This window comes from Myxococcus sp. CA033 (genome assembly GCF_013336625.1).
In the GTDB taxonomy this organism is placed as follows: domain Bacteria; phylum Myxococcota; class Myxococcia; order Myxococcales; family Myxococcaceae; genus Myxococcus; species Myxococcus llanfairpwllgwyngyllgogerychwyrndrobwllllantysiliogogogochensis.
Map to the genome: position 1 here is coordinate 112,445 of NZ_JABUMU010000022.1, position 56,153 is coordinate 168,597.

The 56,153-nt window shown below is 69.4% G+C and carries 51 protein-coding genes (2 of these 51 running past the window's edge); 16 read left to right on the top strand and 35 right to left on the bottom strand.

Features of this window, described 5'->3' with window-relative positions; genetic code table 11:
- The 4 genes in view from HUA78_RS35245 to speD are tightly spaced (at most 29 nt apart) and all read right to left on the bottom strand, a layout consistent with a single transcriptional unit that may run on beyond the window.
- Positions 1-63: the 5' end (the start) of a DUF350 domain-containing protein gene (locus tag HUA78_RS35245; RefSeq protein WP_141647619.1), read on the bottom strand. Its footprint begins 165 nt before the window's first position; the window shows 63 of its 228 coding nt (coding positions 1-63); it begins with the start codon at positions 61-63; its stop codon lies beyond the left edge, outside the window.
- The gene (locus tag HUA78_RS35250; RefSeq protein ID WP_174454657.1) at positions 63-224 is read right to left on the bottom strand and encodes a hypothetical protein; all 162 of its coding nucleotides are present in this window, start codon (positions 222-224) and stop codon (positions 63-65) included. The genes HUA78_RS35245 and HUA78_RS35250 overlap by 1 nt, the downstream gene beginning before the upstream one ends.
- 29 nt (positions 225-253) lie before the next feature.
- Positions 254-2,152 carry a DUF4178 domain-containing protein gene (locus HUA78_RS35255; RefSeq protein ID WP_174454656.1) on the bottom strand — a complete coding sequence of 633 codons (1,899 nt, stop codon included), beginning with the start codon at positions 2,150-2,152 and terminating at the stop codon, positions 254-256.
- Positions 2,149-2,448 carry an S-adenosylmethionine decarboxylase gene (speD, locus tag HUA78_RS35260; protein ID WP_246137686.1) on the bottom strand — a complete coding sequence of 100 codons (300 nt, stop codon included), beginning with the start codon at positions 2,446-2,448 and terminating at the stop codon, positions 2,149-2,151. The genes HUA78_RS35255 and speD overlap by 4 nt, the downstream gene beginning before the upstream one ends.
- A 173-nt stretch (positions 2,449-2,621) precedes the next feature.
- On the opposite strand from speD, the gene HUA78_RS35265 reads away from it, so the two are divergent.
- The gene (locus tag HUA78_RS35265) at positions 2,622-3,629 is read left to right on the top strand and encodes a lipase (protein ID WP_174454655.1); all 1,008 of its coding nucleotides are present in this window, start codon (positions 2,622-2,624) and stop codon (positions 3,627-3,629) included.
- Between the two features lie 16 nt (positions 3,630-3,645).
- On the opposite strand, the gene HUA78_RS35270 is transcribed toward HUA78_RS35265, so the two are convergent.
- Together HUA78_RS35270 and HUA78_RS35275 are read right to left on the bottom strand one after the other, a co-directional pair.
- The gene (locus HUA78_RS35270; RefSeq protein WP_174454654.1) at positions 3,646-4,734 is read right to left on the bottom strand and encodes a peptidylprolyl isomerase; all 1,089 of its coding nucleotides are present in this window, start codon (positions 4,732-4,734) and stop codon (positions 3,646-3,648) included.
- 55 nt (positions 4,735-4,789) lie between these two features.
- Complete coding sequence (locus HUA78_RS35275) at positions 4,790-5,755, bottom strand: hypothetical protein (protein WP_141647426.1); 966 nt, start codon at positions 5,753-5,755, stop codon at positions 4,790-4,792.
- A gap of 175 nt (positions 5,756-5,930) precedes the next feature.
- Here HUA78_RS35275 and HUA78_RS35280 point away from each other — a divergent pair, with 175 nt between their 5' ends.
- From HUA78_RS35280 to HUA78_RS35290, 3 genes are read left to right on the top strand one after another with little or no spacing between them, the layout of a single operon-like run.
- Complete coding sequence (locus tag HUA78_RS35280; RefSeq protein ID WP_141647427.1) at positions 5,931-6,629, top strand: peptidylprolyl isomerase; 699 nt, start codon at positions 5,931-5,933, stop codon at positions 6,627-6,629.
- Entirely contained in the window at positions 6,629-7,375 is a 747-nt protein-coding gene (locus HUA78_RS35285) for an alpha/beta hydrolase (protein WP_174478175.1), read from the top strand. Before HUA78_RS35280 ends, HUA78_RS35285 begins: the two co-directional genes overlap by 1 nt.
- 3 nt (positions 7,376-7,378) lie before the next feature.
- The gene (locus HUA78_RS35290) at positions 7,379-7,792 is read left to right on the top strand and encodes a secondary thiamine-phosphate synthase enzyme YjbQ (RefSeq protein ID WP_174478176.1); all 414 of its coding nucleotides are present in this window, start codon (positions 7,379-7,381) and stop codon (positions 7,790-7,792) included.
- Between the two features lie 3 nt (positions 7,793-7,795).
- Here the strand turns inward: HUA78_RS35290 and HUA78_RS35295 are convergent, their stop codons facing one another.
- On the bottom strand, positions 7,796-9,457 hold the full coding sequence (locus tag HUA78_RS35295) for a L,D-transpeptidase family protein (protein ID WP_371745738.1): 1,662 nt from the start codon (positions 9,455-9,457) through the stop codon (positions 7,796-7,798).
- A 1,185-nt stretch (positions 9,458-10,642) separates the two neighbouring features.
- Positions 10,643-11,275 (bottom strand): TetR family transcriptional regulator, encoded by a 633-nt coding sequence (locus HUA78_RS35300; protein ID WP_174459675.1) that lies wholly within the window; start codon positions 11,273-11,275, stop codon positions 10,643-10,645.
- 76 nt (positions 11,276-11,351) lie between these two features.
- On the opposite strand from HUA78_RS35300, the gene HUA78_RS35305 reads away from it, so the two are divergent.
- Positions 11,352-12,269, top strand: a complete 918-nt coding sequence (locus HUA78_RS35305) for an SDR family oxidoreductase (protein ID WP_174459676.1) — start codon at positions 11,352-11,354, stop codon at positions 12,267-12,269.
- A 143-nt stretch (positions 12,270-12,412) separates the two neighbouring features.
- Here the strand turns inward: HUA78_RS35305 and HUA78_RS35310 are convergent, their stop codons facing one another.
- The 4 genes from HUA78_RS35310 to HUA78_RS35325 form a co-directional block, all read right to left on the bottom strand.
- Positions 12,413-13,669: a peptidase C39 family protein gene (locus tag HUA78_RS35310; protein WP_174478177.1), complete on the bottom strand. Its 1,257-nt coding sequence runs from the start codon at positions 13,667-13,669 to the stop codon at positions 12,413-12,415.
- A gap of 508 nt (positions 13,670-14,177) precedes the next feature.
- Entirely contained in the window at positions 14,178-15,518 is a 1,341-nt protein-coding gene (locus HUA78_RS35315) for a sigma-54 dependent transcriptional regulator (RefSeq protein ID WP_141647433.1), read from the bottom strand.
- A complete protein-coding gene (locus HUA78_RS35320) occupies positions 15,515-16,948 on the bottom strand; it encodes an ATP-binding protein (RefSeq protein ID WP_174454855.1) in 1,434 nt (477 codons plus the stop codon). The genes HUA78_RS35315 and HUA78_RS35320 overlap by 4 nt, the downstream gene beginning before the upstream one ends.
- Positions 16,949-16,996: 48 nt before the next feature.
- On the bottom strand, positions 16,997-17,446 hold the full coding sequence (locus HUA78_RS35325) for a hypothetical protein (protein WP_141647435.1): 450 nt from the start codon (positions 17,444-17,446) through the stop codon (positions 16,997-16,999).
- 302 nt (positions 17,447-17,748) lie between these two features.
- Between HUA78_RS35325 and HUA78_RS35330 the strand changes: the two genes are divergently transcribed.
- The 7 genes from HUA78_RS35330 to HUA78_RS35360 all read left to right on the top strand — a co-directional run bounded on the left by HUA78_RS35330 (position 17,749) and on the right by HUA78_RS35360 (position 30,394).
- Complete coding sequence (locus HUA78_RS35330; protein ID WP_174478178.1) at positions 17,749-18,009, top strand: hypothetical protein; 261 nt, start codon at positions 17,749-17,751, stop codon at positions 18,007-18,009.
- Positions 18,010-18,310: 301 nt separating this feature from the next.
- The gene (locus HUA78_RS35335; RefSeq protein ID WP_141647437.1) at positions 18,311-18,901 is read left to right on the top strand and encodes a GAF domain-containing protein; all 591 of its coding nucleotides are present in this window, start codon (positions 18,311-18,313) and stop codon (positions 18,899-18,901) included.
- 118 nt (positions 18,902-19,019) lie between these two features.
- Positions 19,020-20,873, top strand: a complete 1,854-nt coding sequence (locus tag HUA78_RS35340) for a serine/threonine-protein kinase (protein WP_174454648.1) — start codon at positions 19,020-19,022, stop codon at positions 20,871-20,873.
- An 85-nt stretch (positions 20,874-20,958) separates the two neighbouring features.
- Positions 20,959-24,738 carry a tetratricopeptide repeat protein gene (locus tag HUA78_RS35345; RefSeq protein ID WP_174478179.1) on the top strand — a complete coding sequence of 1,260 codons (3,780 nt, stop codon included), beginning with the start codon at positions 20,959-20,961 and terminating at the stop codon, positions 24,736-24,738.
- A 181-nt stretch (positions 24,739-24,919) separates the two neighbouring features.
- On the top strand, positions 24,920-25,984 hold the full coding sequence (locus HUA78_RS35350; protein WP_174478180.1) for a YXWGXW repeat-containing protein: 1,065 nt from the start codon (positions 24,920-24,922) through the stop codon (positions 25,982-25,984).
- Between the two features lie 137 nt (positions 25,985-26,121).
- Positions 26,122-28,752 (top strand): PQQ-dependent sugar dehydrogenase, encoded by a 2,631-nt coding sequence (locus tag HUA78_RS35355; protein WP_254624069.1) that lies wholly within the window; start codon positions 26,122-26,124, stop codon positions 28,750-28,752.
- A gap of 295 nt (positions 28,753-29,047) precedes the next feature.
- On the top strand, positions 29,048-30,394 hold the full coding sequence (locus HUA78_RS35360; RefSeq protein WP_174478181.1) for a sorbosone dehydrogenase family protein: 1,347 nt from the start codon (positions 29,048-29,050) through the stop codon (positions 30,392-30,394).
- A gap of 31 nt (positions 30,395-30,425) precedes the next feature.
- On the opposite strand, the gene HUA78_RS35365 is transcribed toward HUA78_RS35360, so the two are convergent.
- Positions 30,426-31,055, bottom strand: a complete 630-nt coding sequence (locus HUA78_RS35365) for a TetR/AcrR family transcriptional regulator (protein ID WP_141644442.1) — start codon at positions 31,053-31,055, stop codon at positions 30,426-30,428.
- Positions 31,056-31,172: 117 nt separating this feature from the next.
- On the opposite strand from HUA78_RS35365, the gene HUA78_RS35370 reads away from it, so the two are divergent.
- Positions 31,173-32,063: a DUF6463 family protein gene (locus HUA78_RS35370; protein ID WP_174478182.1), complete on the top strand. Its 891-nt coding sequence runs from the start codon at positions 31,173-31,175 to the stop codon at positions 32,061-32,063.
- 23 nt (positions 32,064-32,086) lie between these two features.
- On the opposite strand, the gene HUA78_RS35375 is transcribed toward HUA78_RS35370, so the two are convergent.
- The 3 genes from HUA78_RS35375 to HUA78_RS35385 all read right to left on the bottom strand — a co-directional run bounded on the left by HUA78_RS35375 (position 32,087) and on the right by HUA78_RS35385 (position 35,211).
- Complete coding sequence (locus tag HUA78_RS35375) at positions 32,087-33,448, bottom strand: S9 family peptidase (protein WP_174478183.1); 1,362 nt, start codon at positions 33,446-33,448, stop codon at positions 32,087-32,089.
- Between the two features lie 128 nt (positions 33,449-33,576).
- Positions 33,577-33,954, bottom strand: coding sequence for a hypothetical protein (locus HUA78_RS35380; RefSeq protein WP_174454641.1), 378 nt, complete (start codon positions 33,952-33,954; stop codon positions 33,577-33,579).
- Positions 33,955-34,086: 132 nt separating this feature from the next.
- Positions 34,087-35,211, bottom strand: coding sequence for an isoaspartyl peptidase/L-asparaginase family protein (locus HUA78_RS35385; RefSeq protein WP_174478184.1), 1,125 nt, complete (start codon positions 35,209-35,211; stop codon positions 34,087-34,089).
- 196 nt (positions 35,212-35,407) lie between these two features.
- Between HUA78_RS35385 and HUA78_RS35390 the strand changes: the two genes are divergently transcribed.
- Positions 35,408-36,106, top strand: a complete 699-nt coding sequence (locus HUA78_RS35390; protein WP_141644447.1) for a type 1 glutamine amidotransferase domain-containing protein — start codon at positions 35,408-35,410, stop codon at positions 36,104-36,106.
- Between the two features lie 116 nt (positions 36,107-36,222).
- Here the strand turns inward: HUA78_RS35390 and sufT are convergent, their stop codons facing one another.
- From sufT to HUA78_RS35425, 7 genes are read right to left on the bottom strand one after another with little or no spacing between them, the layout of a single operon-like run.
- Positions 36,223-36,765: a putative Fe-S cluster assembly protein SufT gene (gene sufT, locus HUA78_RS35395; RefSeq protein WP_141644448.1), complete on the bottom strand. Its 543-nt coding sequence runs from the start codon at positions 36,763-36,765 to the stop codon at positions 36,223-36,225.
- 18 nt (positions 36,766-36,783) lie between these two features.
- Positions 36,784-37,245 carry a Fe-S cluster assembly sulfur transfer protein SufU gene (sufU, locus tag HUA78_RS35400; RefSeq protein ID WP_141644449.1) on the bottom strand — a complete coding sequence of 154 codons (462 nt, stop codon included), beginning with the start codon at positions 37,243-37,245 and terminating at the stop codon, positions 36,784-36,786.
- Positions 37,242-38,465, bottom strand: coding sequence for a cysteine desulfurase (locus HUA78_RS35405; protein WP_174478185.1), 1,224 nt, complete (start codon positions 38,463-38,465; stop codon positions 37,242-37,244). The genes sufU and HUA78_RS35405 overlap by 4 nt, the downstream gene beginning before the upstream one ends.
- Positions 38,462-39,796, bottom strand: coding sequence for a Fe-S cluster assembly protein SufD (gene sufD / locus HUA78_RS35410; protein ID WP_141644451.1), 1,335 nt, complete (start codon positions 39,794-39,796; stop codon positions 38,462-38,464). Before sufD ends, HUA78_RS35405 begins: the two co-directional genes overlap by 4 nt.
- On the bottom strand, positions 39,793-40,584 hold the full coding sequence (gene sufC, locus HUA78_RS35415; RefSeq protein ID WP_141644452.1) for a Fe-S cluster assembly ATPase SufC: 792 nt from the start codon (positions 40,582-40,584) through the stop codon (positions 39,793-39,795). The genes sufD and sufC overlap by 4 nt, the downstream gene beginning before the upstream one ends.
- A gap of 2 nt (positions 40,585-40,586) precedes the next feature.
- Positions 40,587-42,023: a Fe-S cluster assembly protein SufB gene (gene sufB / locus HUA78_RS35420; protein WP_141644453.1), complete on the bottom strand. Its 1,437-nt coding sequence runs from the start codon at positions 42,021-42,023 to the stop codon at positions 40,587-40,589.
- Positions 42,020-42,538 carry an SUF system Fe-S cluster assembly regulator gene (locus HUA78_RS35425; RefSeq protein ID WP_141644454.1) on the bottom strand — a complete coding sequence of 173 codons (519 nt, stop codon included), beginning with the start codon at positions 42,536-42,538 and terminating at the stop codon, positions 42,020-42,022. Before HUA78_RS35425 ends, sufB begins: the two co-directional genes overlap by 4 nt.
- A 183-nt stretch (positions 42,539-42,721) precedes the next feature.
- On the opposite strand from HUA78_RS35425, the gene HUA78_RS35430 reads away from it, so the two are divergent.
- Entirely contained in the window at positions 42,722-43,963 is a 1,242-nt protein-coding gene (locus HUA78_RS35430; RefSeq protein ID WP_174478186.1) for an ABC transporter substrate-binding protein, read from the top strand.
- 21 nt (positions 43,964-43,984) lie between these two features.
- On the opposite strand, the gene HUA78_RS35435 is transcribed toward HUA78_RS35430, so the two are convergent.
- From HUA78_RS35435 to HUA78_RS35480, 10 genes are all read right to left on the bottom strand, one after another.
- Positions 43,985-44,161, bottom strand: coding sequence for a hypothetical protein (locus tag HUA78_RS35435; RefSeq protein WP_174478187.1), 177 nt, complete (start codon positions 44,159-44,161; stop codon positions 43,985-43,987).
- Positions 44,161-45,228: a hypothetical protein gene (locus HUA78_RS35440; protein ID WP_174478188.1), complete on the bottom strand. Its 1,068-nt coding sequence runs from the start codon at positions 45,226-45,228 to the stop codon at positions 44,161-44,163. The genes HUA78_RS35435 and HUA78_RS35440 overlap by 1 nt, the downstream gene beginning before the upstream one ends.
- Before the next feature lie 5 nt (positions 45,229-45,233).
- Entirely contained in the window at positions 45,234-46,787 is a 1,554-nt protein-coding gene (locus HUA78_RS35445; RefSeq protein WP_174478189.1) for a hypothetical protein, read from the bottom strand.
- Complete coding sequence (locus HUA78_RS35450) at positions 46,763-47,566, bottom strand: TadE/TadG family type IV pilus assembly protein (protein ID WP_174478190.1); 804 nt, start codon at positions 47,564-47,566, stop codon at positions 46,763-46,765. Before HUA78_RS35450 ends, HUA78_RS35445 begins: the two co-directional genes overlap by 25 nt.
- Positions 47,567-48,028: 462 nt before the next feature.
- A complete protein-coding gene (locus tag HUA78_RS35455; protein ID WP_141644460.1) occupies positions 48,029-48,217 on the bottom strand; it encodes a hypothetical protein in 189 nt (62 codons plus the stop codon).
- A 20-nt stretch (positions 48,218-48,237) separates the two neighbouring features.
- Positions 48,238-49,089 (bottom strand): hypothetical protein, encoded by an 852-nt coding sequence (locus HUA78_RS35460; RefSeq protein ID WP_174466480.1) that lies wholly within the window; start codon positions 49,087-49,089, stop codon positions 48,238-48,240.
- Entirely contained in the window at positions 49,089-50,213 is a 1,125-nt protein-coding gene (locus HUA78_RS35465) for a hypothetical protein (RefSeq protein ID WP_371745739.1), read from the bottom strand. Before HUA78_RS35465 ends, HUA78_RS35460 begins: the two co-directional genes overlap by 1 nt.
- Positions 50,210-51,778 carry a hypothetical protein gene (locus HUA78_RS35470; RefSeq protein ID WP_174454629.1) on the bottom strand — a complete coding sequence of 523 codons (1,569 nt, stop codon included), beginning with the start codon at positions 51,776-51,778 and terminating at the stop codon, positions 50,210-50,212. The genes HUA78_RS35465 and HUA78_RS35470 overlap by 4 nt, the downstream gene beginning before the upstream one ends.
- The gene (locus HUA78_RS35475; RefSeq protein WP_141644462.1) at positions 51,754-52,542 is read right to left on the bottom strand and encodes a TadE/TadG family type IV pilus assembly protein; all 789 of its coding nucleotides are present in this window, start codon (positions 52,540-52,542) and stop codon (positions 51,754-51,756) included. Before HUA78_RS35475 ends, HUA78_RS35470 begins: the two co-directional genes overlap by 25 nt.
- Positions 52,543-52,841: 299 nt before the next feature.
- Positions 52,842-54,383, bottom strand: a complete 1,542-nt coding sequence (locus tag HUA78_RS35480) for a DUF4388 domain-containing protein (RefSeq protein ID WP_174478191.1) — start codon at positions 54,381-54,383, stop codon at positions 52,842-52,844.
- Positions 54,384-54,693: 310 nt separating this feature from the next.
- Between HUA78_RS35480 and HUA78_RS35485 the strand changes: the two genes are divergently transcribed.
- Complete coding sequence (locus tag HUA78_RS35485) at positions 54,694-54,993, top strand: hypothetical protein (RefSeq protein WP_141644464.1); 300 nt, start codon at positions 54,694-54,696, stop codon at positions 54,991-54,993.
- A gap of 72 nt (positions 54,994-55,065) precedes the next feature.
- Here the strand turns inward: HUA78_RS35485 and HUA78_RS35490 are convergent, their stop codons facing one another.
- Together HUA78_RS35490 and hemW are read right to left on the bottom strand one after the other, a co-directional pair.
- Entirely contained in the window at positions 55,066-55,899 is an 834-nt protein-coding gene (locus HUA78_RS35490; protein ID WP_174454627.1) for a hypothetical protein, read from the bottom strand.
- A gap of 33 nt (positions 55,900-55,932) precedes the next feature.
- A protein-coding gene (gene hemW / locus HUA78_RS35495) for a radical SAM family heme chaperone HemW (RefSeq protein WP_174478192.1) crosses the window boundary here: on the bottom strand, positions 55,933-56,153 show its 3' end. It continues 985 nt past the right edge of the window; 221 of the gene's 1,206 nt are visible here — the last part of the coding sequence; its start codon lies beyond the right edge, outside the window; its stop codon occupies positions 55,933-55,935.

Genomic DNA, 56,153 nt, shown 5'->3' on the forward strand with positions numbered 1-56,153 from the left:
GAGCGAATAGATGACGCTCGCCAGCACACCCTGCCAGCTCACGACGACGCCGAGTAACAGCATCACTTCCCTCCCTGAAAACCACCGGTCCACAACAGGATGCCACCCGGGCCTCGGCGCACGTTGCCCGGCACACGGTCCCTCTCCTCACTGGTGAAGGGCGACCACCCGGACATCATCATGGCCGTGTAACCCAGCAGCACCAGTCCACCGAACCACTTCATGCCGCGCCTCCGTGTCGTGCCATGCGCGTCTATTCCGTCAGGTTGCTGTCCGCCCACCGGCGCGTCTCGAAGCCGTGGGAGCGGACGAAGGCGAACACCGGCGCCAGCAGCATCAGCACCAGCGCCACGCAGAGCCAGGTGCCATTGGGCGTGTCGTGCACCAGCTTCACGCTGTAGTTGCGCACGCTCGGCCGGGGTGACGCGTCGAAGGCCGCCGTGGTGCGCAGCACGTACTTGCCCGCCGGAAGCGCGGACAGGTACAGGCTGTCGCTCGGGCTGCCCTCGCTCCAGAAACCGTCGCTGTCGTTGCCCTGGTAGTAGCTGAGCTCCTGGTAGAAGCTCACCACGTCACCCGTCTCCTGGTTCACCAGGTCGCCCTGCACGCCCATCCAGGCGTTGCTGAGGCCCGCGGCGACCTCCACCTTCATGTTGCCGCGCTTGGTCAGTTCGAAGGGCGCGCTGAACTTCATCGCGGCGGGCGTCCCAGAGGCCGCGTCCGCGGGCACCGTCACGTTCTCCTGGAGCACCACCTCTTCCCTCGAGTTCACGGAGAAGATGCCCGACAGCACCAGCAGCCCCAGAAGCCAGAGGAAGGACCACAGCATGGTGGAGCGCATGCCCGCCGCGTGGGGATTGGGCTGGCTGGGGAGGATGCCGTACGTCGGCCCCACCTCCTTCAGCTTGAACGCCTCCTTCACCACCTCGGGCTGCAGGTACTCGCCATACGTGTACGTCACCTCGTCCTCGGTGGAGTCCACGTTGATGGAGTACGGCGGGGACACGTACTCGGCGGCCTCGGCGTACTCGCCCGCCGTCACCTCCCAGTAGAACTCGCCCTGCACGTTCTCCGTGACGGCGTGGACGTTCTGGAAGGCCTTGTAGCGGCGGCCCTCGAAGTACGCGGACGACAGGGGTGACAGCTCCACGTCACCGGCCGCCAGCGGCTCCAGGAACACCCAGTGGCCGTTGGAGAGCATCAACCAGACGAAGCCCTTGGACTTGTGGAAGAGCAGGTACTCTTCCCACGGGTAGCGCACGCCCTCCACGGTGCAGGAGCGCACCAGGAAGCCGATGCACATCCACTCGGTGTTCTTCAGCGTGCCCTTCGCCCCCAGGGGGATGATGGGCGCGTGGTCCGGCTTCTCCAGGAGCCGCAGGAAGGACAGCTTGCCCTTGCTGACGTCCAGGAGCGCGCCGCAGAACGGGCAGCCCACGCGCAGGGACTTGTCCGGGGCCCGCAGCTCCAGGGGGCCGTTGCACTCGGTGCAGCGCGCCTGCTGGAGGTCCACCTTGCGGCGGGCACGCGGGCGGAGCTGCTCGGCGGGAATCCCGAGCTGCTCCAGCTTGAGCCGCTCGCCGATGAAGACTTCCGGGTCCTTGTTCCGCGTGCCGAAGTCGAGCGTGACGAAGGCGCCCTTGGAGCCGGTGGCGTCGACGTAATAGGAGTCCTGCGTGGGGTCCACGTCGCTGGGGAGCTGCCCCTCGGCGGCCACCACCTTGCCGTGGCCGCGCTCCTCCACCACCCAGACGCGGTTGCGCAGGCGCAGCCGCTCACCGGGGTGCAGGTCCGACAGCGACACGCCCTCTTCCACGCCCGCTTCCAACAGCAGGTGGAAGGCGCCCTCGGACTCGCTCACCCACGCGGTGCGGCCGTCGGAGAACTCCACGTACCATTCGTCCCACGGGCCCGCGCCATGGTCCTTCTGGAGGTGGCCCACGACCTGGAACGCCGTGCGCGCGTAGCGACCCTCCGCGCCCAGTTGGAGCGGCGAGTCAGTGACGACGACGCGGCCAATCTTCCCGTGCGCCTCGAAGTCAGCGCCCTTGCGAGCCACCACCGTCTGGCAGTGGCCACACACCACCACCTGCGCCGAACCGGCGGTGAACTCCACATCCGCGCCGCACGACGGACACCTCCCCTGACTCACGCCATCACCCCCCGCTTCAGCTCCCGCACCTCGCAGGAGGCCGCCTTCAGGTGACGCGCCAACAGCGACTCGAAGTCGGGGCGCGTCCTGGGGCGGCAGCAGTAGACATTGAGCGCGGCGAAGCCATGCTCGGGGAAGGTGTGGATGGCCAGGTGACTCTCCGCAAGCAGCGTCAGTCCGGTGATGCCACCGGGCTCGGGGAATACGTGCCACTGCGGCTGGCCCACGACCTTCAAGTCGAGCAGGACGAGGAGCTCCTCGAAGAGCGCCGCCAACGCCGCCGCGTCCTTGAGCAATCCAGGCGAGCAGCCGCTCGCATCAACCAGCCACTCCTGTCCGGTGGTCAGCTTCGAAGTCCTCCCGCCTCTGCTGGACTACTTAGCACGAGAGGCGACGCACGAAAGCCGCTCGCGCCAGGGCCCCGGATGTTGGCGCCGCGCCACCCCTTGCCGGTACGCTTCCGCGTGAAATGACGCAGCGGTCCTCCCCCGAAGTCCCCGCGCCCCCTCCCCCCATTTCCACGCCCTCGCCGCCTCGCGAGCCGGGTGCCATCGCCCGGCTGACGCGGGGGCTCCGAGGACTGCCCGCGGCGCCGCGCTGGTGGGGCCCTGGCTGTGGAGGCATGGCCGGCTGGCTCAAGCGCGTGCCCGCGGGGATGACTCCACCCACGGTGGACCTGACCCGCCGCTTCCACGACCTGCTGCGAGCCGTGCGCGAGGGCGAGCCCGTGCTCCCGGACGAGGCGCGGCGCCATCAGTACGTGCTGGTGCGCGGGATGCTGGGGGACGAGCTGCCCGGCTACCTGCTGGACAACGTGCAGCGGCTGGAGCGCCGGGGCCTGGACGTGCTCGAGGCGTCGGTGGACACGGAGGGGTTGCTGCTCGACAACGTCGCGGTGCTGCGCGAAGCGCTGCTGGACGCGGAGCACTTCGGCCGCTCGGTGGTGCTGGTGGGCCACAGCAAGGGCGGCGTCGAGTGCACCGCCGTGCTCGCCCTGTACCCGGAGCTGCGCCGGGTGGTGCGCGCGGTGGTGACGCTCCAGGCGCCTTATGGCGGCTCGTCCATTGCCCATGACCTGGCCTCGACGCCGGACATGCGCAGGCTCATCGACTTCGCCTTCCCGCTGCTGTTCCACGGGGTGTCCCGCTCGGTGGAGGAGCTGTCCTATCCCCAGCGCATGGCGTTCATCCGCCAGCACCCCTACCCGGCGGACATCCCCACCGTGTCGCTGGCCACCTCGCGGCTGTCCCGCCTGTCGTCGCTCTATCCGCTCCAGCGCTACCTGGACGAGCGCTACCGCTACGCGTCCGACGGCATGGTGACCGCGCTGGACGCGGAGGTGCCCGGCGCGCGCGTGGTGCGACTGGACGACATGGACCACGCGGAGGCCGCGCTGCGCGCCTTCCCGGGACTGGGCCGCTACCACCCCGGCGATGTCACCGAGGTGATGGTGGCGCTGGCGCTCCAGACGCCTTGAAACAACCGCCGCGACGTCAGGTCGGCGGCGTCAGCGACACGCGCCGCATCACGCTGTCGATGGTGGCGAAGTGCAGCGCCAGGTCCTCCACCCGCTTGGCCAGCAGGGTGTCTTCCTTCATCGCGCGGATGAGGTCCTGGCGGGAGACGCCGGACAGCCCGGCCAGGTCGGCCACCAGCGCGTCCACGGCGCCCTTCGCGAGCTTCACGTGGTCGCGCGCGGCGATGGCCCTGAGCGCCAGCGCCAACGTCAGCCGTCGCTCCGTGTCCGCGCGGGTGAGGGGCTCCCTGAGCCAACCCTCCAGCGCCTCCTGAAGCTCGTTCGGCTGGAAGTCCTTGCGAATCAGCAGGGGCCGTTCGGTCTCCGCCCAGCGGCGGCGAATCTCCTCGTCCACCAGCGCGGGCGTCAGCGTCACCTTCGTGCGCGACACCACTTCGTCCAGCACGCGCTCCTGGGTGAGCCGGTCCATCTCCTCGGTGCGCTCGCGGGCGAGCGTGTCACCCAGGTGGGCCATCACGTCGGTGAGGGTGCCCAGCCCCAGGCGCTTGAGCAGCTCCGGCGAGTCATCCTCCAACAGCTTCAACTCGGAGGCCGCCTTCACGTCGAGCAGGAAGCGCGCCGTCACGCCGCGCAGCGACTCCACCACGTAGGTGTCCGGCAGCTTCAGCTCGATGCCGAAGGACTGGCCCACCTTCGCGCCCACCAGCGCCTCGAAGAAGCCGGGCAGCAGCGCGTCTGGCGCGACCTCCGCGCGCCAGTTCTCCCGCGCGGAGTAGGGGATGAGCCGGCCGTCGGCGAAGCCGAGCACGTCCAGCAGCACCTCGTCGTCGGGCCCCACCGCCTCGCCCGCCAGGCGCTCACGGCGGTCGGCATGCTGGCGGCGCAGCGAATCGAAGCGCTCCACCAGGGCCTGCTCGTCGATGGGGCCGGGTGCGACCACGGCCACCGTCAGCCCTTCCAGGGACGGCGCCTGCACGGTGGGGAGGGAGACAGGCTCGGTGCTGCCCAGCGACAGCGACGCGGGCATGCGCTTCATGATTCCGAGCGCGTGCAGCTCGGCCAGCGAGCGCGCACCGCCACCCTTCGGGTCGTTCTGGGACGTCATGCTTCCTCCGCTCCGGAAGCTCCGGATAACACAGAGCGGAGGAGGCGCGCGGCGCCTAGAAGAACGCGCCCACGAAGCTGGACACCGTCGAGACGACGGCGCCCGCCTGGCTGACCACCGGGATGTTGGTGGCCGCGGCGATGGAGCCCAGCGCGGTGACTCCGGCGGTGACCTTCTTGCCCACCGCGGCGTTCGGGTCCGCGAGCGTGCTCGCGGCGGCGGCGGTGTCCGCGGCGGCGATGGCGACGTTGAGGCCCGGCGCGAAGCGGCCCGCGGCCCTGGCCACGGCCGTGCCGCCCCCCTGCAGCGCGGTGCGAGCGGCGTTGGCGCCCAGACGGCCCGCGTCCTCCAGTCCCTCGCCCGCGGCGCGAGCGGCGGCGTGACGCGTGACCTGGCGGGACGAGCCCTGCGCGGCCTCGGACGCGGCGGAGGTCGCCACGCGGTTCGCCACCGCGCCCGTGGCCTCCGGAGCGGCCTGCGTGAAGGCGGTGCGCGCCGCGTTGGCCGCCGCGCGGAAGTTGCTCACGTTGCCCGCGAGGTCCAGGCCCCCCTTGGCCACGTTGAGGCCGGTGGACGCGAGGCCCGACACGGAGCCGAGCGCTCTGTTGGCGGACTCGCCGGACGGGTTGCGGAAGGCATCGCGCACGTCGCGGAACGACAGGTAGGCCGCGCCCGGGAGCTGCGCCACGCTGGCCGCCGTGGACACGCCGCCGGCCCAGCGGGCGCTTCGGGTGTTCACGCCTTCCACGGTGGTGCCGGTGAGCCCCGTCTCGAGCGGTCCGAAGCGGATGGGGCCCTGCGTGCGACGCACCTGGGTGGCGCCCACCGCGTCGGAGAACTGCCTCACCCCGTTGGTGCCCCGGGCCACCTCGTTGCCAAGCTGCTCCCAGCGGTCCGACCTCGCGGCGGGCGGCGCCAGGACGTCAGCCCGGGGCGCCGGAGGCGGCGCGGCCGACGGCTGTGCGGGCCGAGCGGTGGGAGCGGAACTCGGGGCGGTGGGACGAGGCTCGATGGGCGCCAACTCAGGACTCCAGACGCAATTCAGGGTGTTCTGTTGGGATCATCGTGCCCTGCTTCCAGATGTTGCGTCGACCCGGGTCGCTGGCGGGCGATTTTGCCTCCCAGACAACGCCCTGCCCGCACGGGACGACGTAACCCCCTGTAATCCGGCGGAGGTCGGGTAATCTGCGCGCCCCATGAACATCCGAATCCTCAGCGCCCTCCTCCTGTGCCTCACCGTCGCCGCCTGCAAGGACTCCGAGAAGAAGGAATCCACGGGTGGTTCCACCCCCGCCTCGGCCACCCCCAAGGCCCCCGCGCCCGCAGCGGAAGGCCCGGGCGAGTGGATGAAGAAGGCGTACGGCGGCCAGGACATCCAGGCCACGCTGGAGACGAACCAGGGCCCCATCGTCGTGCGGCTGTTCTCCAAGGACGCGCCGAACACGGTGTCCAACTTCGTGGGGCTCGCCACGGGTGAGAAGACGTGGACGGACCCTCGCAACGGTGAGCGCGTGACGGGCAAGCCGCTGTACGACGGCGTCGTCTTCCACCGCGTGATTCCGGGCTTCATGATTCAGGGTGGAGACCCCACGGGTTCCGGCCGGGGTGACCCGGGCTACCGCTTCGCGGACGAGTTCCAGAGCGGCCGCACGTTCGACAAGCCGGGCCTGCTGGCCATGGCCAACGCGGGACCGGGCACCAACGGCAGCCAGTTCTTCATCACCACGTCCACGCCGAGCTACCTCAACAACAAGCACACCATCTTCGGCGAGGTGGTGAAGGGTTATGACGTCGTGGAGAAGATCTCCAAGGTCGCCACGGGCCCGGGCGACCGCCCTGTGGACCCCGTCATCATCCAGAAGATTACCCTCGCGGACGCGGCCGGCGCGCAGTGATGGACCGACGCAACCTCCGACTCGTGTCCACGCGCCTGGGCGAGCTGGACTGCCAGGTGGTGGACGGGCTCGACGAGGGCACCGTGCCGGACCTGGCGGTGATTCTCTGCCATGGCCTCGGCGCCGCGGGGACAGACCTGGTGTCGCTGGTGCCGGAGCTGATGGCCATGGAGCCGGTGCTGGCGGAGCGCGTGCGCTTCGTCGTTCCCGCCGGCCCCCTGACGATGGCCCAGTGGGGCATGCCCCAGGGGCGCGCCTGGTTCCACCTGCCCGAGGCCTTCATGCGCGGACAGATGCGGGATTGGGAGGCCTACTCGAAGGAAGTGCCCGAGGGGCTTCCCGCCGCCCGTCGAGCCCTCATGTCCGTGGTGGACGCGTTGTCGACCACGTCGAAGCTGCCCTATGGACGCATCGTCCTGGGCGGCTTCAGCCAGGGCGGCATGGTGACGACGGACGTGGCCCTGCGGCTGGAGGAACGGCCGGCCGGGCTGTTCATCCTGTCGGGCACACTCATCGCGGAGGCGGAGTGGAAGCAGAAGGCCCAGGCCCGGCAAGGGCTGCCGGTGTTCCAGGGCCACGGCCGTCACGACGACGTACTGCCCTTCGCGACGGGCGAGCGGCTGCGCGACGCGCTGGTGCAGTCGGGGCTGTCCGTGGACTTCTTCCCTTTCGATGGACCGCACACGCTGGACGTCGAGGAACTGGAGCGGCTGGCCGCGTTCCTGAAGGCGCGGCTGGGGGACTGAGGCATGTACCACGCGAAGGAGTTCACGGTGCCCACGCAGGGGCGCGGCTTCACGGACATCACCCGGGACGTGCAGCAAGTGGTGGCGGACAGCGGCGCGAAGCAGGGCCTGTGCACCGTGTTCCTCCACCACACGAGCGCGTCCCTGATTCTGTGTGAGAACGCGGACCCCGACGTGCGCCGGGATTTGGAGTCCTTCTTCGCGCGGCTGGTGAAGGACGGGGACCCCCTCTTCGTGCACGACGCGGAGGGGCCCGACGACATGCCCGCGCACGTGCGCACGGTGCTCACGCAGAACTCGCTGAGCATTCCGGTGAAGGACGGCGCGGCGAGCCTGGGGACGTGGCAGGGCGTCTACGTCTGGGAGCACCGCGCCTCGCCCCACCGCCGACGCGTCACCGTGTCGGTGGTGGGCTGAGCGTCAGCGCAGTCCGCGCGTGCTGGCGACGACGCGCACCTTGCGCTCCTTGAGGGGGATGCGCGCCTGCCCCCGGATGCGCACCCAGGAGCCGGGCGATTCGGGCGTGGCGTGCACCATGGACCAGCCGGTGGGGACCTCCGGCGCGGCCCAGCCGTAGAGGGCCCGAGCGTCCCTGGGCGCGAGGTTGACGCAGCCGTGGCTCATCGGCTCGCCGAAGCGGTCATGCCAGTAGGCGGTGTGCAGCGCGTAGTCTTCCTCGAAGAACATGGTCCACGGCACGGTGGCCACGCGGTAGGTGTCATTGCCCGCGGTGCCGTTGCCCGTCATGTCGGCCTCCGCGAATTTGATCCACACGCGGTAGAGGCCCTCGGGGGTGTCCGTGCCGGGCTTACCGGAGGAGATGAGCGTGGCGTAGACGGGGCGCTCGCCCTCGTACGCGACGAGCACCTGGGCATCCAGGTCCACGTCGAGCCAGCGCGAGCCGGGCTCCACACCGGGGGGTGCGTGGGTGAACCAGGCGACGTGGAGGTCCTCGCGCGCCACCCAGTGGTCCTCCGCGATGAGCACCCAGTTGCCGTCGGGAGACAGCTCGCGCACGGCCACGAGGGTCCGAGGGGGCAGCACCGTCTCCCGAGCGGCCTTCGCGTCCGGGGCCACCTTCACCTCGATGGGCGCCGTGGGCTTCACGCGCGACTGGGCCCAGGCGAAGGGCGAGGACAGCTCCGACAGCTGGTCCGCGTCCACGCCGACGAAGGCGGAGGGCCGGTACTCGCGCAGGACGCGGGCCTCCAGGTACTGGCCATCCGTCGTGCGCCAGAAGGTGCGTCGACCCACGCGCACCTGTCCGCGCAGCTGCACCGTCACCGAGCCCTTCAGCAGCACACCCCGTCTGCGCGAACGGGCCAGGGCGAGGCTCGGGTAGGCGCGCACGCGCTTGCCCACGACGCGGGCATAGGTGCCGGGCGTCAGCTCGCCTTCGCGCAGGCGGGGCAAATCCCTGACGCGAGGCTCGCGGAAGTTGCGCTCCAGGTAGCGCTCGCAGACCCAACCACGGGGCTGGATTTCCACCCAGGTCTCGCACTCGGGGCCGCGCATGGCCGTCTCGCCCTTCCAGAGCACGCGCATGTCCTGGGCCACGGTGCCCAGGGGAGGCGCATCCTGACGAGGCGCGGAGCGGACCGCGATGGAGCGGCGCACGCGCAGCGAGCCCGCGTCGGGCTGATACGGAATCGCGACGGGCTCGGTGCCCGCGTCCGCGCCGCTGGCAGTGGGGGTGCCGGAGGTGTCTTCGTCTGGCTCAAGGGACGGGTCGTCGAGCACGAGGCTGGTGTCCTCCAGCGGCTCACCATCCGGGCCGAGCACCAGCTCCACGCCCGGGTTCCGCTTGTCGGGGATGACGACGAGCTGCTCGGCGGGCGGAGGCGGTGACTCCTCGGGGTCCACGATGGGGGCGTCCTCGTGGCGCTCGGGCTTGGGCATCGCGCTGAGCGCGGGGTCGATGGCGAGCGAGGGCTCGTCGTGCGCGGAGGAGTCGTCCTCCGAGTCGCGGGAGTCCGAGCCTGGACGCGCGGCGGAAGCCGGACGCGAGGGTCCCCCATCCGTGTCGAGCACGGGCGCGGTCCGATTCCAGGCGGCGAGCAGGTCTCCCGGAGTGGAAGCCACGGGAGCCTGGCTTCCCGCCACTCCGGACCGTGGCGTGCCACCGTCTTCCGAGCCGACGGTTTCCGCGGAGCTGAGCCCGTTCGGCACGGGGCCACGAGCAGGCACGGCGGCATCTCCCGCGGGAACCGGCGCGCCCGCGACCTGAGCACCGTTCGCCACCGCGGAGGGCGACACCACACCGGGCCGAGCCTCTACCGTCGGAGCCGCTGGACTGCTTGGGACAGTCGCTCCCGTGGGAGGCGACACCGTGCTTCCAGCGACGGTCGGAACCTCTGCCATGGGAGACACAGCACCCCCTTGGATGGTCGCGCTCGACGTCGGAGATATCGAGCTTCCCGCGACCGTCGGAGGCTGAGCCGAGGGTGCCACCGGAGTCGCTTGGACACTCCCGCCCAAGGGAGGCGACACCGTGCTTCCAGCGACGGTCGGAACCTCTGCCATGGGAGACACAGCACCCCCTTGGATGGTCGCGCTCGACGTCGGAGACATCGAGCTTCCCGCGACCGTCGGAGGCTGAGCCGAGGGTGCCACCGGAGTCGCTTGGACACTCCCGCCCAAGGTCGGAGACATCGAGCTTCCCGCGACCGTCGGAGGCTGAGCCGACGGCGCCGCTGGACTGTCTTGGACACTCCCGCCCGAGGTCGGCGCGCCAGCGCCTCCCGCCACGGTCGAGGGCGCCACTGGACTCCCCTGGACGGTCGCATCCGCAGGAGGCGACACCGGGGTTCCCGCCACGGTCGGCGCTTCCGTGGGGAGAGACGACGGGACTGCTTGCTTCCCTCCTCCCTCTTGGACGAACTCCGTGGGCGCGGAGGGATTGCCTGTCGTGGGGAGGGACGGGCTCGGCGCTACACCTTCAACGGGAGAGGGGGAATCCTCCGTCTTCGACGAAGGCGTGCAGGCGATTCCAGGCAGGAGAAGGGCGAGCTGAAGCCAACGTCGCATGTGGACGACACGGTACGAGGGCTCGCCCGCTTGCTCAACGTCGTCCGAGGTGGGGCCGCCTGCGCGCGACTCCGCGCGGGTGCGTAATCCGTGCGGTCCTGACGGTGGATGTCACATGCAACGGAATGGAGGGGCCCTGCCCGTCTCCCGCACGAGAGGAATCCCCTATGGCCCCGGATACCCCGAGACATGTCTCACGTGAGACATATCCCGCGTCACTCGGCCCCGCGCTCCTCGAGCCTACCGGGAGGTGGAGCGGCTGCGTCGCGGTGCCTTCCTGGTCGGGAGTGGCGAGGAAGGAGCCACGCTCGCTCCGGCGGTGATGAGCCGCAGCTCCGCGAGTGCCACGCGCACATGATGCGCGAGCTCGTGCTTCTTCGTGTCCTCGACCCAACGCTCGAACGCGCTCTTGAAGATGGCGATGCCCGCTTCGGCGACCAGGTTGGCCACCGTCTTTTCGACGCCACGTCCCCGGAGGCTCTCCGCCATCGCCGAGGCGAGTGACGCGAGTTTGATCAGCTCGCGCTCCCGAAGCTCCGCGTGCGCCAAGATGAGCGGTTGCCGCTTGGATGCGTGCGCACGGCGCTCCTCGAATCCCGGCGAGAGGGCCTCGAGCGCGGCGGCGACAACATCGATGGGAGCCATCCCTTTCGGAGCATCCGCGATGGCGTTGACGATGAGCGCCTCGAGTTCCTTCGAGCGCGAGAACAGGACCTCTCGCTTGTCAGCGAAGTAGCGAAAGAATGTCCGCTCGGTGAGCCCCGCACGCGCGGCGATCTCCTCCACCGTCGTGCGGTCGTACCCGCGCTCCTGGAACAGCTGCATCGCAGCGTCTTGCAGGCGTTCGAGCGCGTTCGGTTCCCAACGACCCATGGCGCCACCCTACCTGATTGCAGCGACTGACATCAGGTGTTAGAAGTCATGTCAGCTTCTGACATCGGAGGTTCACATGCGCGTCTTTGTCACGGGTGCATCGGGGCACATCGGTTCCGTGGTCATCCGCGAGTTGCTCTCGGCCGGCCACCAGGTCGTCGGGCTCGCCCGCTCCGACTCCTCGGTCGCCGCCCTGAGGTCCGCTGGCGCGGAGGTGCGGCGAGGCAACCTCGATGACCTCGAAGGTCTGCGGGAGGCCGCTGCCACCGCGGATGGCGTCATCCACCTCGCGTTCAAGCATGACGTGGCCTTCACCGGCGACTACGCGGGTGCGGTGATGGCCGACCTCCGCGCCATCGAAGCGATGAGCGCGGTGCTCGAGGGCTCTGGCAAGCCGTTCGTGGGCACGGCGGGGACGCTCGCGCTGGCTCATGCCGTGCTCGGTCGCCCTGGCACCGAACATGATGCGCTCGCGGGCGGCCCCCGCATCGACGCGGAGAATGCGGTGGTCGCGCTCGGAAAGCGCGGCGTCCGGTCCTCCGTCATCCGCCTCGCGCCGACGGTACACAGCTCGCTCGACCATCAGGGCTTCGTCCCGTCGCTCATCGCCATGGCACGAAAGAACGGCTTCGCCGCCTACGTCGGGGACGGCGCCAACCGCTGGCCGGCGGTGCACACGCTCGACACTGCGCGACTCTACCGATTGGCGTTGGAGGTCGCGCCCGCGGGCTCTCGCATCCACGGGGTCGCCGAGGAAGGCATCTCTTTTCGCGACATCGCCGAGGCCATCGGCCGTGGCCTCGGACTACCGGCCAGGAGCGTCTCGACTGGAGATGCGAGCAATTACCTCGGCTTCCTCGCCGCCTTCGCCCAGCTCGACAACCCCACGTCCAGCGCGCACACGCGCGACCTCCTGGGCTGGCAGCCGACACATCCGGGGCTGCTCGCCGACCTCGCCGAGCGCCACTACTTCGAGCCTGCGCCCTCCGTGTGACACGAGGCGCGATGAACGCGAGCCCGGCGCAATGAGCGCGAGCCCGGCGCGATGAGCGCGCGCCCGACGCGATGAACGCGCGCCCGACGCGATGAACTCTCGGCGCCCCGGACCGTGGCGTTGCCCGGAACGAGGGCACCGGTTCAGCGCAGCAGTCCGATGACCTCCGCGGGGAACGCCGTGCCGGAAGGCCAGAGCACGTAGGCCGCGCCCCGCGAGTGCTGCCACGCGCGCCAGAGTTCGTCGCGCTTGTATGTCACGGACACCGTCTCGTCGGTCTTGAACGCGGGGTCATTGCACACGACATCGCCTTCGGGCGTGAAGCCCTTCAGCACGATGAGATGCCCATCCGAGCTGCGCACGGGCGAGCCGGTGAGCTCCCCCTCCTCGTAGGCGATGCTGATGCTGACCGGAATGCCCGCGGCGATGAGCCGCTCCACCTGCGCGAAGCCATCCAGGCGCAACACCGCGCCGTGCAGCGCCCCGTCACCGATGGCGGAGGCATACGCCGTGTTGAAGGCCCAGTTGCCCGTCCCCTTGTAGACCCAGTCATAGGTCCGGTCGGCGGACGAAGGCACCGTCGTGGTCAGCTCGGGCCGCCCCAGCTTCCGCCCCCAGTACCCAAGCAACATCGTGGTGGACGTGGGCGAACACCACACGGGGCCACCCTCGGGGTACAGCATCTGCGAGTGGCCGGGCACCTCCAGCACGGTGCCCCAGGCCGCCCGGTCCGACGACGCATCCGCGACGACACCTTGCTTGTCGCTCACCGCCGCCGTCAGCGCGCGAACCCGAGGCGTGGCCTCCGGCTGCGACGAGAACAGCCACACCGTCATCCGCAGCGCATTCGCGCGACGCTTGAGGTTGAGCGTGTCCGTGTACACCTGACCGTCCGCGTCCCCCTGCCCGTCCACGCTGTGCCGGGCCACGGGCACCTTGTCGAAGGCCCACACGCCCAGCTCGTAGTCCTTCGTCCAGGCGCCCTCGATGCGCGCGGCGAGCGTCACCTTCACCCAGGTGCCCGGGGGCGTCTGCGCATCGAAGGACGGCACCACGCTGGTGAAGCCGCCCGGCACGAGCTGGACCTCGGAGACGGCGCTCCCCAGCCGGTAGGTTGCCTCGTGATAGCGCGTGCCACCGTCCTCGTTACGTCCCGTGGGAACGGGCACGCTGTCCGTCCGCGCCGACGCGTCCAGCACCAACGCTCCATCCCCGGTGAGCGCGGTGCCCTCGCGCGTGAAGCGCTCGAAGTCGCGCTCCACGGCGCTGCGCCGCCACAGTCGAGCCGGGGGCCCCGGCTCGTCCGAAGGTGAGTCCTCACGACCTTTCTGCTGCGAGACACAAGCCGTCTGCGTGGAAGCAAGGAGAAGAGCCAGCGTCGACAGGGAGCGCGCGTTCACGGCGCGGAGTCTGCGAAACCGGCCCCACCCAGCACAAGGCGCATCGCAGCGTTGGCGCACTCCACCGACGTGACGTCATGCGCCCACGACGTTCATTCTCAGGCGCAGCGGAATGACACGCACCGAAGGGTCCTCACCTGAACGGTGACGAACCAGGCGGTCGCCACGGCACGCAAGGCACCGCTCCGACTCCCTCAGGCAGTGTCGAAGCCGCGCATCCCGCTTCGCCGCCTCTCGGAGCCCCTCACGAACGCTGCCTCCGAGCCATGCGAGGCACCGCTCCGACTCCTTCAGGCAGTGTCGAAGCCGCGCATCCCGCTTCGCCTCTCACGAACGCTGCCCCCAAGCCATGCGAGGCACCGCTCCGACTCCTTCAGGCAGTGTCGAAGCCGCGCATCCCGCTTCGCCTCTCACGAACGCTGCCTCCGAGCCATGCGAGGCACCGCTCCGATTCCCTCGGAGGCAAAGCACCGCCGACTCAGCCGGACGGCGGCGACGCCTCTCGGCCCTACGACTCCGCCTCCGCGCCCGACGCCTCCAGCAGCTTGTAGAGCGTCTTGCGGTCCACATCGAGCAGCCGAGCCGCCTCGCTCTTGTTGCCACCCACCGCCTGGAGCACGTGCGCCGCGTACCGCCGCGACAGTTCCGCGAGGCTCGGCATGTCTCCCGCCAGCCCCGTCAGTCGCTTGGGCGCATCGCCAATCGGCTCCGGGAAGTCCTGCGGCCCCAGCACGCCCGTCACATTGAGCGCCAGCGCCCGTGCCACCACGTTCTCCAACTGCCGTACGTTGCCCGGCCAGTCGTAGGCCGTCAGCCGCGACATCGCCTCCGACGTCACCACCGGGCTCACCCCGCCCCGCGCATGTCGCGACGCGAAGTGCACCACCAGCGCCGGGATGTCCTCGCGCCGCTCGCGCAAAGGCGGCAGGTGCAGGTGCACCACGTCCAGCCGGTACAGCAGGTCCTCGCGGAACACGCCCTCCGCCACCCGCTCCTTCAAGTCCCGGTTCGTCGCCGCGACGACGCGCGCGTCCACCTTCACCGGCACGCTCTCACCCACGCGCCGGATTTCGCCCTCCTGCAACACGCGCAGGAGCTGCGACTGCACCTTCATCCCCACGTCGCCAATCTCGTCGAGGAACAGCGTCCCGCCATTCGCCTCCTCGAACACACCCCGCCGCGCGCCCGAAGCGCCGGTGAAGCTGCCCTTCGCATGGCCGAACAGCTCGCTCTCCATCAGCGATTCGGTGATGGCGCCGCAGTCCACGGGGATGAACGGACCGTTGGAGCGGGGCGAGCGATTGTGCAGCGCCCGCGCCACCATCTCCTTGCCCGTGCCCGTCTCGCCCGTAATCAGCACCGGCACGTTGCTCGCCGCCGCGCGGGCCACCTGCTTGTACACCTCCAGCAGCGCCGGGCTGCGCCCCACCAGCGCGCTGCGGTCCACGTGCTGGCGCAGCGAGCGGTTCTCCTCCACCAACCGCTTCTGCTCCAACGCCCGCCGCGCCACGCGCAGAATCGCGTCCACGTCGAAGGGCTTGGCCAGGTAGTCGAAGGCCCCCAACTGGATGCTGTCCAGCGCGCCCTCGATGTTGCCGAACGCCGTCACCACAATCACCGGCGTGTCCGGAAGGTGCGCCTTCACCTCCTGCAACACCTTGAGGCCATCGCCCGGCTCGGGCATGGCCATGTCCGTCAGCACCAGGTCGAACGAGCCCTCCGCCAGCTTCTCCTGCGCCGCCTTCGGGTGCGCCGCCTGCGACACCGCGCCCAGGGGCCCCAGCAACCGCTGGAGCAAGTCCCTCGCCTGAGGGTCATCGTCCACGACGAGGATGCGGGATGTACTCATGAAGCCACCTTGCGATTCGCGGAAGCAGTGGACGACTCCACGGACTCGACGGTGCTCCCCACCGTCGGCCGCGTCACGCGCGCGAAGCGCACCACCACGCGCGTGCCCTTCCCCTCTTCCGAACGCACCGTCAACGTCCCACCGTGCGCCTCCACCACGCGCTTCGTGGTGGCCATGCCCAACCCATGCCCTGGCAACGAGCGGACTTCCGGCGCGCGGAAGAACGGCTGGAACAGCGAGGCCATCGCCACCGGCCCCATGCCGATGCCGTTGTCCACCACCTCCAACACCGCGTCCGTCCCCTCGGTGGACACACTCACCGTCACCCGTGGCTCCGGCCGGCCCGCCGTGTACTTCACCGCGTTCGTCAGGAGATTGCGCGCCGTGACTTGCAGCAACTGCCCCGGACAATCCACCGCCACGCCCGCTTGCAGCGTCCGCTCCAGCGCCACGCCCTGCGCCGCCGCCGTCTGCGCCACCTCCAGCAACACCGTCGTCACCGCCGTGTCCAGCTCGCCCACGGTGCGCTCGCCGCGCGTGCCCGCTCGACAGAAGCGCAGCAGCGCTTCAATCAGCTCACCCATGCGCACCGCGCTCGACTCACACTGCGCCAGCATCTCCAGCGCGCCCGCGTCCTTCACCGCGCCCGTGCGACGGATGAGCGTCAGGTAGCCCTTGAGCGGCGCCAGCGGACTGATGAGGTCATGCGCCACGCGACGCGTGAAGGAATCCAGCTCTTCGTTGTGCCGGCCCAGCTCCGCGAGCTGGCCGTGAATCGTCGCGTCCTGACGCTTGAGCAGCGTGGTGATGTGCCACCCCACCAGCATGGACAGCAGCATCGCCAGGAGCGTGGTGCCCGCGCCCAGCGCCGTGTTGCGCACGCGCAGGTCCGCCAGGCGCCCCACCAGCCGGCGCGCCTCGTTCGCGTTCTCCTCCGACAGCGAGCCGCCCAGCGCGTCCAGTTGCGCGGCCACCGGGCGGATGCGCTCGGCCAGATGCCGGCGCGCCCGGTCCGCCTCGCGGCGCTGGGAGAACACCGCCGCCGCGCGCACCTGGTCCGCCAACCCCTGACAGGCCGCGTTGAAGCGCTCCCACACCGCCTTGTCGCCCGGCGGCAGGTTGCGCGTGTACGCCTCCGAGGCGAAGCGGATGTCGGTGAGAATCTCCTCCATCACCGCGTCCGCGGCCTTGCGTTCGGCGTCGTCCGTGGCGCGGATGTGCGCCTCGATGGCGGACTCCAGCGACAGCGCGTCCACGCGGATGCGGCCGATGAGGCTGGCGCGCTCGAGCGCCTCCTGCACCAGCGCGTCCACCTGCGTGCCCGTGCGGACCTCCGTCCACAGCGTGAAGGCCGTGACGGCGGACAGCAGGGCCACCACGAAGAAGAAGCCTGCGCGATAACCGCGAATGGACGTCCGGGAGCTCACCAGGGTCCGACCTCTACCACGGCGGCACGGGCCCGAGGACCCAGCCCTCCGTCAAGGCACCGCCGTCCCGTCGCCTGCTTCAGGGGCGTCCGGCTGCCGGGCCGACGGCAGCCGCCGCCGCGCCCGCTCCAGCGCTGACTCATAGAAGACGTCGGAGAGCTGCTCGTGCATCTCCCGCAGCTCGTTCAGCTCCCGCTCGCGCGCGAGCAACTGCGTGTTGTGCTCCTCCAGCGCGTGCCGGTCCGCCTCCGTGCGCACCAGCTCCTCCATCAGCGCCAGCCGGCCCTGCTCCACCTCCGCGCGCTCCTGCGTCAGCCGCTCGATGGTCGCCTCCAGCGCCGCCAGTCGCATCGCCACCGCTTCGGTGCGCTCCCGCTCCACCTGGTACTCGCGCTGCCAGCGCAAGGTCTCCTGGACCTGCGCCTCCAGGCGCTCAGGCGTGATTCGCGCGCACCCCGTCGCCAGCCACGCCACAGCCGTCGCGAACCACAGGAACCGCATACACCGTCTCTCCCGCGCCGCGGTCGCGAGAGATTCGCGACGACGAGGTGCCACGGGCCCATACCCTCTCGCCGAGGATGGCCGCGAAGCTTGCTCAAGTGCCCCGGTGTCGTCAAAGCGACAAGTGCCTGTCTGGGGAGCAAGCCCCCAATGTTGGAGCTTCAACTGAGGAGTTTCTCCCCAGCACCCGGCCCGCGAGCGCCGCGCCTCACTCGGAAGAGGCCGCTGGCACGCGTGCTGCTCAAGCGCCTGCCCGCTGATACGGCGCAATCTCGCGTCGTCCCCCCTCAACGGAGCTTTCCATGAAGACCGTGTTCGCCGCCGCCCTGCTCGCCGCCGCCACCGCGTTTGCCAACACCCCGGCTCCCGCCGCCGCCCCCGCCGCCGAGGCCAAGCCGGCCGCCGCCGCGCCCGTCGCGGCTCCCGCCGAGGCGCAGCCCGCGCCCGCCGCCGAGGTGAAGGCCGAGGAGGCCAAGCCCGCCGCCGCCGAGGCCAAGCCGAAGGCTGGCAAGAAGGCCAAGAAGGCGGCCCCCAAGGCCGAGACCGCCACCGAGACCAAGTAGTCTCGATTTCCTCGTTCTGAGGAATCCACACGAGGGTGCCCTTCCAAGGGGGCGCCCTCGTGGCATTTTCAGGGTCTGTCCTGCCCCGGACACTTCGTCGCCGGCCCTGCCTGCTCGGAAAAGCACCTGTGTCATCTACACCCCTCCTGGGTCATTGTCTGCGGCACGAACTCTTGACTTTCAGTAAAACTGGGATTTGACAGAAACACAGTAATCGCGCTTAATGTGACTTCAGAGGATGACAGTCCGTTCCGGATACTTGCGGAACCCGTTGCAATTCGTCTTTTCCTGGAGTCACCCCATGGTGGAAGCCTTCTCGAAGGTGTCGGAAGCCTCGAAGCTCTTGCTGGAGAAGGGGCTCGGGCCCAGCACCGCCGTCGAGTCCCTGGGGATGGTCGGCCATGCGCTGGGCGTGGACCGGGCGTACATCTTCGAGAACCGCACGCAGCAGACGTACGGCCGGTTCGTGACGGACCTGCGCTACGCCTGGGCGGAGCCGCCCACCGCGTCCGCGCTGGCCAACCCCGTGCTGCGCGCCTTCTCCTTCCGGGACTTCGCGCCGGGCTGGGTGGACATGCTGGAGGCGGGAATGGTGGTGGCGTGCCCCACCCGTGACGCGCCGCCCATGATGAGGGACTTGTTGGAGCGCCAGGGAACGCAGTCGATCCTCCTGTGCCCCATCAACCCCTCGCGCCAGCAGTGGTGGGGTGTGGCGGTCTTCGAGGACTGCCGCCGTCCCCGGGCGTGGAAGCCGGAAGAGGTATCGCTCTTGAAGTCGCTGGCGCGGGCGGTGGCGGCGTCGGTGCGCCACGGGCAGATGCGCTCGTCGTTGGATCAGGTCCGCACCAGCCTGCGCGCGGCGGTGGGTCGCACTCCGGCTTCGGGGCACTGAGACTCGAAGTCGCTCCCCTGGTCGCCGGGCAGCCTGGGCATCGGCGACCCCCTCTCTCGCGCGTGGACACCTCCGCCGAGCGTTTCTGTTACCCTGGCGGCCCCCCTGCCCTACCGCCATGTCCTCCATTGACCCGACGGCGATAAGCCGGACCCGTTCCCCGGATCTCATCAGCGGTTACCGCCTCGAAAAACTCGTGGGTACCGGAGGCATGGGAGAGGTCCACAAGGCCACCCAGTTGTCGCTGGGCCGCACGGTGGCGGTGAAGCTGCTCAACGCGGAGCTGGCCAAGGACCCGTCCTTCATCGCGCGCTTCCAGAAGGAAGCCGCGGCCCTCGCCGCGCTGAGCCACCCCAACGTCGTCTCCATCGTCGACAAGGGGAAGACGGACGTCACCTACTACCTGGTGATGGAGTTCGTGGACGGGCCGTCGCTGCGCGAGTTGATCCGCGCCCCCCAGCTCGACATCTTCGGCGCGCTGCGGCGGATGCTCGAAATCTGCCGGGCGATTGAGTACGCGCACGGCCGAGGCGTCATCCACCGCGACCTGAAGCCGGAGAACATCCTGCTGGACCAGCAGGCGGGTGGCATCGCCAAGGTGTCCGACTTCGGGCTCGCCTCGTTCCTGGACGACGCGAGTCCCTCCTCGCGCTACGCGCTGACGTCCACGCACGTGTCCATGGGCACGCTGTCGTACATGGCGCCGGAGCAGCGGGTGGACGCGAAGAACGCGGACGCGCGCGCGGACATCTTCTCGCTGGGCGTCATCCTCTACGAGTGGCTGACCGGCGAGGTGCCGCTGGGCACGTTCGACCCGCCGTCCCAGCGCAAGCCGGGGCTGGACCCGCGCGTCGACAGCATCGTCACCAAGTGCCTCAAGCCGGACCCGGAGGACCGCTACCCGTCGGTCGCGGCGCTCATCGCGGACCTGGAGCTGCTCGTCCCTGGCAGCCTGCCGTCGATGCTGCCGGTGAAGCTCACGCGCGTGCAGCGCGTCAAGGCGGGCGTGCGCAAGGTCGTGCGCGTCGTGATGCAGACGGTCGCCGTGCTGATGGTGCTGGCGGCGAGCTTCGTGCTGGGCACCGCGTTCTACCTGAGCGGCGAGCGGCGCGTTCCCACCTCACCGGGCGCCACCATCATGGCGTACCTGGGCGAGCCGCGAATCCAGCCCGTGCCCGGGCGGGAGGAAGCAGGTCCCGAGCGCCGCAAGGTGACGTTGGGCGAGGGCCTCGCCGAGCAGAGCCTCGTGGTCGCCGGCAGGCCGGTGAACCTCGAGGACAAGACGCTCGTGTTCCCCTGGCAGGACGACACGACGGGCGTGGGGCGGGTGCGCGTGGACGTCACGCGACGGGAGGGAGACATCCTCAGCCTGACGGGCCAACTGCTCACCGAAGCGCCGCCGCCCACCTGGGAGCGGCGCCTGCGGGACATGTTCAGCCTGTACCAGCCTTCTGCGCCCCCCACCGTGGCCATGCTGCTGACGGGAAGCACCGGCCGCTACGTGGCGCTGGTGCACAACGGAGTGGGCGAGCCCTTGCGCCTGGAGTGGGCGCTGGGTGAGCGCCGGGGCGCGATGCTGGGCATGGAGTCGCCCCGAAGCGGCCCGGTGTCGCTCGAGCTGGCAGTGGACGCCGAGGGCCGGCTGGAGGCCTTCATGGGCACCGGCAAGGACCGTCGGGCCATCTTCGAGCCGCTGGTGCTCGGCATCGGTTGGATGGACCAGTTCGGCGACGCGCCCTTCCCCGGCTTCGGCTGCATGGAGGCCACCTGCCGCGTCGCCGGCATCACCTACGTGCTGAAGCAGTCCCCGCCCGGGGGAACCACGGCCCCGGTGCCCACCCCGCTGCCCCCGCCGGTGAAGACGGTGGCCGTCGCGGTGCCCGCCAAGGCGGTGGTGCCCAAGAAGGCGCCGCCCCCTCCCCCCAAGAAGCAGCCCGCCAAGCCCGCTCCGAAGAACGGCAAGCGCCGCTAGCCCCCTTCCGAGCACTCGAAGCGGACAGAGACTCGCAGGGGAATATGGCCAGTGACGGGGGATTGCATTATCCCTCGACCCTCCTATGCGCACCTTCCGCCGCGGCCTGACCGCGTTCGCTCTCGTCGCCGGCCTCTCGGGCTGCTCCCACTCACCCTCCTCCGCCAGCATCGCGCCGCGCGTGCTGGAGTCCGCCGCGGAGAAAGCCCAGTCCGGTTCGGACGAGGCGCGCACGCTCGCGTTCGCCGGCTTCCACGCGCACCTGCTCGCGGGCGACTCCGTCCAGGCGCAGCAGCGCTTCGACGCGGCCATCGCCAAGGACCCGGGGGACCCGTACGCGCTCATCGGTCAGCACCTGCTCGCGCGGCGCGCGGGACGGCCGGACCGGGCCCTCACCGCCGCGCTGGAGCTGGTGACGCGCGCGCCCACCCACCCGCTGGCCCTCATCGCCGCGCGCTACGCGCTGGACACCGTGGGCACCGCGCCGCCGCTGGATGACGCCATCCTCAAGGCCGCGCAGCAGGCGCTCGGCGCGGGCGCCACCGGAGAGACGGCCTACCTGCTGCGCGGCGCGCGGCTGTCCGTCGCCGTGGCGCGCGGGGACACGAAGGCGCGCGACGCGGTGCTGCGGGAGCTGGGCGGCGTGTCCGAGGCGACGCTCGTGGGCCCCTTCTCCGCCTTCCACGTCTTGTCCTGGGAGGAGCCGTTCCCCACGAAGCAGGACGGCTCGCTCGCGGGCCCCTTCACTGGCGCCTTCGGGGCGGTGACGCCGCGCAAGCTGCTCGCGCCGGACGGACGGCTGGACCTGGCGGGCGAGCCCGGCGAGGGCGACGTCTACCTCATGGCCTTCGACGCGGAGGTGCCGGAGGCGGCCACCTACGTGGCGCGCTCGGTGAGCGCCGCGACCCACCAGCTCCTCGTGGACGGCGCGCCGCTCATGGAGCGCCGGGGCTGGGAGCGTGCCACCAGCACCGTCACCACCCGCGCCGTGGCGCTGCCCGCGGGCAAGCACCGCTTCATCGTCCGCCAGCTCAAGGGCGCGACCTCCGGCGTGCTGTCCTTCTCGCTGATGCGCGCCGACGGCCGGCCCTCCAACGTGCGCTTCACCGCCGCCACGGGCGCGGCCCCCTCGTCCTGGGGCAGCGCGCCGAAGACGTCCGAGGCCGTGGGCGTGTACCCCACGACGCAGAGCCTGAAGGACGCGCTGTCCGGTGAGGCCGGAGACCTGTTGTCCACCGTGCTCGCGGCCCGCGACGGGCTGTCGCGCGACGCGGACGGGGCGCGCCGGCTGATGGCGGACGTGGAGGCCACGACGCCCGCGCTGCTGTCGCTGCGCGCGGAGCTGGCGGCGGCGGACCGCACGGTGCCCGCCAAGGTGGCGCGCGGTCGGGCCACGCGGGACTTGGAAGCGCTCCTGCCCAAGGACCCGGGCAACGTGGGCGCGCTGCTCCTGCGCGCGGACCTCTTCATGGACGACGGCCAGCCCGCCTCCGCGCTGGAGACGCTGAAGACGGCGAGCGAGGCCGTGCAGCCCCCGGGCTTCCCGCTGTTCCTGATGCGGGCGCGCGCGGCGCTGACGCTGGACGTGGACGCGCTGGCGGAGGAGTCGCTGGCGGCGGCGCTGCAGATTCAGCCCAACCTGTGTGAGGCGCTGGGGCTCCAGTACAACCTGGCGCGGCGGCGCGACGCGGTGGAGCGCTCGGACGCGCTCGTGGAGGCGCAGCAGAACTGCCCTGGCGTCCAGGCGCGGCGGGCCGACCACGCGCGCACGCGCGGCGATTTGGAGACGGCCGCGCGCGCCTTCGCGGAGATGCTGGCGCGAGACCCCACCAGCGTGAGCGCGGGCACGTCGCTGGCCACCCTCTACGTGGGGCTGCGCCGCCACGACGACGCGCTGGCGGTGCTCCAGGCCCTGACGGTGACGTGGCCGCGCAACGCGGAGCTGCTCAAGCGCATGGCGGACGTGCGCGAGTACGCGGGACAGAGCGCGGAGGCGCTCGCGCTGAGGGAGAAGGCGCTGGCGCTGGAGGGCGAGGACCTGTCGCTGCGGCGCGCGGTGGAGCGCGCGAAGACGGGCAAGGAGCTCTTGCAGGAGCACGCCATCGAGGGACGCGAGGCGATGCGCGCCTACGACGCGGAGCCCGTCACCGGCGGCGCGGCCGTGTTCGTGCTGGATGCGGCGGCGGTGCGCGTGTACCCCGACGGCAGCATCGTCAACCGCATCCACACCATCCAGAAGGCGCTGGAGCAGTCGGGCGTGCAGGAAATCGCGGAGGTGAATGTGCCGCGCGGCGCTCAGGTGCTGGCGCTGCGCACGCTGAAGGCGGACGGGCGCGTGCTGGAGCCGGAGAACATCGAGGGCAAGGACACGGTGAGCCTGCCCGGCGTGCAGGTGGGCGACAGCGTGGAAGTGGAGTACCTGCTCGCGGAGAGCCCTCGCGGCCCCGCGCAGCCGGGCTTCACGGCGTCCGCGTTCTACTTCCAAATCGCCAACCAGCCCAACGCGTGGACCACGTACACGGTGGTGGCGCCCAAGGGCTCGGGCATGAAGGTGGACGCGCACGGGATGAAGGCGCCCCCGCCGACGGTGAAGGGCGACGAGGAGGTCTTCCACTACGAGGCGCGCCGCGTGCCGCCGTTCATCCCCGAGCCGGACGCCCCTCCCTCCGGCAACGAGTACCTGCCCTTCGTCATGGTGGGCGCGGGCGCCACGGGCAACGAGGGCCTGATTCGCGTCTACGGCGACGCCTTCCAGGACCGCTGGCTGCGCACGGCGGAAGTCGTGGACTTCACGCGCAAGGCCACCCAGGGCAAGCAGGGCCTGGACGCGGTGAAGGCGCTGCATGCGGCGGTGATGCAGCGCTTCTCCGGACGGGACAACGGGCTGGGCCAGTCCGCGGCGTCCACGGTGGCGCAGGACCGGGGCAGCCGGCTGGCGGTGCTGAAGGCGGGCCTGGAGGAGCTGGGCATCCCCTCGCGCGTGGCGGCGGTGCGCACCTTCAACGTGGACCCCAACGACTACCTCTTCCCCAACGACAGCCTGCTGCCCTACGCGGCGCTGCGCGTGGAGGTGCCGGGCAGCGAGCCGGTGTGGGTGGACACGTCGGTGCGCTTTGGCCCCTTCGGCGAGCTGCCGGAGTTCGCCATGGGCGGGCGTGACGCGTACCTGGTGCCGGAGCCGGGCCGGAAGCTGGAGGTGGTGAAGACGCCCGCGATGAAGGAGTCCGCGGGCAAGCAGGTGCGGCTGACGCTGTCGCTCGACGCGGAAGGCAAGCTCAGCGGCAAGGGCGAGGAGACATACCTGGGGTTCGAGGCGGCGCAGCTGGCCGAGGCCTTCAACCAGCTGTCCGCGGAGAGCCGCAACCAGGCGCTCCAGGGCGCGGTGGCGCGGTACTTCGGAGGCGCGGCGCTGTCGAGCGTGAAGCTGGACCACGAGGACGTGGTGGGCGCGCCCTTCGTGCTGCGCTACGAGTTCACCGTGCCGCGCTTCGGGCGACTGGAGGGCGACAAGCGCATGGCGCTGGGACCCCTCACCTTCCCCGCGCAGCTCGGACGGCGCTACGTGCAGCTCAGCTCGCGCCGCACGCCGCTGTACATCGACAACACGGAGGCCAGCAGCACGCAGGTGACGGTGGCCCTGCCCTCCGGCTGGAAGCTGCCGGACCCGCAGCCGGCGCTCGACGTGAAGAACCCGTTCGGCCGCTTCACCCGCACGGAGAAGCAGGAGGGCTCGACGCTCACAATCACGGAGTCGCTGCGGCTGCCCCGCGCGCGCGTCGCCCCGCGCCAGTACGAGCAGTTCTCCGGCTTCACCGGCGACGTGGACCTCATCCAGACGCGCGAGATGTTCCTCGTGAAGCCGTAGTCCAGGCCGAGCTGGCCAGCGGAAAGCGGACGCTCCGTCGCCCGCCTGGCCACCCGGCGCCCCACCCTGTCAGGCGACTTCGGCGGGCCTCCCGGGTTGAATACGGGGGGCCCGCTCGCGTCTGAAGGCCCATCGAAGTCCCTCGCGAGGGGGATGGCATTCTCAACACGGAGACGACGTCATGAGTCCTCGAAGCTGGCTCTGGATGGTGGCCCTGCTGTCGGCCCCGGTGGTGCAGGCGCAGACAGCCCCGGTGCCCTCGGACACGGGTTATGCCGATGACGGCCGCGAGTACGCCGACGGCGACTACGACGAGGACTCCGACGAGGAGATGGCGCCCATGGCCCCCCAGCCTCCTCCGTCGCTGCCCACGGAGCGGCCGTCGCGGCGGCCCTACTCCGGCGCCGTGTGGGCCTCCGGTCACTGGTACTGGGACGGCGGCGAGTGGCGCTTCAACCCCGGCACCTGGGTGGCCCCCATGGCGGGCTACCAGTTCGTCAACGGCTACTGGGAAGAGGACCGGGGCTCCTGGTACTGGGTCTCCGGCGGCTGGGCGCGCCAGGGCACGACGGAGGTGGAGATTCCCATCGCCGTCTCCGCGGAGACGCTCTCCACCCAGCAGGCGCCTCCCGCGCCTCGCCAGGAGATGCGCCCGGCGGCGCCCTCCGCGAACCTCGTGTGGGAGCCCGGCTATTGGTACTGGTCCGGAAACGACTGGGACTGGGTGGACGGCACGTGGGCCGCGCCGCCGCGAGCCGACCTGGTCTTCGTCTCGCCCCGCTGGGTGCAGCGCGGACTGGCGTGGCACTTCCTCGGCGGAGGCTGGGCGCCTCGCGGCTCCGTGAATGTCACCATCCCCGTCTTCCGCCACGCGCGCGTCACCGTGGGCTGGGGCCACCCCAATTACTTCGCCCACACGTGGTACCGCGCGCCGGCCGTCCGCTACTACTACCACCGCCCGTGGCGGACCTCCGGCCACTACTACCGGAATGACCGCGTCTGGCGCTCGCCGACGTACCACAGCTACTGGAGGGACCGCGGCGGCCCCCGCCACCACGACCGCGATGACTCCTGGCGCAACCGTGGTAATGACCGCTCGCACCGCGATGACCGCTGGAAGGGTCAGCAGCCGTCGCGACGCCAGGACCGCTGGCGCTCCCCCAGCCAGCGCTCGCGCACCCACGACGCGACGCCCGCCGGCGGTGGCTCCCATGGCCGCGGCCGGGGACGTGGTGACCGCCACTGAACATCGCCCGGCACCCAAGGCGGAGGCGCCCCGGCCTCCGCCGTTCACTGGCAGACAGCAGCCTCGTTCAGACTCGCGAAAATCAAGATTAAACAGCAAATCCAAGGTGCTTCATGACCCTCCCCCTGGAGTGCTCCATGACATCCTGGATTCGTGGTTTCGCGTGGTTGGTACCCCTGTGTTTGCTGGCCGTGGCGTGTGAGCCCGAGCCCTCGCTCGAAGCGGCGGAAGCCCCGAGCGAGGTCGGCACCACGAGCGCCGCCATCACCCTGCCGCCGTCATATGCCGATGCGCTGGTGACGGCTGTCTCCCAGCCCACCGCGTTGGCCTTCACTCCGGATGGGCGGCTGCTCATCACCACCCAGGGAGGCCAGCTGCGCGTCTTCGCGGGCGGCGTCCTGGTGGCGACCCCGGCGCTGAACCTCGCCGCCAGGCTGTGCACCAACTCGGAGCGCGGGCTCCTGGGCATCGCGGTGGACCCGGACTTCAGCAGCACCGGTCATCTGTATCTCTATTACACGTTCAACAAGTTCAACACCTGCACCACGAACATCACCAACGTCGCGGTGAACCGCGTCTCGCGCTTCACGCTGTCGACGGGGAACGTGGTGAACCCGGCCAGCGAGCTGGTGGTGCTGGACAACATCCCCTCCACGGCGGGCAACCACAACGGAGGTGATTTGCACTTCGGCGCGGACGGGTTGCTCTACGTCAGCGTGGGTGACGGTGGCTGCCAGCTCGGAGACCCCAGCCGCTGCGCGGGCCAGAACACCACCGCGCGCCGCCTGGACGTCCTGCTCGGGAAGATGCTGCGCATCCGCAAGGACGGCACCATCCCCACGGACAACCCCTGGTACGCGGCCTCCGGCAGCCGTCGCTGCGGCAACCCCACGGGCGTTCCGACAGGCACCGGGCCGTGCCAGGAGAACTACGCCACGGGCTTGCGCAACCCGTTCCGCTTCGCCTTCCAGCCGGGCACCAACACCTTCTTCATCAACGACGTGGGCCAGGGCGTCTGGGAGGAAATCGACGAGGGCATCAAGGGCGCGGACTACGGCTGGAACACGCGCGAGGGCCACTGCGCCAACAACTCCACCACCAGCTGTGGGGCGCCTCCCGCCGGGATGACCAATCCGCTGTTCGACTACAAGCACGGCACCAACCCCACGGGCTCACCCTTCCAGGGTTGCAACTCCATCACCGGTGGCACCTTCGCGCCTCCCGGGGCCTGGGCCTCCTCGGATGACAACGCGTACTTCTTCAGCGACTACGTCTGCGGCAAGGTGTTCAAGCTGACGCGAGGCTCGGGGGGCGCCGTGACGGTGGACGCGTTCGCCACCGGCCTGGGGGGCAGCTCCGCGGTGACGCTGCGCTTCGGCCCCGCCGGTACGGGCCAGTCGCTCTACTACACGACGTACGCGGGCGGTGGAGAGGTCCGCCGCATCGACTTCACCGGCACGCGCAACCGGGCACCCACGGCCGCGCTGTCCGCGAGCCCCACCGCGGGCGCCACGCCCTTGACGGTCAATTTCAACGGCGGCGCCAGCAGCGACCCGGACGGGGATGCGCTGACGTACGTCTGGAACTTCGGGGACGGCAGCGCCGGAGTGGAGACGACCACCGCCACCACCAGCCACGTCTACACCGCGAGCGGCGCCTTCACGGCCTCCCTCTCGGTGCGCGATGCGCGCGGCGCCACGTCCGCGCAGGCGGCCACGCTCCGCATCGACGCGGGCAACACCGCGCCCGTGCCCGTCATCACCGGTCCCCTGGAGAGCCTGCGCTTCTACGCGGGCCAGCCGCTGGTGCTGACGGGCAGCGCCACCGACGCGGAGGACGGCACGCTGCCGGCAACGCAGCTCACCTGGCGCGCGCTCTTGCACCACAACGAGCACACGCACCCGCTGCTCGCGGCGACGAACGGCAACAACATTCCCCTCACCGCGCCCCAGCCGGAAGACCTGCCCGCGGTGCTGACGAACTTCGTGGAAGTGCAGCTCACCGCCACCGACTCCCAGGGCCGCACCACCACGGTGTCGCGCAACCTGCTGCCCCACATCGTCGACGTGGCGCTGAACTCGGTGCCCTCGGGGCTGACGCTGGAGGTCAATGGCACCTCCTTCACCACGCCCACCGTCATCAAGTCCTGGGAGCGCTACACGCTCAACGTGGCGGCGCCCTCGCAGGCCGACTCCAGCGGGGTGTGGAAGGTCTGGGCCTCCTGGTCCGACGGCGGCGCGCTGGCGCACGGCTACCTGACGCCCGCGTCCAACTCCAGCCTCTCCGCCACCTATCAGAACGGCTTCGCGGCCCGGGTGGACTTCCTGCCCGCAACCTCGGCCGTACCTTCCGGCTACGTCGCGGACACCGGACTGACATTCGGGGACCGGGGCAACGGGCTGTCCTACGGATGGAATACGGACAACTCCACGCAGACCCGCGCGAGGGGCAGCGCGGCCTCACCGGACGCGCGCTACGACACCTTCACGCACCTGCAGAAGACGGAGAACCCGAACGCGGTGTGGGAACTCGCCGTGCCCTCCGGCCAGTACCGCGTGACGATTGCCGCTGGAGACCCGGACCACGTCGACAGCGTCTTCTCGCTCGCGCTGGAAGGACAGCCCGCGCTGTCCGGAACGCCCACCGCCACCACGCACTTCTTCACCACGACGACCACCGTCAACGTCTCCGACGGCAGGCTGACGCTCACCAACGGCAGCGGCGCCGCCAACAACAAGGTCAACTTCGTGGACGTGGAGCAGCAGTAGTCCAGGACACACACCTCGCCCGGGACAGCGCTGTCTCCCGTACGGAGTCAGTCGCGCCCGGGCGAGGCGTGCCCCGCCACCGCTCTCGTGCACAGGACACGACGCCCGCTGGCGGCGGCCCCCTGGACAGGAACGACGCCCCGGCGACCACCACCACTGAGCGCCGGCGGACAGCCCCGGTGGAGGCCTCAGGCATCCCCGTTCACCCACCGACAAGGAGCCTCGTTCCAGCTCGCGAAAAGTCGGCGCCGGCGCCAAGGGCCATGCGCCTCACGCCCCTCTTTCGGAGTCTTCCATGCCCCCCTGGCCCTGTCGTTTCGCGCGGGTACTGCCCCTGTTCCTCCTGTCCGTGGCTTGCGCGCCCGAGCCCTCGTCCGACATGGCCGAAGCCCCGGACGAAGTCAGTGCCACACGCGCCGCCGTCACCCTGCCGCCGTCGTATACCGACACGCTGGTGACGAACATCCCGGAGCCCACCGCGCTCGCCTTCACGCCGGATGGGCGGCTGCTCATCACCACACAAGGGGGACAGCTGCGAGTGTTCACCGGGGGCGTGCTCTTGCCGACGCCGGCACTGAACCTCTCCGCCAGGCTGTGCAGCGATTCGGAGCGAGGCCTCCTGGGCATCGCGGTGGACCCGAACTTCATCAACACGGCCCACATCTTCCTCTATTACACGTTCAACAAGTTCAACACCTGCGGGACGAACATCCCCAACGTGCCGGTGAACCGCGTCTCGCGCTTCACGCTGTCGGACGGAAACACCATCAATCCCGCCAGCGAGGTGGTGCTGCTGGACAACATCCCCTCCACCGCGGGCAACCACAACGGAGGGGACCTGGCCTTCGGCTCGGACGGGCGGCTCTACATCAGCGTGGGTGACGGTGGCTGCCAGCTCGGGGACCCGAGCCGCTGCGGCGGACTGAACAACACGGCGCGCCGGCTGGACGTCCTGCTCGGGAAGATTCTGCGCGTCCGCAAGGACGGCAACATGGCCCCGAACAACCCCTGGTTCGACGCGCCAGGAGCCCGACGCTGCGGCAACCCCGCGGGCGTTCCGCCAGGCACCGGCCCCTGTCAGGAAATCTACGCCACGGGCCTGCGCAACCCGTTCCGCATCGCGTTCCGTCCTGGCACGAGCAGCTTCTTCATCAACGACGTGGGCCAGAGCGTCTGGGAGGAAATCGACGAGGGCATCGAGGGCGCGGACTACGGCTGGAACACACGGGAGGGACACTGTGTCACCGCCTCCGCCACGAACTGCGGAGCGCCTCCCGCCGGGATGACCAATCCGCTGTTCGACTACAAGCACGGCGCCAACCCCGGGGGCTCCCCCTTCCAGGGCTGCAACTCCATCACCGGGGGCGCCTTCGTGCCGCAGGGAGCATGGGCGTCCAATGATGACGACGCGTACTTCTTCAGCGACTTCGTCTGCGGCAAGGTGTTCAAGCTGACCCAAGGCCCTGGCGGCGCAGTGACGGTGAGCGCTTTCGCCACGGGCCTGGGCAGCGGCTCCGCGGTGTCGCTGCGCTTCGGCCCCTCCAGCACCGGGACGTCGCTCTACTACACGACGTACGAAGGCGGCGGAGAGGTCCGCCGCATCAACTACATCGGCACCGTCCATCAACCACCGTCGCCGTAGTCACCGCCAGCGCCCCTCCACCTGCCAGGCCTCACGTGGAGGGCATCAGCGCCCGGGCGAGGTGCTTGACGTAGTCGGAGCGCTCCCTCGCGGAGCGCAGTGTGTCCGGGCTGGCGATGGACAGGTGCAGCAGGCCCACGTAGGTGGAATACGCCTGGAGCGCCCACGCGCGAGCGTCCCGAAGTGGCATGCCCATGGCGCGGTACAAAGACACCAGATAGTCGATGCGCCGTCGGGACACGCGCGCGAGCACCGGCTGGATGAGCGGATTCGCGGCGGCGGCGGCGATGGCCACCTCGATTCTGCCCGCGGGCTCGGGCTCGAACGTCACCACGAGCAACTGACGCAGCCGCGCCTCGGGCGTCGGCAGGGCGTCCAGGCGGGTGATGACATCCTGGGTGGCCAGTTGCTCCCACCGCTCGAGCGCGGCCCGCACCAGCGCCGGGCGTCCCTTGAAGTGCCAGTAGAAGCTGCCCTTCGTCACCCCCAGCTTCCCGGCCAGGCGCTCCACCGACAGCGCATCCACGCCATCGACGAGGCTCCACAGCGCCGCGTCCGCCCAGTCCTCGGCCGTCAGCCCAGGGCCCCGGCGCCGGGCGCGAATCTCCTCGAAGGTCCGAAAGGTGGAAGGACTCGGCGGGCGGGAAGAAGCGCGGCTCATCGCCCCTCGAAGTCTGGCGGACCGCGCCGCTGGCGTCCAGGACCCTCTCCTTGTTACGTCTCCTCCATACGGTACCGTATGGACATGCGGAGCCGTATGTCAGAGGGGAGGCCGCGCATGCGAGTGACGACGGGGACGCTGCTGATGGTCGTCGGAGGGCTGCACCAGGTCGTGGGGCTGGTGCTCTACCGGGGGCCCTTGAGGGAGATGGCGAGCGCGGGAGTCCTCGCCAGCGTGCCGGAGGACATGGGCGCCCGTGCGGCGGCCTTCTGGTTCCTCGTCGCTGGCTGGGGAATGATGCTGCTGGGTGCCCTGGCGCGCTGGGTGGAACGCGAGACGGGCCGCCCACCCCCGGCGAGCTTCGGCTGGGGACTGCTGGGCCTTGGCGTGTTCTTGGTGGTGCCCATGCCGGTGACAGGGGGCTGGGTGTTGCTGCCGCTGGGCCTGCTCGCGCTCCGGCGGGCGCACCGCTTCGTGAAGGCGCTGCCCGGTGTGCCGCCCGAGTTCCTGGAGGGCGCCCACCACGTGGACGTGAAGACGGTGGAGTCGGAGCTCTCCCTGCGCGAGTTCGTCGCCCGGCTGATGTCGTATCAGCCCGCATGGGTGACCGCGCTGTTCACGGTGCGCGGAGTCTTCGTCCGCCTGCTCGGTCTGCAACAGGTCGGCGTGCCTCAGCCCCGGCGTCTGCGCGCGGAGGACGTGCCCATGAGCCGGGGCGCCACGGCCTCCTTCTTCACCGTGCGCCACGCGGAGGAGGAGCGCGCCTGGGTGGTGGGCGCGGAGGACTCGCACCTGGATGCGGTCCTCGCCGTCTGCGTGGAGCCCGGCCCCACCCTCCCGCGCCGCTTCCACGTCGTGACGGTGGTGCGCTACCGGAACTGGGCGGGGCCGGTGTACTTCAACGTCATCCGGCCCTTCCATCACCTGGTCGTCGGCGCCATGGCGCGAGCGGCGGCCGGAACACTCGGCTCCGTGGCCACGTCAGGCGCTCCAACGGCGCATCGGTAGCAGCGGGAGTTCGTGCCGTCCTCTCAGGGAGGCAGTCCGGCGGACAGCGCCTCGCGGATGTTGGCGGCCGTGTACTGCGTTCCCCATAGGGCGTTCACCGCCAGGGCCACCCACTCCGCGCCGAGCACGACCCCACCCGTGGTCAGCTCGAAGAGCGCCACGCGCGGGTCCGCCAGTTCGCGCAGGCGGGGGGCCACCGCGGACATGTCCCGGCCGTAATACTGGAGGACGCGCACCTCCCACAGCCAGGCCACCAGCGTGTCCTGCACGAAGGGGACGAAGAGCACCTGTGACGGGCCCCCCAGATTCGTCAGCAGGTGCCCCAGCGTCACGGTGTTGACCGCGTGGCCGTACTGGCCCACCAGCAGCCCGTGGTCCAGCCCTCGCGTGTTCCAGTCCGGCGCGTCCAGGTGCAGGAGGTACAGCGCCGTCAGGCTGGGGCCGACGAGGGACGCCAGCGTCTGCGTCTGCTCCACCGGCACGAGCGTGTCCCAGTCCTCGTGGATGACGAGGAACGGCGTGGAGAGCTTCGGTGCCAGGTGCTCGCGCGTCCACCGGCTGTAGTCCGCCCCTGACGTGCCTGGAGCGCCTCCCGTGGTGGCGTTGATGCGGCGCAGGTAGGGCTCGAAGAAAGTGGCGTACTGGTTGCGCACCACCGGGTCCGACACCCGAGCGGGGATGACGGACGTGAGGTATTCGTACTGGCGCGCGAAGTCGGACAGCGGGAAGAGCGCCACGCCCACCTTGGGCCGCGCCTCCACCGGAGCATCCGCCGCGGCGTAGAGCGCCTCGAAGCCGCCCCATGAGCCGCCATGGATACCGATGCGCGAGCGGTCCACGCCGGGGGCCTGCGCGAGAAAGCGCATGCCCGCGTGCATGTCGTCCCGGTCGTTCTGGATGTCGCCGCCCGCATAGAAGCGACCGAAGACGTTGAGCACGCCGAAGTCGTGGAACAGATAGAAGAACGACTCCGCGGCGATGAACTCGGGCGGGCTGATGGAGAAGGCGATGGCGGACGAGCCCGCGTGGTGGTGGGGCTCACTGTCGTCTGGATGGATGCCCGGCCCTCGCAGGGCCCACTTCTGGTCCACCACTTCGCCCGTCCACGTGATTCCGTCATAGGGACGGGTGAGCATCATCGTGGGCCATACGCCCGGGTTCCGGGGCGGGAACCACTGGGCATAGGTGGGCGCCTTGCCGGCCTCCTGGAGCCGCAGCAAATGGTACTGCCAGAGCTGACCTCCAGCCTCCGCCTGCCCGGACCCCAGCACCGTCACCGACAAGGCGGGATTCGCGAGCTCGGTGGTGTCGGGAGACACGCTCTCGACGTCCGAGGCGGAGGCGGAGCATCCCAGGAGGGCCAGTGCGAGCAGTATCGTGCGCATGTCCTCCAAGACACCGCGCTCGGACTTTTCTGAAAAGGGTCCGCGGCGATTTCGTCGCGGACCCGACAGCGGACCCAGGCGCCCTGAGAAGACACGCAAGACGCCTCTCGAAGGCCCCTCTCAGCGCGTCAGAAGTAGCAGGTGCTGTCGGCGCCGCAGAAGCCCTGAGCGTTGTTGCACACGCACTGGGAATCCTCGGAGCAGAACTGCTGGTGGCAGAGAGGGCCACCACCACCGCCACCCCCGCTCGGATACGTATACTCGCACGCACTTTCGACACAGGCCGCCGTCCGCGCGTTCGGACACGCCTCCCAGCAATCACTCACGTCGGAACAGAAGGACTGGTGGCAGATGGCGAGCGAGGCACGCTCCGCCTCCTGCTCACCGCCGATGCAGACGGCCTCCTCCGTGGATTCCGCGTGGGCGGGCAGCGCGGAGAAGACTCCCGCGAAGAGGGCGAGAAGGGCCGCGACGCTCCACGGCAGGTGCTTGCGAAGTGACACCATGAGGATGCTCCTTTCGACTCACACACAGGCCGCGCGACATTGCGCGGACCTGGACACAGCATACAGGAGCAACTCGATTGCACTCCAGGCGCGCTTCCCCGTCACGCGCCCACCCAGACCGACAACGGCGGCCTACTTCGACGCGGGAGGAGCCGGGTCCTTGAAGATGGCCACGTGCGGCTGGCCGTCCTGTCCCACATAACCCCGGTACATCCCCGACGAGTTGAAGGGCATGGCCACGTTGCCTTCGCGGTCCATGGCGATGACTCCGCCTTCGCCTCCAGCCTTCACCAGCACGTCATGGACGACGACGTTGGCGGCCTCGGGCAGGGGGAGCTCCTGGTACTCGACGCGCGCGCAGATGTCGCGCGCCACCGTGTAGCGGATGAAGAACTCACCATGGCCCGTGGCGGAGACCGCGCAGCGCGGGTCCGCGTAGGTGCCTGCGCCGATGATGGGGGCGTCGCCCACGCGGCCGTAGCGCTTGTTCGTCATGCCTCCGGTGGACGTGCCCGCCGCGAGGTTGCCAGCCTGGTCCAACGCCACCGCGCCCACGGTGCCGAACTTGTGGTCGCCCGTCACCGGGTCATAGCCGGGACGCAGCGACGACGAGGGCTGTCCCGGAGCGGGCGTGGCGCGCTCCTTCTCCAGCGCGCGCTGGAGGCTCTGCCATCGCTCCTCTGTGAAGAAGTACTTCGCGTCGACCAGCTCCACGCCCTGGGCCTTCGCGAAGGACTCCGCGCCCTCTCCAATCATCATCACGTGCGGCGACTTCTCCATCACCCGGCGCGCCAGCTCGATGGGGTTCTTCACGTGCCGCAGGCCCGCCACCGCGCCCGCCGCGCGCGTCGTTCCGTCCATGATGGCGGCGTCCAACTCGTTGATGCCGTCATGGTTGAAGACCGCGCCCTTGCCCGCGTTGAAGTGGGGGGAGTCCTCCAGGATGCGGATGGCCGCCGTCACCGCATCCAGGCTGCTGCCGCCCTGAGCGAGGACCGAGTGCCCGGCCTGGAGTGCCTGCTGGAGCACGGCGCGAACCTCGGCCTCGCGCTCCGCGGAGAGATTCTCCCGGGAGATGACCCCCGCGCCTCCGTGGATGACCAGACCCCAGCGTGGCTTGCGAGCAGCGGAGCCTTCCTGGGTGAGCCGGGCATCATCGACGCGCGCGGACTCCGCGCCGGTGCAGCCCATGGGGATGAGGAGCAGCGCGGTCCCCGCGACGAGGCTCCGGGGAAGAGAAGGGAGCGAAGCGAACATTCGGCGACCTCCAGCGGCAGCCGGGAGACGAGGCGTGTGTGGCACCAACACCCGACGTCCCGGACAGGGTGTCGGGTCGGTAGCACGGCGACCCGGGAGGCACAACGGCGCCTGCCCGCCTGCCTGCTCCATCCCGTCATGCAGGGACGCACCACCATGCACAGAGTCCGGAGCGTCCAGGGGACAGGAGCGCGCGATGAAGAAGCTGAAGGGCTTGCGGGTGGCGGTGCTGGCGACGAGCGGCTTCGAGCAGGTGGAGCTGACGCGGCCAGTCAAGAAGCTGGAGCGCCAGGGCGCGGAGGTGACCCTCGTGTCGCTCCTGCCCGGCCACATCCGAGGCATGAACCACATGCTCCCCGGCAAGAAGGTCCGCGTGGACGCGACGCTGAAGGACGTGAAGGCGGCGGACTTCGACGCGGTGCTCCTGCCCGGAGGTCTCATCAACCCGGACACGCTGCGACAGAGCGCGCTCGCGAAGGACTTCATCCACGACGCGGATTCGCTCAACCTGCCCATCGCCATCATCTGTCACGCGCCGTGGCTGCTCATCTCGGCGGGGCTCACCGAGGGGCGCACGCTCACCTCGTGGCCCGGCATCCGCGACGATGTGAAGAACTCCGGCGCGCAGTGGCGCGACGAGGCGATGGTGCGCGACGACAACTGGGTCTCCAGCCGGGGGCCGCAAGACCTGCCCCTCTTCGAGCGCGCCATGGTGGAGCTGTTCGAGGAGAAGATGCCGGAGGTGCGCGAGCGCATCCGCCACGCCGGGGAGCACCCCGCGCCCGCGCGCTACCATGCTCCGACGGAGCCGACGCGCCGCTGGCCTCGGCTGCTCGCGGGGAGCCTCGCCACGGCGGCCTTGAGCTTCGGCGTCCGCAGGCTCGCGTCACGCTGACGCGCCTCATGCACAGCGGGGACCTCACGAGGGTACCCCGGGCGCACGCCTGAGCCGCGTGCGAGGGCACACGGCTCGGCGACGACGACTTCACACGCGAACAGCCGCTCCGCGCGTCACATCCAGCCGAGCTGGAGCCGCGCCACGTCCGTCATCCGGCCCTGGTCCCAGGGCGGGTCCCAGACCAGCTCGACGTTGGCTTCCTTCACACCCGGCACCGAGCCCACCTTGGTGCGCACGTCGTCCACCAACACCGGGCCCATGCCACAGCCGGGCGCCGTCAGAGTCATCTGGATGTCCACGCGCTGACCGCCTTCCGGCAGCGGCTCCGCCTTGCACGCGTACACCAGGCCCAGCTCCACGATGTTCACCGGAATCTCCGGGTCATACACCGTGCGCAGTTGCTCCCAGACCTGCTCCTCGTGGAAGGCACTGGCGTCCCCGGCGGCCTTCTCCTGCGGCGCATACTCCGCGCCCAGCGCCGCGCCGTCCTTCTCGTCGATGCGGAAGAGCTGCCCGTAGGGGTCCTGCACCGTGATGTTGCCGCCCAGGGTCTGCATCACCCGCAGCTCCGCGCCCTCCGGCAGCACCACCCTGTCACCACTGGGAATGATGGTCGCGGGAACCTCCCGCTCCAACATCGCCGTCACGCCTCGCATGGTCCGCTTCCTCCTTCCCTACTCCGTGGAAACCGCTTCATCTCGCCCTTCCAGCGCCGCGCGCATCGTGTGCCACGCGAGGCTGGCGCACTTCACCCGGGCAGGGAACTCGCTCACGCCGGACAGCACCGCGAGCTTGCCCAGCGCCTCCACGTCCACCGACTCCGGCCCCTCCGTCACCAGCTTGTGCACCTTCTCGAAGAGGGCCTCCGCCTCCGCGCGCGTCTTGTCCTTCACCACCCCGGTCATCAGCGACGCGGAGGCGCGGGAAATCGCGCACCCCTGCCCCTGGAAGCCGATGTCGCGGATGACGTCTCCATCCACCTTCATCGTCACGGAGAGCTGGTCTCCGCACAGCGGGTTGTGCCCCGCCGCCTCGTGGTTGGCGCCCTCCACCACGCGGTAGTTGCGCGGCCGCTTGGAGTGCTCCAGCACCACCTCCTGGTAGAGGTCCTTCAAGTCGTCCGAGCCCGAGCTCATCGGAACACCTCCCTCACCTTGTGCAATCCACGCACGAGCGCGTCCACGTCCTCGCGCGTGTTGTAGAGCGCCAGGGACGCCCGCGCCGTCGCCGGCAGCTTGAAGTGCTGCATCACCGGCTGCGCGCAGTGGTGGCCCGTGCGGATGCAGATGCCCTCGCGGTCCAGAATCGTCCCCACGTCGTGCGGGTGGATGTCCTCCAGCGTGAAGGACAGCACGCCCGCCTTCTCGCGCGCGGTGCCCACCAGCCGCAGCCCCGGCACCGACTCCAGCGCCTGCGTGGCGTAGGCCATCAGCGCCCGGTCATGCTCGGCGATGGCGTCCAGCCCCAGCGCCTGCAGATAGCGGATGGCCGCCGCCAGCCCCACCGCGCCCTCCAGGTTCGGCGTCCCCGCCTCGAACCGGTGCGGCACGCGGTTGTACGTAATCTTCTCCATCGTCACGGAGAGAATCATGTCGCCGCCGCCCTGATACGGAGGCATCGGCTCCAGGCGCTCCAGGCGCCCGTACAGCACGCCGATGCCCGTGGGGCCGAACAGCTTGTGCCCGCTCAGCGCATAGAAGTCGCAGCCCAGGTCCTGCACATCCACCGGGAAGTGCGTGACCGACTGCGCCCCATCCACCAGCACGGGGATGCCCTTGGCGTGGGCCCGGCGCGTCAGCTCCTTCACCGGATTCACGGTGCCCAGCGCGTTGGACACGTGGGTCACCGCGAGGATGCGCGTCTTCTCCGTGAGCAGCGCGTCCACCGCGTCGAGCACGAGCTCGCCCCGGTCATCCACCGGAATCACCCGCAGCGTCGCCCCCGTCTGCTCGCAGAGCATCTTCCAGGGGACGATGTTCGCGTGGTGCTCCATCTGGGTGATGAGGATTTCATCCCCGGGCCCCACGTGCTTGCGGCCATACGTCTGCGCCACCAGGTTGATGGCCTCGGTGGTACCGCGCACGAAGATGATTTCCCGCGCGTCCCGAGCGTTGAGGAAGCCACGCACCGTCTCACGCGCGCCCTCGTAGGCCTCGGTGGCCCGCTCCGAGAGGACGTGGACCCCCCGGTGCACGTTGGCGTTGTCGTGCTGGTAGAAGCGGACGATGGCGTCGATGACGGCTTGCGGCTTCTGCGCCGTCGCCGCGCTGTCCAGGTACACCAGGGGCCGGCCCCGCACCTCCTGGTGAAGCAGGGGGAAGTCCTGACGGACGCGCCGCACGTCGAACGTGCTCATGCCGTCACCTCCGTCCGGGGTGCACCCGGAAGCTTCGGGGCGAGCAGCCCTTCCACGCTCGCGCGCACCGGCCCTTCCGGCACCGCATCCACCAACTCCCGAGCGAAGGCATACGTGAGCAACCGCTCCGCCTCCGCGCGGGGAATGCCTCGCGAGCGCAGATAGAACAGCGCCTGCGCGTCCAGCCGCCCCACCACGGCGCCGTGCGCGCACTTCACATCGTCCGCCAGGATTTCGAGCTGCGGCCGGGTGTCCGCCTGCGCGTGCTCCGACAGGAGCAGGTTGCGGTTCTGCTGCCGCGAGTCCGTGCGCTGCGCGTCCTGCCGCACCTTCACCAGTCCGTGGAAGGTGCCTCGCGCGCGGTCATCCAGCACGCCCTTGTACAGCTCGCGGCTGGTGCAGCGGGGCACTGCGTGGTCCAGCGCCGTCCGCTGGTCCAGGTGCTGCGTTCCGCGCCCCACGTACAGGCCATTGAGGGTGGCGTCGCCGCCCTCGCCCGCGAAGGTGACATGCACCTCGTTGCGAGCCAGCACGCCGCCAAAGGCGAAGGTGTGCGACACGAAGCGGCTGTCACGGCCCTGCCGCACGTGCAGACCTCCCACGTGCACCGCCGCGTCACCCTCCGCCTGGAGCCGGTAATGCTTCAAGCTGGCGTTGTCGCCGAGCGTCACCTCCGTCACCGCGTTGGTGAAGCCCTGGCCCGAGCCGCCGCCCGTCGCGCTGGCATACGTCTCCACCAGCGTCGCCTCGCTGCCCTCTCCCGCCACCACGAGGATGCGCGGACTGGCCAGCACCGGCGCATCACCCCGGGTCAGGAAGACGAGCTGCACGGGCACCTCGCTCAGCGCCCCCGGCGCCAGGCGCAGCACGGCCCCGTCCTCCAGCAACGCCGCGTTGAGCGCCGTGAAGGCATGCTCCGCCGCGAGCGCCCGCTGCCCCAGCTCCGCCTCCAGGAATGCCCCGTCCTCCACCAGTGCGTCGCGCAGCGGCTTCAGCGTCAGGCCCCGCGGCAGGCCCGCCACCGACGACAGCTCCGGCGACAGCCGACCATCCACGAACACCAGCCGGGGACCGGGCAGCGCGAGCCGCGCCACCACCGCCGCCAGCTCCGCCGTGCTCCCCGCAGTCGCGGAAGGCACGAAGGCCCCGTCCGCGATGGGCGCGAGGTTCGTGTACTTCCACGCCTCGTCACGCGTCGTGGGCAGACCCAGCCGCGCGAAGTGCGCGAGCCCCTCCTGCCGCACGCGCTGGAGCCACGCGGGCGTGGTCGCCGTGTCCCGCGCCTGGAAGCGCGAGGCCACGTCCACATAACGAGTCAGCCCCGGCGTCATCGCCGTGCCTCCCCGCCCTTCGTCGCGGCACCCTTGCCGTCCTGAAGCCCCAGCCAGCCGTAGCCCTTCTCCTCCAGCTCCAGCGCCAGCTCGCGTCCACCGGAGCGGATGATTCGCCCGCCCGCCATGACGTGGACCTTGTCCGGGACGATGTAGTCCAACAGCCGCTGGTAGTGCGTAATCACCACCATGGCGCGCTGGGGCGAGCGCAGCCCGTTCACCCCACCCGCCACCGTGCGCAGGGCGTCGATGTCCAGCCCTGAGTCCGTCTCGTCGAGGATGGCCAGACGCGGCTCCAGCACCGCCATCTGGAAGATTTCGTTGCGCTTCTTCTCGCCGCCGGAGAACCCCTCGTTCACCGAGCGGTTCATGAAGGCCGCGTCGAGCTGCACCAGCTTGGACTTCTCCTTGGCCATCTGGAGGAAGTCCATCGCGTCCAGTTCCTCCAGCCCCTTCACCCGGCGCTGCGCGTTGAGCGCGGTGCGAAGGAAGTGCAGATTGCCCACGCCCGGAATCTCCACCGGGTACTGGAAGGCGAGGAAGACACCTTCGGCGGCGCGCGCCTCGGGGGCCAGCTCCAACAACGGCTTGCCGTCGAGGAGGACCTCGCCCTTCGTCACTTCATAGGCATCCCGCCCCGCGAGCACGCTCGCCAGGGTGCTCTTCCCAGAGCCATTGGGCCCCATGATGGCGTGCACCTCTCCGGCGCCCACCTCCAGGTCGATGCCCTTGAGGATGTCCTTGTCGCCCACACGGGCGTGCAGATTCCGAACGGACAGCAAAGCCATACCTACCCCACGCTCCCTTCCAGACTCACTCCGAGCAGCTTCTGTGCTTCCACCGCGAACTCCATGGGGAGCTCCTTGAACACCTGCCGGCAGAAGCCATTCACAATCATCGACACCGCGTCCTCTTGAGAGATGCCGCGCTGCCGACAGTAGAAAAGCTGGTCCTCGCCAATCTTCGACGTGGACGCCTCATGCTCCACCTGCGCCGACGCGTTCTTCACCTCGATGTACGGCACCGTGTGGGCGCCACACTTGTCTCCGAGGAGCAACGAGTCGCATTGCGTGTAGTTGCGCGCGTTCTCCGCGCTCTTGAGCACCTTCACCAGCCCGCGGTACGTGTTCTGCCCGCGTCCCGCGGAGATGCCCTTGGACACGATGGTGCTGCGGGTGTTCTTCCCCAGGTGCACCATCTTCGTGCCCGTGTCCGCCTGCTGGAGGTTGTTGGTGAGCGCCACCGAGTAGAACTCGCCCACCGAGTCATCCCCCTTGAGGATGACGCTCGGGTACTTCCACGTAATCGCCGAGCCCGTCTCCACCTGCGTCCACGAAATCTTCGCGCGCTTGTGGGCGATGCCGCGCTTGGTGACGAAGTTGTAGATGCCGCCCTTGCCCTCCGCGTCACCCGGATACCAGTTCTGCACCGTGGAGTACTTGATGGTGGCCCCCTCGAGCGCCACCAACTCCACCACGGCCGCATGCAACTGGTTGGTGTCGCGCTGGGGCGCGGTGCAGCCCTCCAGGTAGCTCACGTACGAGCCCTCGTCGGCGACGATGAGGGTGCGCTCGAACTGGCCCGTCTCCGCGGCGTTGATGCGGAAGTACGTGGACAGCTCCATGGGGCAGCGAACGCCCTTGGGGATGTAGACGAACGAGCCGTCGCTGAACACGGCCGAGTTGAGCGCCGCGAAGAAGTTGTCCGAGTGCGGCACCACCGAGCCCAGGTACTTGCGGAGCAGCTCCGGGTGCTCGCGCACGGCTTCGGAGAACGAGCAGAAGATGACGCCCGCCTTGGCCAGCTTGTCCTTGAACGTCGTGGCCACGGACACCGAGTCGAACACGGCATCCACCGCGACGTTCTGCAGCCGCTGCTGCTCCACCAACGGGATGCCCAGCTTCTCGTAGGTGCGGAGAATCTCCGGGTCCACCTCGTCCAGGCTGTCCTTCTTCGGTTTGAACCGGGGCGCCGAGTAGTAGCTGATGGCCTGGTAGTCGATGGGCTTGTAGGTGACGGCCTGCCACGTGGGCTCGCGCAGCGTGAGCCAGTGGCGGTAGGACTTCAGGCGCCACTCGAGCAGGAAGGGGGGCTCGCCCTTCTTCTCCGACAGCGCGCGGATGACGTCCTCGTTCAGCCCCGGCGGGAAGGTGTCCGCCTCCACCGCGGAGACGAAGCCGGCCGCGTACGGGCGGCGCGTCAGTTCCTGGAGGGTGTCGGTGGTCATGAGCGAACTCCTGTCGTGGCGGAAGATGTCGAGGTGTTGGCGGCGGCTGCCGGGGCGGCCCGCGCGGGGATGCCCAGGCCGATGAGGCGCTCGGGCATGCGCGGCGCCGGGGCGATGAGGTCCGCCAGCGTCAGGCGCCCCAGGGCCTCCTGAATGGCCTGATTGATGAGCCGCCAGTGGCCCCGCACCTGGCATACGGCCTCCAGCTCACAGGGCGCGCCGCCGGTGGTGTGGACGCCACACTCCGTGAGCGAGACGGGGCCCTCCAACGAGGCCACCAGCTCCGCCAGGGAGAGCGACGCGGCGGGATGCGCCAGCCCGTAGCCACCGTTGGCACCCCGGTGCGACACCACGAGCCCCGCCTGCAGCAGGCCCTTGAGCACCTTGCTGGCCGAGGGCAATGGCACACGGGTGCGCGCCGCCAGCTCGCGAGTGGTGCGGGTGCCACCCTCCGCGCGAGCCAGCTCGGTCATCAGCACGATGCCGTAGTCGGTCATCTTGCTCATCCGGAGCATGCGGGACGCCTCTCCTCTCTGGGTCCATTCCCACGGGGCCTCATGGCCACCGGGCGCGTCATATGTAATCTGGACCGATTTAGTCCACATTGCATTTTGGGCCGCGTGCTCAAATGCGCCGGGTTGGAGGGCAAGGGGGAGAGGGCTAGGGTGGGAGTCCTGATTTCCGGAGGGAATCCGCTCATGCGTCCACTGCTGCTGCTCGCCACGCTGGCCCTGGCCCTGGCGGGCTGCGAGAAGAAGTCCGCCCCCACCGAGACTCCGCCCACCGGGCAGGCTGGCGACACGCAGGCCGCTGGCACCCAGGCAGGCACACCCGCGCAAGCGCCCGCGGCTTCGGACGCACAGGCCGTGGCTCCTGACTCGAAGGGGGCCATCCTCATCGGCGAGGTGGGCAGCCTGACGGGCAGCGAGGCGACGTTCGGCGTCTCCGCGCGCAACGGCATCGAGCTGGCCCTCAACGAGGCGAACGCCGCGGGCGGGGTGCGGGGCCGTCCGCTGGCGGTGCGCGTGTACGACAGCCAGGGGCGTCCGGAGGAAGGGGCGCAGGCGGCGACGCGGCTCATCACCCAAGACAGGGTGGTGGCGATTCTGGGCGAGGCGGCCTCCTCCGTCTCCATGGCGATGGCGGAGAAGGCGCAGGTGGGCAAGGTGCCGATGATTACGCCCACCTCGACGAGCGCCGAGGTGACGAAGAAGGGCGACTACATCTTCCGCGTCTGCTTCATCGACGAGTTCCAGGGCCTGGTGATGGCGAAGTTCGCACGGGAGAACCTGAAGCTGTCGAAGGTCGCGGTGCTGACGGACAACAAGAGCGCCTTCTCGATAGGACTGGCGGAAGTCTTCACGGCGAAGTTCCAGGAGTTCGGCGGGACGATTGTCGGCAACGAGAGCTACTCGAAGGGCGACACGGACTTCCGCGCGCAGCTGACGGCGCTCAAGCAGGTGAAGCCGGAGGCGGTGTTCGTGCCGGGGTACTACACCGACGTGGGCATCATCGCGCGGCAGGCGCGCGAGGTGGGGCTGAAGGTGCCGCTGCTCGGCGGTGACGGCTGGGACTCCGACAAGCTGTTCGAGCTGGGTGGGTCCGCGCTGGAGGGCAGCTACTTCTCCAACCACTACTCGCCGGGCAACCCGGACCCGGTGTTGCAGTCGTTCCTCGCGCGGTACAAGGAGAAGTACGGCAGCGTGCCGGACAGCGTGGCGGCGCTGTCGTACGACGCGGCGCGGGTGCTGGTGGAGGCGCTCAAGCGCGCCCCGGACACGAGCGGCCCGGCGCTGCGCGACGCGATTGCCGCGACGAAGGACTTCCCGGGCGTGGCGGGGCGAATCACCCTGGATGCGAACCGGGACGCGGTGAAGGAAGCCGTCGTCCTGAAGGTCGCCGGCGGCAAGGCGGAGTTCGTCACCACGGTGAAGCCGTAGTGACGCCCCGGTCCCCCGTCCTCAAGGGATGGGGGACTGGATGACGTAGTAGACGGAGCTGAAGTACCGCTGGAGCGCGTTGAGCAGTTGCACCAGGAACGGCCAGCCCATCACCGTGAAGCCCATCAGCGCGGCCGTGACGGTGGCGTACTCCACCATCGACTGGCCGCGCGGCTTGCGACGCGACAACGACGCCATCAGCACTCCCCCGGCTTCTTGCAGCCCATGTAGTAGTCGCCGCGCTTGTCGTGCGTCTTCTGGTTGTTGTCGGAGTCCCAGTCGCGCCACTCGTTGTTGAAGTAGGTGCCACTGCCCTGGCCCTGATTGATTCGCTGGGTCGGCGCGCCACCGTTCTGGGGCCGGATGGACATGCTGACCCGGGTCGGGTCATCACCGGGCTTCGAGAGGCTGAGTTCCAGCGTGGGAGAGAACAGCTTGTTGCTGATGCCCTGCGTGACGAGCGCCTGGGCAGCGGTCTGCATCTGGGTGTAACCCGCGTTCTCGCCGTTCGTGTACACCTGCGCCACGCGTGCGTAGAGGTCGCCTGCCTTCTTCTGCGAGTCGCCGGGCTGGAAGCTCTGGCTCTCGGTGAGGGCCCACGTGTCCGTCACCAGCGCGATGTACTCCCAGGGGAGCAGGTAGGTGTCCTGCTCCACGTCACGCTTCTTCTTGGCGTTCCCGTGGACGTCCTTGGCGCCCTTGTCCTTCGGCTCCTTGGCCAGGTCGACGTCGCTGAACTCCGAGAAGAGCGTCTTGGGGAGCAGGTAGTTCTGCACGCCGCTTCGCGCCGAGCATCGGATGAGCCCGCCCCGGTTGAACTGGCTCATGTACGACCCGTGCAGCGTGACGCCGTAGCTGCCCACCGCCTGCTGATTCAGCGTGCACTCCACCTGCTGGGCGCCTGGGTGCAGCCAGCACGCGTGGGCCACCAGTTCCTGGTGGTGGCTCACGTCGTCCTTGCACTCGATTCCCTTGTCGGGTCCGTAGCTGTCGAGGCCCGACTCGTGGTCGCAGTACATCTGCCGGGCCAGGCCCTGCGTCTGGGAGAAACCCGCGAAGGACTCTCCCCCCTTGGGCTCCGCCGCGTAGTCCGACACCGCATAATCCCAGACGGTGGAGAGCGCGGTCTCCTGCGCGTCCAGCACGTGGCGCAAGAGGTCGTCCAGGAAGATGGCGTACATGAACACGGGGATGATGACGAGCATGCACAGGGCCGTCTCCACCGCGGCGGCGCCCCGAGCGATTCGCGTCCCAGCTCTCTTCATGGGCCTCACAGCGACACCTCCGGTGCCTCGGCGATGGTGGCCGCGTCGCTGTTGCCCGCGTCCTCCAGCACCTTCTTGGCCTCCTGCGGGGTGAAGGGATGCAGCTTCACGCGCCAGTAGGGGGCGAAGAGGTTGGGAGGCTCCGACCAGCCGCCCTGCTTGAAGCGGTGGTAGTAGACCAGGGACTTGGACAGGCTCATGCCCTCGCCAGCGGCCAACGTCAGGTCACCCGAGCCCTGGGCGCCGTGCTCGAACTTCACGCGCCGGGAGTTGTTGAGCTCCCACGGGGCCTTCTTCGGGTCACCGACGTTCAGCTTCATCGTGTAATAGCTGTAGACGCGCGGCTGGCCCCAGTCCCGTCCCTGATCCGGGTTGGCGCGGTACTTCATGAAGCAGTTGCCCGAGCCCGCGCACGCCATGAGCGCCCGCACGTTGGTGCCCTCGAAGCGATGCTGGCCCCGGTGCGCCCCACCGACGGAGTGACCACCGCCTCCTGAGTCACTCCAGATGGAGGCGTCATAGGGCCACGGCACCGGAGTCGCGTCGTACCAGGTGACCTGGGTGAAGAGCCCTGACTCGGCGGCGGCCACGGTGGAGCCCTGGTTGCCCGAACTCTGACCGCCTCCGTAGACCTTGTTCTTACTCTGCACCGTCTTGGAAGAGCCCTTGTGGAGGGTCAGCGTGTTCGCCCCCGTGCCGGGAATATCCAGGACCTCCTTCACGAACTCAGGATGAAGATGTGTCGGAAGCCCCCCCATGATGTTCCGGTTCGCGGGCCATCCCGAACGGCTCGCATTGCCAATCTCCGTCACGACGCGCGCACGGGCCTCGGGCGAGGAGTTCGGCACGCTGCCCTGGCATTGCATCCCATCCACGGCGCAATTGAACTCGTTGGCGTTGAGGGCCCCCACCGCGGAAGACAGGTCGCTCACGTTGGGAGCGGTGTCGGTCTTGAGCCGGGACAGGCCATGGCTGGAGCCGTCCTTCACCGCCTGCACGGTCTTCTCATGGACCGAGCGCTGCGAGGTGTGGATGTTGTCCACCATGAGGTCCAGTCCCGTCATGGCGGTCCTGAAGTTCCCCTCCAGCCCCCGGACGCTCCGGTCGTACATATCGCCCTGCTTCCTGAACTTCGCCAGGACCTTCCCCGCCTCCACCGCGTGCTGGCAGCAAGGGCTCGTCCCCTTACTGGCGATGCACTTGGCGGTCTCCTGCGCGAGAATCGGTATGAAGGTCTTTTGCCCTGCCCGCATGATTTCGCCGGTGATGCTCGCGGTGGCCATGTACGCGTGAAGGCTGTTCATCGCCACGTAGGAGCCAGCGATGGCCCGGTTGGTCACCGCGTAATAGTTGAGTGCCCGCGCCTCCAACACGCCCATGGAGAACGACATGGCATCGCCATGTTGCTGCAGGCTCATCTTCTGGCGCAGCGCGTGGCTCAGGTTGAAGCTCAGCGTCACCATCAGCGCGAGCACCAGGAACGACAGCGAGCCCAGGACAATGGCCTGTCCGCGCTGGGAGCGGCGACGCCGGCTCAGTAGGAGAACGGGAAGAGGCATACGTTGCTCCCTGGAAGGTCGCTGGTGTTGAGGTAGAGATTCGACTGCATCCGCATCGTGTACGTGGCGCGGATGGGCGCGATGTAGATGCCCTTGGAGGCGGCGCTGTCGTAGGGGCTCTCGCCCTTGCCGGCGCTCCCGAACCTGCGCCCGGCGGCCTTGCTCTTCTCCGCCGCCTTCACCTCACCCATGCGCACCACCATGGGCATGTCGCGGGCGCGCGCGGCGTTGTAGATGACCCAATCCGCGAACGGGATGACGAGCCGGTAGTTGAACGTCACCTGCACACGCAGCTTGGTGCGGTGGCTCTGCTTCCAGTCGTCGGAGGTCGCGTTGTCCGGGTCGTCGAAGTCCAGCTCACCACCGCCGCCGCCCACGTCCGCCTTCGTCGGCCCGCAGATGGTGACCTCGGCGTACTTCAAGTCCGTGTCCGCCATCTCGTTGCTCTTCAGCTCGCTCCACTTCGTCGTGAAGTCCTGCCCGCTGTTCACCGGGCGGACATATTCGATGCCGTCCGGCCCCGAGGAGCGCTTGGCCAGCATCGGCAGGAGCACGGCGACCGCCGCCCGCTCCATCTCCTTCACGCTCGCGTTGTGGATGGAGCCGGCCCGCACCGCTTTATAGGCGGCGTACTTCGTCAGGAGCCGCGCCTGGTGCATCAACCCCAACTGCAGGATGCCCAGGATGAGAAAGACGAAGAGCGGCAGGACAATCGCGGACTCCACCGCAGCCTGTCCAGACTGTGCCCTTGCAAGGCGAAAGCAGAGGCGACATCGCATACACCAATCACTACCACACCCACAGCGCCCCCCTCAAAATCCCTGGGAATCAAAACCTCCACTCAAAACCCGCAATGTTGCCCCCTGCACATGAATGACAATCATTCCCCACGAGGCGTTGCCTTCGTCACAATCGCGTCACCTCGGCCGCTTGCCCTCACATGCACCGGACAAATACAGCCATGCTCCATGGTGGGAACCCACGACACGGAGATATGACAAACACCCGACATTGCTGGGAGGCATGAGAGGCCATGCACTGCCTGCTGGCCCGTGGGGCAGCCAGGCCTCCCTCGCACGCTTGAGCAGATGTTTCGGGGGAAACACGTAGGTGGCGCGGTTCCGGTGCGCTCACGTACGGGAAAGCCCGCGCGGCCTCACTCACGGCATCCGCGAGTCACGACTCCGTCCTGGCCTCGATGCCACGGGCCCCGCCCCCATGCCGGGGGCGACTCCATGCCCCTACGGGATGGGCGACTGGATGACGTAGTAGATGGAACCGAAGTACCGCTGCAGCGCGTTCAGCAACTGCACCAGGAACGGCCAGCCCATCACGGTAAAGCCCATCAGCGCCGCGGTGACCACGGCGTACTCCACCATCGACTGACCGCGCGCCCGAACAAGCCCCAGCCTCCGGGGTGACTTCGCCATCGCTGTATCCTTCCTGTCGTTCACGGAGCGGCACCTCGCTGGAGCAGCGAGACCTGAAGCTCCACCCCTGGCGCCTCCGCGCGCGTGCGCAAGGTGGCCCGCCCCAGGGTGGTGCCCTTCATCAATTCGAACGCGATGCCGTTCGCGTCCACCGGCTCCACGGCCCCCACGTCCCAGCCCTGCTGCGTGAGCAGGCTCCGGTACCGCTCACCCACCGAGGTCGGAGAGCCCTCCGGCAGCTGGCCGGAGACGACGTGGTGCGAGGCCCCCTCCATGGAGAAGGAGAGTGTGACGGGTTGACCCAGCTCGGGCGGCAGCGGAATCCAGGGCGGCACCCGCGAGGCCCGCTTCAACAGCGGCGCCACCTGCCCCGCCGACACGAAGCCCAGCGTCTCTCCTCCCTGCGCCAGCACGGAGACGAGCCGCATCTCCTCCGTCGCCGGACTCCAGTACCCCACCCAGCCCCCGTGCTCGCCATGGCGCTCGCCGAGCACCGGCAGCCCATTGTCCAGCAGCACCTGCCGGTAGTGGGAGAGGACCTGCTCCGGCGTGTCCTTCGTGGAGAACCACGCCACGGCGATGGGCACGTCCGGGCCCAGGTAGTCCACCGCGAGCAGCTCCGCGCGGCTCGCCCGGGGATACGCGGGGAAGTGCACCAGCGCGCGCTTCAGCGCGGCCTCCTCCTCGGGCGAGCGCCCCGCGGGCTTCGCGGGGGGCGCATCATCGAGCGAGGGCGGAGGAGCCCACTCCTCCGTCGCGTCGCGCCGCCCGTAGACGGCGCCCTCCCAGGCAAAGCCAATCAACGAGCCCACCACGGCCACGGAGAACAGCAGCGCCGGCACGCGGATGACCAGGCTCGAGGCACGCGACATCAGCAGCTCTCCGCCTGGGCACAGCCCAGGTAGTTGTTCCCCCGGGCGTCGTGCGTGGCCTCGTTGTTGTCCTTGTCCCAGTCCTTCCACTCGCTGTTGAAGTAGCTGGCGCTTCCGCCGTTCTGATCCAGGGTCTGCACCGGCCCGCCGCTCGACGGGAAGGGCTTGATGGAGAGGCTGGGCTCGCGCGGGTCATCCCCGGGGGGCATGGAGTCCAGGCGAATCGCGCTGTTGAGCACTTCCTGCGTGGCCTGGCTGACGAGCGCCTCGGCGGCCGAGGACATCTGGGTGTACCCCGCGTTGTCCTGGTTCTTGTAGACCTGCGCCAGCCGCACGTAGAGGTTGTCCTCTTCGCCGTTCGTCGTCCCCGGCCCCTGGTTCGCGGCCTTCGTGAGCGCCCACGTATCGGTGACGATGGCGATGCGCTCCCAGGGCAGCAGGTAGACGTCGCCCTCGAGCCCGCGCGGGTCATCCTGCAAGTCGCCCCCCGTCGCGTTGCCGTGGATGCCATCGGAGCGCTTCTTCGTCTGCCGCGCGAGCCCCACCTGACTGAAGTCCTGCAGGAAGGACTTGGGCAGCAGGTAGTTCTGCACGCCCAGGCGCGCCGAGCAGCGGATGACGCCGCCCTTGCCAAACTGGTCCATGTACGACTGGTGCAGGTCCACGTTGTACGCGCCCGCGGGGCCGCCGCCACCGCCGCCATTGGGGTCGGCCTGGTTCAGCGTGCACTGCACCTGCTGCGCTCCCGGGTTGAGCCAGCACGCATGCGCGGACACCTCCGCGTGGTGGCCCTCGTCGTTCTCACACTCGGGCCCCTTGCCAGGGCCGAAGCTGTCGAGGCCCGACTCGTGGTCGCAGTACATGAGCCGCGCGAAGTACTGCGCGCCGGTGAAGCCATTGAAGGGCTCCGGGCCGGACTCGGGCGGGTCCTTGGGCGGGGTCGGATAGTCCTGCACGGCGTAATCCCAGACAGTGGACAGCGCCGTCTCCTGCGAATCCAGCGTGTGCCTCAGTAGGTCGTCCAGGAAGAGCGCGTACATGAAGACGGGGATGATGACCAACATGCACAGCGCCGTCTCCACGGCGGCGGCGCCCCTGGCCGCGCGATGTCTGGAAGTCCTCACAGCGCAACCCCTTCCACCTGCGACATCTGGGCGGCTTCCGAGTTGCCCGCGGCCTCCAGCACCTGCTGCGCATCTCCCTTGGTGTAGGGGTGCAGCTTGGCGCGCCAGTAGGGCGCGAAGAGGTTGGGGGCCTCCTTCCAACCGTCGTCGCCGAAGCGGTGGTAGTAGACGAGCGACTTGGACATGGCCATGCCCTCGGTCGCCGCGACGGTGAGGTTTCCATCGCCTTGCTGGCCATGGGTGAGCTTCACCTGCGCCGAGGAGTTGAGCTCCCAGGGCGCGCGCTTCGTGTCGCCCACGCGGAAGCGCATGGACAGGTAGCTGTAGACGCGCGGCTGGCCCCAGTCCCGGTCCGGGTCCGGGTTGGCGCGGAACTTCATGAAGCAGTTTCCAGAGCCCGCGCAGCCGGTGAGCGCCCGGACGTTGACGCCCTCGAACCGATGCTGGCCCGAGTGTGCGCCATCACCCTTGTGGTCGCCGCCGCTGTCGTCGCTCCAGATTTCCGACTTGAAGGAACTGAACCCGAAGCCGTGCTTCCATTGGTGGGTGATGTTGCCCTCATCCTGCGCCGCCACCATGGAGCCCTCGTTGCCCCCCTCCTGGCCGCCCTGGGTGAGCTGTCCATTGTCCTTCACCGTCTTGGCCGTCCCCCGGGTGCCGTTGATCATCTTCTGGGCTTCGTTGTTCGGGATGTCGTCCATCTCCTGGAAGAACTGGGCGTTGAGGTACTTGGGCTTGTTCATCGGGGAGCCCATTCCCGGGCTCGTCCGGGTCGCGGGCCATCCGGAGCGGGTCGCGTTGGCGATCTCCGTCATCACCCGCGCGCGGGCCTCCGGTGAGGAGTTGCTCTCGCTGCCCTGGCACTCCATCCCATCCACGGCGCAGTTGAACTCGTTGGCGTTGATGGAACCCACCGCCGACACGAGCTCGCTCGCGTTGGGCGCGGTGTAGCTCTTGAGCTGGGACAGGCCGTGGCTCCTGCCATCCTTCACCGCCTGAAGGGTCTTGTCGTGGACCGAGCGCTGGGCGGTGTGGATGTTGTCCACCATCAGGTCCAGCCCCTCCATGGCCGTGTTGAAGTTGGACTCGAAGTCCTTGACCTTGTCGTCGTAGTCGTCGCCGGCGTCACTGAAGTCGTTGGCGATCTGGATCGCCTCCGCGATGTGCTCGCAGTGGTCGCACATGAACTCGCACGCGACACACAGACCGAACTCGATGAGGGCGATCTGCATGAAGTTGTTGGACGAGGCCCGCATCATCTCGCCGGTGAGGCTGGCGGCGGACATGTATGCGTGCAGGCTGTTCATCGCCACGTAGGAGGTGGCGATGGCCCGGTTGCTGACCGCGTAGTAGTTGAGCGCGCGCGCCTCCAGCACCGCCATGGAGAACGACAGGGTGTCGCTGTGCTGCTGCAGGCTCATCTTCTGGCGCAGCGCGTGGCTCAGGTTGAAGCTCAGCGTCACCATCAGCGCGAGCACCAGGAACGACAGCGAGCCCAGGACGATGGCCTGCCCCCGCTGGATGCGACGGCGCGACCGGCTCAGTAGGAGAACGGGAAGATGCATGCGTTGCTCGCTGGCAGGGCGTTGGTGTTGAGATAGAGATTGGACTGCATCCGCATGGTGTACGTGGCGCGGATGGGCATGATGTAGATGCCCTGGCCGGCGGCGCTCTCGTAGGGGCTCTCACCCGTGGCGGCGCCTCCGAAGCGGCGGGTGGAGACCTTGGCCTGCTCCGCCGCCTTCACCTTCCCCATGCGCATCAGCATCGGCATCTCGCGGCCGCGCGCGGCCTGGTAGATGACCCAGTCCGCGAAGGGAATCAGCAGCCGGTAGTTGAGCGTGAGCTGGATGCGCAGCTTGGTGCGGTGGTTCTGCCGCCAGTTGGCCGGGCTGGTGTTCTTGGGGTCGTCGAAGTCGAACTCCGCTCCCCCGGAGACCTCTTCCTGCGTCGGGCCGCAGACGGTGACCTCCGCGTACTTCAGATCCACGCCGGGCATCTCGTTGCTCTTCAGCTCGTTGAACTTGGTCTCGAACTCCTGCGCGCTGCCCACCGGGCGGGTGTACTCGATGCCACCCGCGCCACCAGCCCGGCTGCTGAGGATGGGCAGCAGCACCCCGAGCGCGGCGGCCTCCATGGTCTTCACGTTGGCGTTGTGGAGGGAGCCGGCTCGCACCGCCTTGTAGGCGGCGTACTTCGTCAGGAGCCGGGCCTGGTGCATCAGCCCGAGCTGGAGCGTGCCCAGGATGAGGAACACGAAGAGCGGCAGGACGATGGCGGACTCCACCGCGGCCTGGCCTGATTGGGTCGCTGTGGTGAGGGAGCGCATCCAGCCTCGCGAAAGGGCGCTGGGGTACCGCACGCCCCGAGCACCACGAAGTTACACTGACAATCTGATCTCGCGATTCACGACCCTAATGTTGCCGGCGCGGAGACGAAAACTTCGCGGGCCGTCATCGCAGGCTCGAAGCATCCCTCTCCCTGGGAAAAAAGCCGCGCCAGAAGACTCCCGGCGGCCACATGACCGATGGGTCGCGCCAAAACTCTCAACGGTTGCAAAAGCAAGTGACGCGGATGGCCATGGGCGCGCCCGCATGGCGGGCGGATGAGCGAGTCCCGTGCCCGGGTTCAGCGCCGTCGGGCGATCTCCTGGATGAGCTCCACGTAGCGGCGGTTCTTGGGGTTGAGCTTGAACGCCTTGCGGAAGGAGTCCTCCGCCAGGGCCCACTGCCCCTCGCCCTGGGCCACCTCACCCAGGAACCCCCAGCCGTCCTCCAGCCCGGGTTCCTGGCGCACGACTTCCTGGAGTTCCTGGAGTGCCAGGCGGCCGTGGGCCTCCGGCTTCATGAGGTAGCGAGCCCAGGCGCGCCAGGCGTGATGCAGCGGCTTGGGTTCGATGTCGCAGGCGTATTCGAAGTACTCGAACGCGCCCGCGTAGTGCTTCGCGGCGAGCCGGCGTCGGGCTTCGTCAAACTGGGTGGTCGCATCCAGCAGGTCGGTGCGGATGCGGAACTGTTCGGCGGTGCTGGGGCGGCCCGTGGTGGCGCGATCCTTCTCGCGGTGCGCCGCGCGGCGCTTGCGCCACAAGAGGTTCTGCTCCGCGTCCGACAGCACGCCGTACGCCTTCGCGGAGGCCGCCAGCAGGGCCTCCGCCTTCTCCTTCAGCTCCGGCGTCTGGAAGCGCAGGGGCGAGTACCGCTCCGCCCACGCGAGGAAGGCGCGGCGCAGGGGCAGGGGCTGCACGTCCTCGGGGACCTCCAGCAGGGCGAACGGGTCCTTGCTCCGGTGCGCGAGGAAGGCCGTCACCAGGGCGTCTCTGGCGGCCACGTCCTCGTCGGAGAACGGCGTGCCCCGCGCGGCGACGGGCTCCGGGGCGACGGGCTCCGGGGGTTGCGCCACGGGCACCGGCGCGGCGCGCGCGGACAGCTCCGCCGCCTTCGCGTCCGCGTCCTCCACGAAGCCCGCCACGCCCAGCAGGCACAGCGCGTAGAGCCGCCGCAGCACCGTCTCCGTGTCGAAGCCCGTGCGCTCCTGGAGTTCGTTGAACGTGGGCCGCTGCCGGAGCTGCTGCAACAGCCGCGCGTCCTTGGACGACAGCTTGGGCCCGGACTCCACGCCGGGCATCTGCCCGAATCTCCGCTCGTCCGTGAAGGTGAAGTGGGTGGCCACCGCGTCGAAGGGCATCACCCCTTCCACGCCGGTCAGGATGAGCTGCGCGGGGTTGGTCCGCACGCTCGCGTCCGGCGTCTCCGCGTCCGCGATGAGGCGGTACTTCGCGTCCACCCACCGGAAGCAATCCAGGAGCTTGTGGGCCAGGTTCGCCTGGAGCTGCTTGTACAAGTCAAAGGGGCTGATGAGCCCCTTCTGCACCAGGAGCCCGCCCATCTGCATGCCCGTGGAAACGCTCTCCGCCAGCGACTTCTGGTAGTCCGCCTCCGTCAGCCGGCCCTTCTCCACCAGGTACTTGCCCAGCGTCTCGTGCAGCAGGTTGGACTGGCACGCCACCGGCGAGCCGTCCTCGAAGAGGATGCGCTTCTCGCGCTGCCGCACCTTCAGCTCCAGCGTGCAGGTGCGCTCCTCCACCATCAGCGCATGCACCAGCAGGGGGAACGGCGTGTCGGCGAGCAAGCCCTCGCGCTGGCGGAGCACCTGCGACGGGGTGGGAAACATGGAGCGGTGCCTCGGCTGTGGACGCGAGAAGGGCTGGCCCCGGAAGCCTACGCTCCCCCTCGCTCCCGCTGTCCAGTGACTCCAGACATGTTCCAGGGAGTCGTACTTTCACGGAGAGATTCGAACAGCGAGCGAAGGCGGATTCACTCAGGGTGCGAAGCCTCACATGCAACCGTTGACGGCTCGCACGGCCAGGTGCGCCCGGGGCACCACGGTGACGCGGGGCGACGGCCCCTTGTGTCACTCGAACACGGCGTGGGCACCGCCCGGAGGGGCCTAGGATGGGGCTCCACACCCCTGGAGGACCCCCATGAAGTCACTCTCACGCAGCATCGCTGTCACGCTGCTCTGTCTCACCGCCGCCTGTGGCGGCTCGGTGGAGGACCCCGGTCAGGAGCTGGGCACGACGGAGCAGCACAGCCGGCCGTGCACGCACGAATCTCAATGTCCCAGCACCCAGACCTGCGTCGTGGGCACCTGCGTTCCAACGTGTGACCTCGCCGCGCCCACCGTGGTCTGCGGCAGCGTGCAGTGCTGCCCCGGGTACCTGGCGCCCAACGGCAACCAGAGCAAGCCGTACTGCAACTTCGCTTGCTACGACGGGCCCTGAACCCGGGCCCTCGCTTCACGAGCCGCGCGCCCGGGTCTGTCATTGCAACGCGGGCCCGCGCCGACCTCCAGGCTAGTCCACGTCCTCTTCCAGGCCGGTGGCCGAGGGCATCTCGCCGGAGTACCGGTCGCCGTAATACCCGTGGCGGCCGTGCGCGCGCGGGGCGAACAGGCCCAGCTGGTTCGCCACCGCCGCGCCCGTCCCCAGCACCAACGCCAGCAGCACCGCGTAGGTGAGAGGCCGGCTGGGGCGCGACAGCCACGCCCACCGGCGCTCGCGGCGACGCTGGAAGCCCGGCGCCGCCACATACTCGCCCCACGCCAGCTCTCGCATCCGCGCCGCGTCCGCCGCGCGCCCGTCCTTCGCCAGCGCGCGCGCCAGCAGATAGCGCCCCTCCACCGAGCCCAGCCGCACCGCGCAGAAGCGCTCCAGGGCTTCAATCGCGCCCTTCACCTCGCCGCGCTTCAGCCGGAAGCGGCCTCGCTCCAGGTCGATGGCGCCCTGCCGATAGCCCGCGTCCAGCTTCGCCGCTTCGTCCAACAGCAGCTCACCGCGGCGCGCGTCTCCGGAGCCCAGGTACGCCACGCCGAGGAGGTACAGGGTGTCCACGTCCTCGTCGCCCGCCTCCAGGTTGGGCTTGAGGATGTCCACGGCTTCGTCGTACCGCTTCTGCTCGACGCGGATGTCCGCCAGCTCGTGCCGCGCGCGCCGCTCGTGAGGATTGGTGAGGATGGTCCCCGCCAGCTCGCCCGCGCGCTGGAAGCGCTTGAACATGCGCACCGGGCTGGGCAAGAGCCGCCACGTGAAGCGGTCCGCCACGAAGATGAAGACGATGACCAGGCCCAGCGACAGCAACGGGCTGCCGGTCAGCAGGGTCAGGAACATCCACAACATCCACTTGCTCATAAGCTCCTCGACATCCCTCGCGCGCGCCGCTGACTAGAGCAGCCGCGCGCAGACGGCGCTGTGTACGTCCGCGCCCTTTTCCGTCAAAGCCAGCCGCCCACCCGTGAGCGTCGCGAAGCCGTGCTCCACCAGCCGCGCCACCTCCACCCGCCGCGCCTCCACCGACTGCCCGTACCGCTCGCACACCACTTCCCAGTCCACGCCGGACACCAGCCGCAAGCCCATGGACAGCCGCTCCGCGAACAGCTCCTCCG

Bases quoted from the DNA above. Each gene is read 5' to 3' on its own strand.
- sufB (WP_141644453.1), bottom strand. From the start codon at position 42,023: ATGACCACCGACACCCTCCAGGAACTGACGCGCCGCCCGTACGCGGCC.
- HUA78_RS35300 (WP_174459675.1), bottom strand. From the start codon at position 11,275: ATGGGTCGTTGGGAACCGAACGCGCTCGAACGCCTGCAAGACGCTGCG.
- HUA78_RS35345 (WP_174478179.1), top strand. From the start codon at position 20,959: ATGCGCACCTTCCGCCGCGGCCTGACCGCGTTCGCTCTCGTCGCCGGC.
- HUA78_RS35335 (WP_141647437.1), top strand. From the start codon at position 18,311: ATGGTGGAAGCCTTCTCGAAGGTGTCGGAAGCCTCGAAGCTCTTGCTG.
- HUA78_RS35265 (WP_174454655.1), top strand. From the start codon at position 2,622: ATGACGCAGCGGTCCTCCCCCGAAGTCCCCGCGCCCCCTCCCCCCATT.
- HUA78_RS35375 (WP_174478183.1), bottom strand. From the start codon at position 33,448: ATGCGCACGATACTGCTCGCACTGGCCCTCCTGGGATGCTCCGCCTCC.
- sufC (WP_141644452.1), bottom strand. From the start codon at position 40,584: ATGGCTTTGCTGTCCGTTCGGAATCTGCACGCCCGTGTGGGCGACAAG.
- HUA78_RS35450 (WP_174478190.1), bottom strand. From the start codon at position 47,566: ATGCGATGTCGCCTCTGCTTTCGCCTTGCAAGGGCACAGTCTGGACAG.
- HUA78_RS35455 (WP_141644460.1), bottom strand. From the start codon at position 48,217: ATGGCGAAGTCACCCCGGAGGCTGGGGCTTGTTCGGGCGCGCGGTCAG.
- HUA78_RS35350 (WP_174478180.1), top strand. From the start codon at position 24,920: ATGAGTCCTCGAAGCTGGCTCTGGATGGTGGCCCTGCTGTCGGCCCCG.
- HUA78_RS35480 (WP_174478191.1), bottom strand. From the start codon at position 54,383: ATGTTTCCCACCCCGTCGCAGGTGCTCCGCCAGCGCGAGGGCTTGCTC.
- HUA78_RS35250 (WP_174454657.1), bottom strand. From the start codon at position 224: ATGAAGTGGTTCGGTGGACTGGTGCTGCTGGGTTACACGGCCATGATG.
- sufT (WP_141644448.1), bottom strand. From the start codon at position 36,765: ATGCGAGGCGTGACGGCGATGTTGGAGCGGGAGGTTCCCGCGACCATC.
- HUA78_RS35405 (WP_174478185.1), bottom strand. From the start codon at position 38,465: ATGAGCACGTTCGACGTGCGGCGCGTCCGTCAGGACTTCCCCCTGCTT.
- HUA78_RS35315 (WP_141647433.1), bottom strand. From the start codon at position 15,518: ATGAGTACATCCCGCATCCTCGTCGTGGACGATGACCCTCAGGCGAGG.
- HUA78_RS35325 (WP_141647435.1), bottom strand. From the start codon at position 17,446: ATGCGGTTCCTGTGGTTCGCGACGGCTGTGGCGTGGCTGGCGACGGGG.
- HUA78_RS35270 (WP_174454654.1), bottom strand. From the start codon at position 4,734: ATGACGTCCCAGAACGACCCGAAGGGTGGCGGTGCGCGCTCGCTGGCC.
- HUA78_RS35440 (WP_174478188.1), bottom strand. From the start codon at position 45,228: ATGAAGAGAGCTGGGACGCGAATCGCTCGGGGCGCCGCCGCGGTGGAG.
- HUA78_RS35430 (WP_174478186.1), top strand. From the start codon at position 42,722: ATGCGTCCACTGCTGCTGCTCGCCACGCTGGCCCTGGCCCTGGCGGGC.
- HUA78_RS35475 (WP_141644462.1), bottom strand. From the start codon at position 52,542: ATGCGCTCCCTCACCACAGCGACCCAATCAGGCCAGGCCGCGGTGGAG.
- HUA78_RS35425 (WP_141644454.1), bottom strand. From the start codon at position 42,538: ATGCTCCGGATGAGCAAGATGACCGACTACGGCATCGTGCTGATGACC.
- HUA78_RS35435 (WP_174478187.1), bottom strand. From the start codon at position 44,161: ATGGCGTCGTTGTCGCGTCGCAAGCCGCGCGGCCAGTCGATGGTGGAG.
- HUA78_RS35340 (WP_174454648.1), top strand. From the start codon at position 19,020: ATGTCCTCCATTGACCCGACGGCGATAAGCCGGACCCGTTCCCCGGAT.
- HUA78_RS35485 (WP_141644464.1), top strand. From the start codon at position 54,694: ATGAAGTCACTCTCACGCAGCATCGCTGTCACGCTGCTCTGTCTCACC.
- HUA78_RS35280 (WP_141647427.1), top strand. From the start codon at position 5,931: ATGAACATCCGAATCCTCAGCGCCCTCCTCCTGTGCCTCACCGTCGCC.
- HUA78_RS35460 (WP_174466480.1), bottom strand. From the start codon at position 49,089: ATGTCGCGTGCCTCGAGCCTGGTCATCCGCGTGCCGGCGCTGCTGTTC.
- HUA78_RS35285 (WP_174478175.1), top strand. From the start codon at position 6,629: ATGGACCGACGCAACCTCCGACTCGTGTCCACGCGCCTGGGCGAGCTG.
- HUA78_RS35330 (WP_174478178.1), top strand. From the start codon at position 17,749: ATGAAGACCGTGTTCGCCGCCGCCCTGCTCGCCGCCGCCACCGCGTTT.
- HUA78_RS35385 (WP_174478184.1), bottom strand. From the start codon at position 35,211: ATGTTCGCTTCGCTCCCTTCTCTTCCCCGGAGCCTCGTCGCGGGGACC.
- HUA78_RS35360 (WP_174478181.1), top strand. From the start codon at position 29,048: ATGCCCCCCTGGCCCTGTCGTTTCGCGCGGGTACTGCCCCTGTTCCTC.
- HUA78_RS35365 (WP_141644442.1), bottom strand. From the start codon at position 31,055: ATGAGCCGCGCTTCTTCCCGCCCGCCGAGTCCTTCCACCTTTCGGACC.
- sufD (WP_141644451.1), bottom strand. From the start codon at position 39,796: ATGACGCCGGGGCTGACTCGTTATGTGGACGTGGCCTCGCGCTTCCAG.
- HUA78_RS35290 (WP_174478176.1), top strand. From the start codon at position 7,379: ATGTACCACGCGAAGGAGTTCACGGTGCCCACGCAGGGGCGCGGCTTC.
- HUA78_RS35470 (WP_174454629.1), bottom strand. From the start codon at position 51,778: ATGCATCTTCCCGTTCTCCTACTGAGCCGGTCGCGCCGTCGCATCCAG.
- HUA78_RS35490 (WP_174454627.1), bottom strand. From the start codon at position 55,899: ATGAGCAAGTGGATGTTGTGGATGTTCCTGACCCTGCTGACCGGCAGC.
- HUA78_RS35380 (WP_174454641.1), bottom strand. From the start codon at position 33,954: ATGGTGTCACTTCGCAAGCACCTGCCGTGGAGCGTCGCGGCCCTTCTC.
- HUA78_RS35355 (WP_254624069.1), top strand. From the start codon at position 26,122: ATGACATCCTGGATTCGTGGTTTCGCGTGGTTGGTACCCCTGTGTTTG.
- HUA78_RS35390 (WP_141644447.1), top strand. From the start codon at position 35,408: ATGAAGAAGCTGAAGGGCTTGCGGGTGGCGGTGCTGGCGACGAGCGGC.
- sufU (WP_141644449.1), bottom strand. From the start codon at position 37,245: ATGAGCTCGGGCTCGGACGACTTGAAGGACCTCTACCAGGAGGTGGTG.
- HUA78_RS35445 (WP_174478189.1), bottom strand. From the start codon at position 46,787: ATGCCTCTTCCCGTTCTCCTACTGAGCCGGCGTCGCCGCTCCCAGCGC.
- HUA78_RS35305 (WP_174459676.1), top strand. From the start codon at position 11,352: ATGCGCGTCTTTGTCACGGGTGCATCGGGGCACATCGGTTCCGTGGTC.
- HUA78_RS35370 (WP_174478182.1), top strand. From the start codon at position 31,173: ATGCGAGTGACGACGGGGACGCTGCTGATGGTCGTCGGAGGGCTGCAC.